Source organism: Providencia sp. PROV122, assembly GCF_028482365.1.
Lineage (GTDB): Bacteria > Pseudomonadota > Gammaproteobacteria > Enterobacterales > Enterobacteriaceae > Providencia > Providencia stuartii.
Genome location: NZ_JAMPQI010000026.1, coordinates 1 through 52,092 on the forward strand (window position 1 = coordinate 1; position 52,092 = coordinate 52,092).

Annotated in this window: 39 protein-coding genes, 1 tRNA gene and 4 pseudogenes; 17 read left to right on the forward strand and 27 right to left on the reverse strand. The window is 42.3% G+C overall.

From position 1 onward, the window contains the following. Positions 1 to 18: 18 nt before the first annotated feature. Positions 19 to 567, reverse strand: coding sequence for a tyrosine-type DNA invertase (locus tag PSE69_RS16605; protein ID WP_121874528.1), 549 nt, complete (start codon positions 565 to 567; stop codon positions 19 to 21). 405 nt (positions 568 to 972) lie between these two features. On the opposite strand from PSE69_RS16605, the pseudogene PSE69_RS19935 reads away from it, so the two are divergent. Together PSE69_RS19935 and PSE69_RS16610 are read left to right on the forward strand one after the other, a co-directional pair. Beyond that, a pseudogene (locus PSE69_RS19935) lies at positions 973 to 1,258 on the forward strand (transposase); the annotation flags it as partial. 521 nt (positions 1,259 to 1,779) lie between these two features. Next, the gene (locus PSE69_RS16610; RefSeq protein ID WP_014657971.1) at positions 1,780 to 2,184 is read left to right on the forward strand and encodes a hypothetical protein; all 405 of its coding nucleotides are present in this window, start codon (positions 1,780 to 1,782) and stop codon (positions 2,182 to 2,184) included. Here PSE69_RS16610 and PSE69_RS16615 read toward each other — a convergent pair. Together PSE69_RS16615 and PSE69_RS16620 are read right to left on the reverse strand one after the other, a co-directional pair. Beyond that, positions 2,110 to 2,512: pseudogene (locus tag PSE69_RS16615) on the reverse strand (tyrosine-type recombinase/integrase); the annotation flags it as partial. The gene PSE69_RS16610 and the pseudogene PSE69_RS16615 overlap by 75 nt on opposite strands. 200 nt (positions 2,513 to 2,712) lie before the next feature. Then, positions 2,713 to 2,800 (reverse strand) — tRNA-Ser (locus tag PSE69_RS16620). A gap of 182 nt (positions 2,801 to 2,982) precedes the next feature. On the opposite strand from PSE69_RS16620, the gene PSE69_RS16625 reads away from it, so the two are divergent. Continuing rightward, entirely contained in the window at positions 2,983 to 3,312 is a 330-nt protein-coding gene (locus PSE69_RS16625) for a TusE/DsrC/DsvC family sulfur relay protein (protein WP_004918228.1), read from the forward strand. Between the two features lie 12 nt (positions 3,313 to 3,324). Here the strand turns inward: PSE69_RS16625 and PSE69_RS16630 are convergent, their stop codons facing one another. After that, positions 3,325 to 3,606, reverse strand: a complete 282-nt coding sequence (locus PSE69_RS16630; RefSeq protein WP_223854711.1) for an acylphosphatase — start codon at positions 3,604 to 3,606, stop codon at positions 3,325 to 3,327. A gap of 219 nt (positions 3,607 to 3,825) precedes the next feature. On the opposite strand from PSE69_RS16630, the gene hspQ reads away from it, so the two are divergent. Further along, a complete protein-coding gene (gene hspQ, locus PSE69_RS16635; protein WP_004918224.1) occupies positions 3,826 to 4,146 on the forward strand; it encodes a heat shock protein HspQ in 321 nt (106 codons plus the stop codon). 70 nt (positions 4,147 to 4,216) lie between these two features. Here hspQ and PSE69_RS16640 read toward each other — a convergent pair whose 3' ends face one another. Further along, a complete protein-coding gene (locus PSE69_RS16640) occupies positions 4,217 to 4,630 on the reverse strand; it encodes a CoA-binding protein (RefSeq protein WP_036943643.1) in 414 nt (137 codons plus the stop codon). A gap of 261 nt (positions 4,631 to 4,891) precedes the next feature. Here PSE69_RS16640 and PSE69_RS16645 point away from each other — a divergent pair, with 261 nt between their 5' ends. Further along, a complete protein-coding gene (locus PSE69_RS16645) occupies positions 4,892 to 5,350 on the forward strand; it encodes a methylglyoxal synthase (RefSeq protein ID WP_014657950.1) in 459 nt (152 codons plus the stop codon). Between the two features lie 39 nt (positions 5,351 to 5,389). Here the strand turns inward: PSE69_RS16645 and helD are convergent, their stop codons facing one another. Then, complete coding sequence (helD, locus tag PSE69_RS16650) at positions 5,390 to 7,444, reverse strand: DNA helicase IV (RefSeq protein ID WP_104873368.1); 2,055 nt, start codon at positions 7,442 to 7,444, stop codon at positions 5,390 to 5,392. A 258-nt stretch (positions 7,445 to 7,702) separates the two neighbouring features. On the opposite strand from helD, the gene yccS reads away from it, so the two are divergent. Then, positions 7,703 to 9,889: a YccS family putative transporter gene (yccS, locus tag PSE69_RS16655; protein WP_014657948.1), complete on the forward strand. Its 2,187-nt coding sequence runs from the start codon at positions 7,703 to 7,705 to the stop codon at positions 9,887 to 9,889. 83 nt (positions 9,890 to 9,972) lie between these two features. Here yccS and PSE69_RS16660 read toward each other — a convergent pair whose 3' ends face one another. Beyond that, the gene (locus PSE69_RS16660) at positions 9,973 to 10,575 is read right to left on the reverse strand and encodes a TfoX/Sxy family DNA transformation protein (protein WP_225829639.1); all 603 of its coding nucleotides are present in this window, start codon (positions 10,573 to 10,575) and stop codon (positions 9,973 to 9,975) included. 232 nt (positions 10,576 to 10,807) lie between these two features. Here PSE69_RS16660 and sulA point away from each other — a divergent pair, with 232 nt between their 5' ends. Together sulA and ompA are read left to right on the forward strand one after the other, a co-directional pair. Then, positions 10,808 to 11,329, forward strand: coding sequence for an SOS-induced cell division inhibitor SulA (gene sulA, locus PSE69_RS16665; protein ID WP_014657947.1), 522 nt, complete (start codon positions 10,808 to 10,810; stop codon positions 11,327 to 11,329). Positions 11,330 to 11,684: 355 nt separating this feature from the next. After that, entirely contained in the window at positions 11,685 to 12,758 is a 1,074-nt protein-coding gene (gene ompA / locus PSE69_RS16670; protein WP_121874529.1) for a porin OmpA, read from the forward strand. A 214-nt stretch (positions 12,759 to 12,972) separates the two neighbouring features. On the opposite strand, the gene matP is transcribed toward ompA, so the two are convergent. Beyond that, a complete protein-coding gene (matP, locus tag PSE69_RS16675; RefSeq protein ID WP_004918208.1) occupies positions 12,973 to 13,437 on the reverse strand; it encodes a macrodomain Ter protein MatP in 465 nt (154 codons plus the stop codon). Positions 13,438 to 13,599: 162 nt separating this feature from the next. On the opposite strand from matP, the gene PSE69_RS16680 reads away from it, so the two are divergent. The 3 genes and pseudogenes from PSE69_RS16680 to fabA all read left to right on the forward strand — a co-directional run bounded on the left by PSE69_RS16680 (position 13,600) and on the right by fabA (position 16,423). Next, on the forward strand, positions 13,600 to 13,776 hold the full coding sequence (locus tag PSE69_RS16680) for a GhoT/OrtT family toxin (protein WP_014657945.1): 177 nt from the start codon (positions 13,600 to 13,602) through the stop codon (positions 13,774 to 13,776). A gap of 306 nt (positions 13,777 to 14,082) precedes the next feature. After that, positions 14,083 to 15,818: pseudogene (locus PSE69_RS16685) on the forward strand (AAA family ATPase). A gap of 86 nt (positions 15,819 to 15,904) precedes the next feature. Further along, positions 15,905 to 16,423, forward strand: coding sequence for a bifunctional 3-hydroxydecanoyl-ACP dehydratase/trans-2-decenoyl-ACP isomerase (gene fabA, locus PSE69_RS16690; RefSeq protein ID WP_004918201.1), 519 nt, complete (start codon positions 15,905 to 15,907; stop codon positions 16,421 to 16,423). Between the two features lie 125 nt (positions 16,424 to 16,548). On the opposite strand, the gene rmf is transcribed toward fabA, so the two are convergent. The 6 genes from rmf to rlmKL form a co-directional block, all read right to left on the reverse strand. Next, positions 16,549 to 16,719, reverse strand: coding sequence for a ribosome modulation factor (rmf, locus tag PSE69_RS16695; RefSeq protein ID WP_014657943.1), 171 nt, complete (start codon positions 16,717 to 16,719; stop codon positions 16,549 to 16,551). A 433-nt stretch (positions 16,720 to 17,152) separates the two neighbouring features. Next, complete coding sequence (gene pqiC / locus PSE69_RS16700; protein ID WP_004918199.1) at positions 17,153 to 17,710, reverse strand: membrane integrity-associated transporter subunit PqiC; 558 nt, start codon at positions 17,708 to 17,710, stop codon at positions 17,153 to 17,155. After that, on the reverse strand, positions 17,710 to 19,359 hold the full coding sequence (gene pqiB, locus PSE69_RS16705; protein ID WP_004918196.1) for an intermembrane transport protein PqiB: 1,650 nt from the start codon (positions 19,357 to 19,359) through the stop codon (positions 17,710 to 17,712). The genes pqiC and pqiB overlap by 1 nt, the downstream gene beginning before the upstream one ends. Next, positions 19,356 to 20,630 carry a membrane integrity-associated transporter subunit PqiA gene (pqiA, locus tag PSE69_RS16710; RefSeq protein ID WP_071599643.1) on the reverse strand — a complete coding sequence of 425 codons (1,275 nt, stop codon included), beginning with the start codon at positions 20,628 to 20,630 and terminating at the stop codon, positions 19,356 to 19,358. Before pqiA ends, pqiB begins: the two co-directional genes overlap by 4 nt. 35 nt (positions 20,631 to 20,665) lie before the next feature. After that, positions 20,666 to 22,573, reverse strand: coding sequence for an ABC transporter ATP-binding protein (locus tag PSE69_RS16715; RefSeq protein WP_004918188.1), 1,908 nt, complete (start codon positions 22,571 to 22,573; stop codon positions 20,666 to 20,668). A 12-nt stretch (positions 22,574 to 22,585) separates the two neighbouring features. Next, entirely contained in the window at positions 22,586 to 24,694 is a 2,109-nt protein-coding gene (gene rlmKL / locus PSE69_RS16720) for a bifunctional 23S rRNA (guanine(2069)-N(7))-methyltransferase RlmK/23S rRNA (guanine(2445)-N(2))-methyltransferase RlmL (RefSeq protein ID WP_004918187.1), read from the reverse strand. A 99-nt stretch (positions 24,695 to 24,793) separates the two neighbouring features. Between rlmKL and PSE69_RS16725 the strand changes: the two genes are divergently transcribed. Continuing rightward, the gene (locus tag PSE69_RS16725) at positions 24,794 to 25,909 is read left to right on the forward strand and encodes a YcbX family protein (RefSeq protein WP_036943631.1); all 1,116 of its coding nucleotides are present in this window, start codon (positions 24,794 to 24,796) and stop codon (positions 25,907 to 25,909) included. Positions 25,910 to 26,008: 99 nt separating this feature from the next. Here PSE69_RS16725 and PSE69_RS16730 read toward each other — a convergent pair whose 3' ends face one another. The 3 genes from PSE69_RS16730 to pepN all read right to left on the reverse strand — a co-directional run bounded on the left by PSE69_RS16730 (position 26,009) and on the right by pepN (position 30,886). Further along, entirely contained in the window at positions 26,009 to 26,554 is a 546-nt protein-coding gene (locus PSE69_RS16730; protein WP_004918182.1) for a cell division protein ZapC, read from the reverse strand. A gap of 297 nt (positions 26,555 to 26,851) precedes the next feature. Beyond that, positions 26,852 to 27,862: a quinone-dependent dihydroorotate dehydrogenase gene (gene pyrD, locus PSE69_RS16735; protein ID WP_014657940.1), complete on the reverse strand. Its 1,011-nt coding sequence runs from the start codon at positions 27,860 to 27,862 to the stop codon at positions 26,852 to 26,854. Between the two features lie 405 nt (positions 27,863 to 28,267). Then, a complete protein-coding gene (pepN, locus tag PSE69_RS16740; RefSeq protein WP_272675295.1) occupies positions 28,268 to 30,886 on the reverse strand; it encodes an aminopeptidase N in 2,619 nt (872 codons plus the stop codon). Between the two features lie 510 nt (positions 30,887 to 31,396). On the opposite strand from pepN, the gene pncB reads away from it, so the two are divergent. The 4 genes and pseudogenes from pncB to PSE69_RS16760 all read left to right on the forward strand — a co-directional run bounded on the left by pncB (position 31,397) and on the right by PSE69_RS16760 (position 37,549). Continuing rightward, complete coding sequence (gene pncB / locus PSE69_RS16745; protein WP_004918176.1) at positions 31,397 to 32,611, forward strand: nicotinate phosphoribosyltransferase; 1,215 nt, start codon at positions 31,397 to 31,399, stop codon at positions 32,609 to 32,611. 339 nt (positions 32,612 to 32,950) lie between these two features. Next, positions 32,951 to 34,351 carry an asparagine--tRNA ligase gene (asnS, locus tag PSE69_RS16750; RefSeq protein WP_004918174.1) on the forward strand — a complete coding sequence of 467 codons (1,401 nt, stop codon included), beginning with the start codon at positions 32,951 to 32,953 and terminating at the stop codon, positions 34,349 to 34,351. A gap of 528 nt (positions 34,352 to 34,879) precedes the next feature. Continuing rightward, positions 34,880 to 36,001 carry a porin OmpC gene (ompC, locus tag PSE69_RS16755; protein ID WP_269467224.1) on the forward strand — a complete coding sequence of 374 codons (1,122 nt, stop codon included), beginning with the start codon at positions 34,880 to 34,882 and terminating at the stop codon, positions 35,999 to 36,001. A 355-nt stretch (positions 36,002 to 36,356) separates the two neighbouring features. Beyond that, positions 36,357 to 37,549, forward strand: a pseudogene (locus tag PSE69_RS16760) (amino acid aminotransferase). A gap of 181 nt (positions 37,550 to 37,730) precedes the next feature. On the opposite strand, the gene PSE69_RS16765 reads toward PSE69_RS16760, so the two are convergent. The 8 genes from PSE69_RS16765 to cmoM all read right to left on the reverse strand — a co-directional run bounded on the left by PSE69_RS16765 (position 37,731) and on the right by cmoM (position 49,785). Beyond that, positions 37,731 to 38,378 (reverse strand): MBL fold metallo-hydrolase, encoded by a 648-nt coding sequence (locus PSE69_RS16765; protein ID WP_036943623.1) that lies wholly within the window; start codon positions 38,376 to 38,378, stop codon positions 37,731 to 37,733. Between the two features lie 116 nt (positions 38,379 to 38,494). Continuing rightward, entirely contained in the window at positions 38,495 to 39,043 is a 549-nt protein-coding gene (locus PSE69_RS16770) for a YcbK family protein (RefSeq protein WP_014657936.1), read from the reverse strand. 383 nt (positions 39,044 to 39,426) lie between these two features. Continuing rightward, positions 39,427 to 41,154, reverse strand: a complete 1,728-nt coding sequence (gene ldtD, locus PSE69_RS16775; protein ID WP_272675296.1) for a L,D-transpeptidase — start codon at positions 41,152 to 41,154, stop codon at positions 39,427 to 39,429. Positions 41,155 to 41,548: 394 nt separating this feature from the next. Further along, positions 41,549 to 42,262: an acid phosphatase AphA gene (aphA, locus tag PSE69_RS16780; RefSeq protein WP_004918158.1), complete on the reverse strand. Its 714-nt coding sequence runs from the start codon at positions 42,260 to 42,262 to the stop codon at positions 41,549 to 41,551. Between the two features lie 261 nt (positions 42,263 to 42,523). Next, a complete protein-coding gene (mukB, locus tag PSE69_RS16785; protein WP_004918156.1) occupies positions 42,524 to 46,969 on the reverse strand; it encodes a chromosome partition protein MukB in 4,446 nt (1,481 codons plus the stop codon). Further along, a complete protein-coding gene (gene mukE / locus PSE69_RS16790) occupies positions 46,966 to 47,694 on the reverse strand; it encodes a chromosome partition protein MukE (protein ID WP_004918154.1) in 729 nt (242 codons plus the stop codon). Before mukE ends, mukB begins: the two co-directional genes overlap by 4 nt. Further along, positions 47,675 to 49,000, reverse strand: coding sequence for a chromosome partition protein MukF (mukF, locus tag PSE69_RS16795; RefSeq protein ID WP_004918153.1), 1,326 nt, complete (start codon positions 48,998 to 49,000; stop codon positions 47,675 to 47,677). The genes mukE and mukF overlap by 20 nt, the downstream gene beginning before the upstream one ends. Further along, positions 48,997 to 49,785: a tRNA uridine 5-oxyacetic acid(34) methyltransferase CmoM gene (gene cmoM, locus PSE69_RS16800; RefSeq protein ID WP_004918152.1), complete on the reverse strand. Its 789-nt coding sequence runs from the start codon at positions 49,783 to 49,785 to the stop codon at positions 48,997 to 48,999. The genes mukF and cmoM overlap by 4 nt, the downstream gene beginning before the upstream one ends. Positions 49,786 to 50,189: 404 nt before the next feature. Here cmoM and elyC point away from each other — a divergent pair, with 404 nt between their 5' ends. Beyond that, positions 50,190 to 51,017, forward strand: a complete 828-nt coding sequence (elyC, locus tag PSE69_RS16805) for an envelope biogenesis factor ElyC (RefSeq protein ID WP_004918150.1) — start codon at positions 50,190 to 50,192, stop codon at positions 51,015 to 51,017. Between the two features lie 71 nt (positions 51,018 to 51,088). On the opposite strand, the gene kdsB is transcribed toward elyC, so the two are convergent. Beyond that, positions 51,089 to 51,832: a 3-deoxy-manno-octulosonate cytidylyltransferase gene (gene kdsB, locus PSE69_RS16810; protein WP_014657931.1), complete on the reverse strand. Its 744-nt coding sequence runs from the start codon at positions 51,830 to 51,832 to the stop codon at positions 51,089 to 51,091. A 5-nt stretch (positions 51,833 to 51,837) separates the two neighbouring features. Then, positions 51,838 to 52,017 carry a Trm112 family protein gene (locus PSE69_RS16815; protein ID WP_004918148.1) on the reverse strand — a complete coding sequence of 60 codons (180 nt, stop codon included), beginning with the start codon at positions 52,015 to 52,017 and terminating at the stop codon, positions 51,838 to 51,840. Positions 52,018 to 52,092 lie beyond the last annotated feature (75 nt).

Consider the following 52,092-nt stretch of genomic DNA (forward strand, 5'->3'; position numbering starts at 1 on the left):
CCTTTTAACGCCTTTATCTCACCATACTCCCCGAAATCTTGCTGAGTTACTTGCTGTGTATCTTACGGTATGTTGTATATTCGTGTGCCCCAAATAATCCTGAATTAAACGCGTATCGGCGCCTCTATCCGCTAATGCATAACCACATGCATGTCGTAACATGTGGGGATGAATACCTAGAGTTAGTTCAGCTAGCTCACCAAGTCGTGAAAAAAGTTGATAAAAGCGCTGACGAGTCATGGCAGTCCCTCTTTCAGATAAAAATAACCACTGACTTTCTTTCCCTTTCCATGTATTTCTAATTTTTAGCCAAGCTTTAATGAGAGGGATCTCTTCATCAATCAGTGGGTGATTAACTGAAAAACCATTCTTTAAACGATGTACATAAAGCTCATTACTTTCTAAGTTAAGATCAGATAATTTTAGCGATAGGGCTTCGCTTGCCCTTAGACCATGTATAAAGCACATATAAATTAAGCAAGAATTACGTTCGGGATGTCGCGACAAATGACAAGCAGCTAAAAGTCGAGATATTTCCTGTTGGGTTAAATACTTACGAGTGGACATGAACGTTTCCCCATTTAGTCAAAAAATGGGCAATTATATCTAAATCAATCGACCTGACATATTAATTTTTTTAGATAAATATAATTTTTTCAGCCCATATACAAAAATAAAAAACAACTTAAAACCCATATTTAGGGTAATAAAGGAGAGATTAACTAAATTTTATATTTAGTTAATTATTTTGGCACTATTGCAAAGTTTGATTTTTATAAAAAATGAATCGTTATAGCCACAATATATTGGATTTTTGATCATCTGAATGACAATCTATAGTAGAGAAATTAATCTCAGTAAAACGTTGCAACAGTGCCTATATAACTACCTTATTTACCGCATTCTGTTTGAATAGCCACCGACTTGATAGACACCTTTTAGTTAGACAAAATAGCGAAAAGAGAGGTGTTTATGAGCAGCAAACAATATCCAGAAAAATTGAAAATTGAAGCAAATCACGAAAAAAGGACATAGTGTAGCCCGCGCGGCTAACCGACTGAGCACAACAACGCATAGTCTTTACGCATGGATTAAAAAATATAGCCAGACTCTTCGCAATATCAAATTATATCTATTGAAAGTGATGACATTCTGCGACTTAAAAAAGAGTTACAAAGAGTCACTAAAAAGCAGGATACATTAAAAAAGCCGCGTTGTACTTTGCAAGTCAATCCGACTTAAATATGCCTTTATTAAAGCCAACCAACATGGTTATGAAAGTACGGACTACGCTTGTCACTCTCAGCCTGAATAGTCATTGTGGCCATAACTTTACCTGTAGCTGTTTTAACTCTCTCAGGGGATTTTATTACCGTTCCTGATGTGGTGATTCTGGTTGATTTCGCTTTTCTCATTTTTGATTTACTCACCTTCATACCATCATAGTAAATGCTGTATAACTTGCTTTAATTTGAAACCGAAGATGTACCTACTGCATACTCATAAAACACTAGTGATAACAAAGATATTAATCAATCCAATCTAATCTAATTTTGGTCAATGGCAAGCATTAGGTTTTATATAGCCCAATCAATAGTACCACCGTGGTTTATCACAGTACCATTTTGGTACGTTATTACTATGAGTTTTTTTGATATCAAAATAACCACACCGTGTTTGCTTATGGTTATTAAAAATAATTTTCCTATTAAAAGCCTTTTCTCAATTAATAGTATTTAGTAGGCTAAAATGAAAAACATGCTAGCTAGGGTAATATCTATGTCTCAAGATTTTAACGTTTACCTCTCTTCTAAGTCACTCCCATCACCTTTCGAGTGGCAGGCGGAAATAGCCAAGGTTAATAAATCACTGATTATGGATACTGATTTTGACTTACTCACCTTTTCTGGTTTTCTTCCTTATCAATTAGATAACGAGATTACCGGCTTTGAATACGGCTCATGGTTTATGGATGATGATCATAAAAAAGAAATTAATATACCTACAGCTGATTTCTGTATTTTATTCTCAGTTGGTAACCGACCGCTTGAATTGATAGCAGCTGTAATATCCGCATACTGCCTTGTAAAGCTAACTGATGGAGTCCTGTCAGATCCCCAAGCAGGTATTCATATACCGCCATCTCAGATTGACTCTTGGATGAAGGCGATGTTGGCAAAGTAGCCCTAGCACTCTACGCCCATCAATATACTGAGCATGTTTATACGTTCCACGAATAGAGTTTATTAACGTGTGCTAGCTGTGTCTCAATCCATGCAGTGTTATAACCTTGTTCATGTAGGATGGTGCTCATTGTATGCCTGAATCCGTGGCCTGTGGCTCGCCCACTATACCCCATGCGCCTAATCATCGTATTCAGTGCCATATCTGGTATGTGCTTTCTATAATCAGTACGGCTAGGGAATATATATTGATAACTGCCACTAATGGGATGTATCTGTTTCAGCAAATCAATCACCTGCTCTGATAGCGGCACAATATGAGGTCGGCGTGTAAGCACACTTAATTAGCATATTTGTTAGCTTCATAAGTCACTAATATTGTAGAGGGAATTCTATATAAAAAACTATGCAACAAATTATTGTAAAGATTTAGAAAGACGTTAGTAGACTTCGGTAGAGTGAGATTTCGCTGGAACGCTTGATTTAACTGAGGTTAGGAGACTTTAATAGACGTGATTAGAAGTGAAGATGGCGGAGGAGGAGAGATTCGAACTCTCGGATGGTTTCCCATCGGCGGTTTTCAAGACCGCTGCCTTCAGCCGCTCGGCCACCCCTCCGCAATGACGTGCACTATAAACATCTGCGCTTTCGATGTAAACCCCCTATTTTATCAATTGCTATAAAAATAGGCACTTAATGTGTTAATGGGCTAAATTATCAACATTTCCAACAGGTCGCTTGGGTTATCGCCTATTTTTTGCTAAATTTGCACTCTATTTTTGTTTAGGTTGAAATCTGTATGTTGCTTTTTAACGGCCAAGAAATTGAGACTGACCCTCAAGGCTACCTTATCGATAGCCAACAATGGAGCGAAGATCTTATTCCTCTTCTCGCAGAGCAAGAAAATATCACTTTGACAGAAGAGCATCTTGAAATCATTCGCTTTGTTCGCGCATTCTACTTGGAATTTAATACATCTCCTGCCATCCGTATGCTCGTGAAAGCCGTTTCACAGCAATTTGGGGAAGATAAAGGAAATAGCCGCTACTTATATCGACTATTCCCTAAAGGCCCAGCAAAGCAAGCAACAAAACTTGCCGGCCTGCCAAAGCCCGTGAAATGTATTTAAATGGCTAGCCAATTAATAGCGGACCGAAAAATCCGCTATTTTTTCAGTGTGCCAATTTTCACTAAAATAGTGATCAATCTTTGCTCCTGGAGGGCCACCTGCATTGAGCCATTCTTCGACAAAACGGATATCTTGGTCTGAACCATAGATACCCAGTGCGACACTGCCATCTTCGCGATTATAGACATACCCTTTTATGCCATTTTGATTCGCCCAATGATACGTTTGGTAACGAAAACCAACTCCTTGTACGCGACCATAGATATAAAACAAACGTCCGGTTGATGTTGTCATTTTGGCCCCCATTATCAGTGCATTATTTACTAAAATACGATTTATTACAGTTGTCTTTTATTCATCGAACATATAATCTGGAATTGAGGCACTGCTTTTCAATGTTGCATATAAGACAGTGTATTGCGTTATGAGTAATTGTCCATACATTGGCTTGAAAACGCGGAACACTGCCCCAATATAAAGTTATAGCATAAGCAAGGCTTTTAGGAGGTGGCTATGATGATCACCAGTAAATATGGGATCGGGCAACAAGTTAGACATAAACTACTCGGCTACCTAGGCGTTGTGGTCGACGTCGATGCCGAATATTCGCTCGAACAACCACACGATGATGATATTGCTTCAAACAGCACATTACGTGATCTGCCTTGGTACCATGTTGTTATGGAAGATGACAACGGCGAAGCTATTCATACTTATTTGGCTGAAGCGCAAATTACTTATGAAACCGCTGATGACCATCCAGAGCAACCTTCCATGGACGAATTGGCAGAGTCTATTCGCTCACAATTACAGGCACCGCGCCTACGTAACTAGTTGTTTATAAAATTATTAACTTGTATCCAACAGTAAAGCAGCCCAACGCTGCTTTACTGTATTGTCATGCTTACTTTTCTAAACCTAATAAAGGGATTTCTTGTTTTGGGCATCTATCCATAACAAATTTCATGCCCGCAGCAAGTGCGATGTTTTTCGCATCTTCACTAATAACCCCCTTTTGTAGCCACAGTACTTTGGCTTTAATCGCAACGGCTTCCTGTGCGATCCCCACCGCGGCTTCAGCATTACGAAATACATCCACCATATCTATTGGTTGAGGAATATCCGCTAATTTTGCGTAGACTTTTTGCCCTAATAGCATTTGCCCTGCTAATTTAGGGCTGACAGGGATTATGGTATATCCTTGCTCTAATAAGTACTCCATCACTTCATAACTTGGACGATCTTTTTTATCACTTGCACCAACTAAGGCGATCGTATTGACACTACGTAATATTTCAGCAATTTCTTGGTTAGTCATCAAAATAACTCCCTAAATCAGTAAACTATTAATCTACAATATGATATATGTTGTAGTGTGTGCTAACTCAATTTTTCTACTATGAGTACCACGTTGATGTTGCTGGCAAGATGAGAGAAAACATGGATTATGTTTTCAATTACCCCAGAAAGTTATGAGATAGTCTTTCTCTCATTATTGCGATAAAAACCAGCAGATCGCGACAAACACGTCATTATTAATATGCTTAGCGTGATACCACGCCACCTTTAAGGGAACATCATGGAATCAACTACTCGTACAATAAAAAACACTAAAAATATAGCACTCGTTGCCCATGACCACTGTAAATCTTCATTATTAGCTTGGGCAACAAAGAATAGCGAACAACTTAAATCCCACCAACTGTTTGGAACGGGTACCACAGCGAAACTGATTAGTCACCATACAGGGCTTCATGTTACTGGTATGCTTAGCGGCCCTATGGGCGGTGACCAACAAATAGGAGCGATGATCTCCGAACAAAAAATCGATGTTTTGATCTTTTTCTGGGACCCTCTGAATGCTGTTCCTCATGATCCAGACGTGAAAGCCTTATTACGTTTAGCGGCTGTTTGGAATATCCCTGTAGCCACTAATCCAGCAACAGCAGACTTTATTATTACGTCACCCTATTTTAATGGTGCAATTGATATAGTGATCCCTGATTACCAGCAGTACTTACAAGAACGCACAAAATAAGCCTTCAAGAGCCGGATAGTTTATCCGGCTCTTTGCTATTTAAGGTTTTTTCTGTCTAGGCACACCTAACTGTTTTAATTCACTAACGAACTCTGATGGTTCATCGGGGTTATACAGTAGCCATACTTGCTGTTTTGCACGCGTCATTGCCACATATAACAGCCGCCTCTCTTCTGCGTGCTCAAACTCCTCATGTTTAGGGAGTAACACTTGTTCCATAATAGATTCGCGTGCCGCCGCTGGGAATCCATCCTTCCCACTGTTCAGCCCACAAATAATGACATGATCGGCTTGCTTCCCTTTAGAGGCATGAATGGTCATAAACTCAATCTTAAGCTTTGGCCAGCGTGTTTGCGCTTTACTTAAGATTTCTGGTCGCAGATAGTGATAACGTGCTAAACATAAAATAGTTTCATTTTCCGTGACATAACCACTCATCTTATCGAATAAACGCTCCAGTGCATTTTCATAAAGCAAAACGACTGACTTTTTATTGCCTTTAACGAGGCTATTAAGTGGTTTATCGAGCTGCGTCGGATTTTGCAATATAAAGCGATTCGCAATTTCACCAATGCGCTGATTAAACCGATAAGTGGTGTCTAATGCGCACAGCGCTCCTTCGCCAAAATTGTGTTCAAAAGAGGTTGTCAGATCAAGCTCTGCCCCGCTAAAACGATATATAGCCTGCCAATCATCACCAACAGCAAAAAGTGACGTTTGTTTATTCTGTTGACGCAATGCCTGTAGCAGTTTTGCTCTTAACGGCGAAATATCTTGAAATTCATCGACCAATATGTGTTTCCAAGGGCTAATAAAACGCCCTTTCTCTAATAAATTAACAGCTTGATGGATCAACCCAGAGAAATCGATAGCCCCTTCATCTTTTAGAGCACTTTTCCAAGCCTTTAATAAAGGTGACATGAGACGAAGGCGTTTTTGAAACAGATCTCTAAACTGCTCGTCGGCAGATTCGATCATCTCTTTCTGGCTACCGCCATGCATACGCATTAAACTTAACCAGCGCTCTAAGCGACTTACTATCTTTTTACTGATTTTTTCATCTTTCCAGAATTCACCTTCCGGCACATCCCACTGTAGCTCCTCAGTTAGCCACTCCCGCCAGCCTTTCGCTTGCGCTTTTTTCGTACTGCACTGTGTACGCCATTCATTCAATAACAATTCACCGCGTTTTTGAGAGTCAGTTTCGAATTCACTGATAGCAGGTGATTTATTGCTTCCTTCACGAATGATATAGAGCGCTAGCGCATGAAATGTTTTGGCTTCAATATCCTCCTGCTGCAAACGCTCTTGGATACGTTCATTCATTTCTTGCGCCGCTTTACGACCAAACGCTAATAATAAGATTTGCTCAGCCTTAGCGAGCTTTCTTAAAAGAAGCCAGCCGGCTCTCGCGACTAATACTGACGTTTTCCCACTCCCCGCCCCAGCAAGTACTAAAACGTTATCTTCTCCATTAATGACGGAGAGTGCTTGGCTTGAGTTTAACGGGGAGGTTTCAACATGTTGGAAAAAATCACTATAGCGTGACAGGATTGATTCACTCCATTGTTGGTTAACCTGTTGCCGACAACGTTCTCCATCATTGAGCCATTGCAAACAGTAGTGATAAGGGGCAGCACAGTTTTCAAATTGACTGACTCGCGCTAACGGCAGAGGAAGGGAGGAAAATTGCTCGCTGATCTTTTTACGAAAGGTGTTTAATTCACGCAAGCTAAACCAATTATCCTGCTGAGTTTGCTGCTGTATTCCTTTTGCGAGGGCGACAAGCACTTGAGCACTGACCTCACTCATTTCAATGCTCCATTGTTGCCATTTATCATTTAAATAGTGATAAAAGCGTTGCGTTTGCTTCCATTCGGTTCCATGCAAACGAACAACTTGCTCATCAGCTAGTTCAAACTCTAACTCCCCCCAAACAATTCCCCTTTTGCAATGAATATCAATTAATTGGTTAAAAGGGATAAGATATTGATGTTTTTCACCACTCACCTCAATGCCAGCATTTAATAAGCGAACCCGATTATAGGGATGCTGAGCCAGGCGCTGCCCAATCTGTGTTGATTTCAGTTCCATACATCCTGCACCTGAGTAGTTCAATCATGAAAATAACGGCTGCTTGATTCCAGACAGTTTTTTATTACTTACAAACACGCTATCCTATATAGACTCTAAATATTCGAGTTGTATCTAGGCGGCAGGTTAAACTGCTTGTTTATTCGTCGAAAAGACGCCCAAGGAGCCTATAAACCTTGAGCACTTCAACACGTAACAGCTAGGCAACTTAAAATATAACGAGTATAGACTACGAAATGTTCGCCTCTGAGGTACTTTGTGTTAACGCTGCTTACCAGTTATCGTCGTGTTTTATATAACAGTCATGCTCTATATTATATCCGAATCTTAATCGCCCTGACAGGGACGACACTGATCCCTTGGTTATTGGGGCAAGAGCCTAAAGTCACAATCCCTCTGACATTAGGTATGGTAGCGGCCGCCTTGACCGACCTAGATGATAGGTTGACTGGCCGATTAAAAAACCTAGCTATCACCCTACTTTGTTTTTTTATTGCCTCAGTTTCGATTGAGTTACTGTTCCCGCATCCCGTTCTGTTCTTTTTTGGGTTGGCACTCTCGACCTGTGGGTTTATTCTCTTAGGGGCGCTAGGTCAACGCTACGCCACTATTGCATTTGGTGCGTTATTGATAGCCATCTATACCATGCTTGGGGTGCCAATATTTGATACTTGGTACCAACAACCCGCCCTATTACTTATTGGGGCTATTTGGTATAACCTTCTTACGTTGATCGGCCACATTCTTTTCCCTGTTCGGCCTTTACAAGATGCGATCACTCAATGTTATCAACAGTTAGCCGCCTACCTCGATGCAAAGGCCAACTTATTCGACCCTGATCTTGAAGATGACTACCAACAGTCAGTCTATGATTTAGCCTTAGTCAATAGCACCTTAGTCAGTACGATGAATCAGGCTAAAATTGCGCTGCTCAGTCGGCTCAAAGGCGATAGAGGCCAGAAAGGAACACGTAATACCCTACAATATTATTTCGTTGCACAAGATATCCATGAACGGGCTAGCTCATCACACATACAATATCAGCAACTGAGTCGTACGCTACGCCATAGCGATATTCTCTTTCGTTTCCAACGACTACTTAGCATGCAAGCGCGGGCTTGCCAACAGGTAGCACAATCTGTTTTGTGGCGTAAGCAGTACCAACATAACCCGCGCTTTGAAGGTACTTTTGCTTACCTTGAAAACTCACTGCAACTGCTAAAACAACAGTCACCTGCAATTCATGAAATTAAGGCGCTGTATAATCTACTCAAAAATCTAAAAGGGATTGATGTCCAACTGAGAGGGCTTGGCCTCGAACAAGGTTCACGCCAACAGAATAATAAACAATTTGAACAACTCTCAGATGAGTCACCTTCAGGCATCAGTGATATCATCGCGCGCTTCAAGCACCATTTAACACCGCAATCCGCCCTGTTCCGCCATGCAGTTAGGATGTCTCTCTTATTATGTACAGGCTATCTCATCATCCAATTATTTGATTTAGAAAGAGGATATTGGATTTTATTGACTAGCTTGTTCGTTTGTCAGCCTAACTATAGCGCAACAAAACGGCGGCTCGCACTCCGTATTATTGGCACACTGATTGGGATCCTCGTTGGCTTGCCGCTATTAAAATTTGTTCCTTCTATGGAAGGGCAGCTCACCTTAATTGTTATCTCTGGGTTACTGTTTTTTGTTTTCCGCAGTAGCCAATATGCGCAAGCGACACTATTTATTACTCTGCTCGTTCTATTTTGTTTCAACCTGCTAGGGGAAGGATTTGAAGTTGCTCTCCCTCGGGTCATTGATACGCTAGTTGGTTGTTTTATAGCCTTCCTTGCTGTTAGCTTTATATGGCCTGATTGGAAATTCCGCCAATTACCGCAGGTTGTGCAAAAAACCATGAACAGTAACTGCCGCTATTTAGATGCGATTTTACAGCAATATTACCAAGGTAAAGATAACAGTCTGGAATACCGTGTTGCACGCCGCGATGCCCACAATAATGATGCTGAGTTTGCTTCTATCGTTTCCAATATGGCATCCGATCCTAAATCGTATAAAGTCACTCAAGAGCAAGCCTTTAGGCTCCTCTGCCTCAACCACACCTTACTGAGTTATATTTCAGCATTGGGTGCGCATCGAGAGCAAATGCAAAATGAGGAAAACCTGATTATTTTGAGTGATGCTATCTGTTATGTAGAAACATCATTACAAGTCATGAGCCTAGATACCTTAATGGATGAGAAATCAGAACGTCTACGAGAGAGCATCACTCATCGCATAGATAGCATATCGACCAGCGATGATGAAAAGACGGTCCTTATTATGGAACAAACAAGGCTGCTGCTTGAACTGATCCCTGAAATAAAATCCATGATCAAGCAAATTAATATTCCCGTTACTTCGCCTCTTGCAAATGGCCATCATTCAGCCATATAGCGGATAAATCAAACTGATGAGCGGGTGTCAAAATACAGCGTTAATTGTTACACCCGCTTGTGCGACCTTTAGCCTAATACGGTTCAACCAACGCTGTTGTACCAATTAATCAACTCTTGTTTAATTTGTGTCGGCAGCACAGCACTGTGATAACCTTCGATTGCACCAGCCAACCCAATTAATAATTTGATACTAGGGGAAAAACGACCAAGCTGTTTTAACTTCAAAAAACACGCTTTCGCGCCTATTTCACGTAAATCGTCAGCTTTATGAATACCTATTTTCCCTAATGCCCTTTCAACCGACATATTCATATTAGGTAAATCTTTTATCCGAGTGACGGCAGACTGCTTTTGCTGCCGCTCTTCAATAGCTGAACGATAGGCTAAATCAATGCAGTGCAATAAAAGCGCTTCATTCTCCCAAATCTGCTGAGGTAACTGATAATAGCGCAGCTCTAGTGGGATCCCTTTTTTACTGAAAACTAACCGTTCAAGTTCAATTGATTCAAAGTAGCTCCTTGCAAAAAGGCAGCCACGTAAATATAAGAGCCCATCAAGCGCTAAGCCAACAATAACGTTATCAACAATCAAACAATAGCCGCCAAAATAGTTTTTCTTTTTAAATTCACCAAAACCTTTTAACAGCTGATCTAATCGAGAATCATTTTTTTCCGTTAAAGACATACACCCAAACTCCTTATGAGCATTCATCTACTTCCATCCTTGTGTGTGAAACTATAAATACCTTAATTTTACAAACAATTAGCAGAAGTACATTCTGAGAGGATCCGCTAAAAACTCCAAGAATATTGCAGATAAAAACAACAAAGTTGCGAAGCGCTTTGAAAAAATAGTCTTGATATTGGATAAATATACAGTTACTGTATATGCATACAGTTTGATTGCGAGGTGAACTATGGCTATTTATTCTTGGAACAAGGCAACTGAACATTCTGTTAACCACAGCACACAAGCAATGCCTTCAACACCGCCTATTGATGGCTCGATGCAACAAGGCATGGTGAGTGAGCTGGTTTACGATGAAAAACATCCTATTATGGATTACATTCTACTGCCGATGTTGCGTCAGTTCGGGGCGCAATCTCGTTGGCTGCTTTGGCTAAGCCCCAATAAAAAGTTAAGTCGTCACTGGTTAATGCAATCAGGCTTGCCTATTAACAAAATTATGCAACTCAGCAATATGGCGTCGATAACGACGATAGATGCGATGGAAAAGGCATTAAGAAGTGGTAATTATAGTGTTGTTTTAGGTTGGCTACCGGAATTAAATAAACAGGACTTTGCTCGCTTACAAACGGCAGCACAAGAAGGACATTCTATCGGCTTTATTATGCGCCCTCAAAAAACACATAATATCGCAAGTATCCATTCTGGACAGCAAAATAACCTAAAAATTCACTCTAACTATTATCACTAGCCAAGATTAAGAATATTCTTAGTAAATTTGACATTCGGATATCTCAGACTCAGAAAATACCGAAAAAATAATTGAGATCAATGTGATAGATAATAATCAACTCAAAATAGGATTACGTTTATCTCTCTGATTTATCCGCTAAAAAATGTTTTTTTACCATGATTTTTGCTTGCTCTACTTGTATCTTTTTTAGTTCGTTGTAGACTTTAGCTTGTTAAGGTTATGGCATTATTTTTTACTTTTTATAAATTTTTGTAGATAATGTCAGCGAAACCTAGCAAGTATTTTAAACCAATGGCGAATAATAAGGCTCTTTGAAGCCATGCCTATATTGGATGATAACGAGGCGTAAAAAATGAAAAAGACAGCTATCGCAGTAGCAGTGGCAGTAGCAGCTTTCGCAACTGTTGCGCAGGCAGCTCCAAAAGACAACACTTGGTATACCGGTGCTAAACTGGGTTGGTCTCACTATGAAGATACCAGCTTCACTCCAGTTGATCGTGAAAACACTGTAGGTAAAAGTACTGACCGTGATACTTTCGGTGCTGGTGCATACGCAGGTTACCAATACAACCAGTACATGGGCTTCGAGCTTGGTTATGACTGGTTTGGTAAAATGAAATACAAAGGTGCTGGTAACAACGGCGACCTGAAATCAATGGGTGTTTCTCTGACTACCAAACTGAGCTATCCAGTAATGGACGACTTAGACGTTTACACTCGTTTAGGTGGTATGGTATGGCGTACTGATGTTAAAGCACACCAAGCAGGTGAAGAGCGTTACAAAGAAAACGATACTGGTGTTTCTCCTGTATACGCACTGGGTGTTGAATATGCAATCACTCCAAACTGGGCAACTCGTTTAGATTACCAATGGGTTAGCAACATCGGTGATAACGACAACCTGGGCGTACGTCCTGACAACGGCATGCTGAGCGTTGGTCTGGCATACCGCTTCAACCAAGAAGCAGCACCAGTTGTTGAGCCAGCTCCAGTTGTTGAGCCAGCGCCAGTTGTTGAGAACAAGCGTTTCACTCTGCGTTCAGACGTTCTGTTCAACTTCAACAAAGCAACTCTGAAACCAGAAGGTCAGCAAGCACTGAACGAACTGTATAACGAACTGAGCAGCATCGACCCAACTCAAGGTCGCGTACTGGTAGTTGGTTTCACAGACCGTATCGGTTCACAAAACTACAACCTGCCACTGTCACAAAAACGTGCTCAGTCAGTTGTTGATTACTTAGTTGCTAAAGGCGTTCCAGCAAGCGCAATCGCTGCTGAAGGTCGTGGTAAAGAAGATCCAGTAACTGGTAACAAATGTGACAACGTTAAAGGCCGTGCAGCTCTGATCGAGTGTCTGGCTCCAGACCGTCGCGTTGAAATCGAAATTCAAGGTACAACTGAAGTTGTCACTCAACCAGGTGCTTAATTCTTAGCCCCTCGTTCGAATTTCGAACTGAATACAAAAAACCCCATTTCGATGGGGTTTTTTTATGCTAAAAATCATCAGGTCACTAAACACAATCTGTCATTGTTACGATTAAATCAATCGTGGTCGAAAAATAATGGCGGGTTACAAAGCATTTCGTTGGGAATAAAACGATCGTGGTTGATCAACGGGCAACTTGAGATAATCGTCTCCCCTATTTCTTGGTACTTGAATTCCCTAGAATCGCCTGTAGGTCTTGCTTTAACGAACTCATTTGGCTCTCATACTTATCTTTATGCTCAGCATCTTCGATCAACTGAATGATCGTCTCTGATAATGTTTTATTGCGTTTCACTGCAAGGTTAGATAAACGCTGCCAAACAGAAAAGTTAAGGTCGATAGATTTTTTTCTGGTATGGGGATGCTCAGCATTGAAATGACGTTTACGTCTTGCTCGAATGCTTTGCTTCATACGGTTATCCAATTGTGGATTCATATGCAAAGCGATCCATTTTAAAACCTCTGTGGGCTGGTTTTCCATTTTGAGCAATAGCGCGATAGCCTCACTTTCGGCACTTCTTTCGATATACCGAGTAATTGGCTCACCACTTCGGGACTTCTTCACCAGATATTCCCATTTCCAGCCACATTCTAAATTTTCAAGCTGCTGATATTTCATATTTTTTCCTGACGAAGATCGAACCTGACCTATATTAGCAATTTTAGATGAAGATACGCAATTTAAGCACCACCGTCGACCTATTATTGACAAAGAAGATAACAACTAGGCACAAAATAGTGTACAATCAACGCTCATCTATTAACAATTTAATGAACAAGCATGTCCACATTTGAATGCATACTTCTCGTATATGGGATAGGCGGGGTGTGCTCAGCGCTTATAACACTACTCCTGACTAAAGACCCTAATATCTTTATGAGATTGCTCAGTGCGCTCTTAATTGGCTTAACATGGCCAATGTCTTTGCCTGTTGTGCTATTATTTTCTTTATTCTAACTGATTATACGACAATTATTGCTGCAAGATTGGCGCTCAAACGCTAATATAGCAACCTTGCCCTATGGGTAATAAATTGGCCTGAAAACAACATATACTCTAAATAGTTTGCAGTACAGCGAATTGCTCAAAAAATGAGCCGCCGCTAATGTACTAAAGTCTGTGAGTCGTACATATGTATGTCGTCAATAACGGGGCAGCCTACAATAAAAAGAGTATAAAATATCCAAACCAAATTCAGGCATACGCGCCCTGCTCACCGACAGGCATTTTACTTATAATCATATTAATAGCAGAAAAATTATAGTGATCAGTCAAGAACTAACATGGCAAGGCCTAATACCTGACCTAACGCCTTACCAGGCAAACTTTGTTTCTTCAGATACCCTGACTCCTGCTTCTTTGTCAGAAATCCAGCCAAGGCTATTTGATAGCATTGAGCGCTTTATCAAAGAGAATTCACGGACTCGATTTATGTTTATCAAGTCCGACGACAGTGAGCATTATCTAGCAACATTTGCTGAGGCGATCCGCCCTTTACTGACCCCATTTTCGCCCATTAATGGTGATTATCAACTCACTGAAAATAAACTTGCTTTCAAATGGTGTCCTGAAATTGAGAGTCGCTTCTCAAGCCGAGCAAATATTGCCTGTCGCCATTGGATTGAGCCGGAACAACTGTTTGGGTATATCACACCATCATTACATCCAGTGCCGGGTTTATTGCATCACGTTAATGGTGGAGTATTGATATTATCGGCATCATCATTGGTCTCTCAACCCCTGATGTGGCAGCGGCTACAAAATATGATAGCTCGCCGCCAATTCGAATGGTTGCCTTTCTCCGATAATCAACCATTACCGATTGAAATTGAACCTCAGCCACTCGATATCAAGTTAATCATTGTTGGTGACCGGCTTGAGCTTGAAGAGTTTGAGTACACTCACGCAGATCTCTTTGAACATGCTATTTATGGGGAATATGAACCCATAATGTTCTTTGATAATGAAGAACAACTCGCCTTGTGGATGCGCTATATAAAATCAATTATTAATGCTAACCATCTCCCCGAAATCGCACCTGATGGTTGGCCTACGTTTATCACTCAGGCAACACGGTTTTGTGAAGATAAATTTAATCTACCTCTTGATACACAGTGGCTAGCCCGCCGATTGACGGATGCCTCTCACTATCAGTCAGGCAACTTAATGGACGCCAATGCCTTTAATCAGGCTGTGGAAAACCGCCTATGGCGCCATAGTTTCCTGACAGAACGTTCACAAGACGATATTCTGCAAGAACAGGTTTTTATCAAAACCGAAGGCGAAGTGATAGGACAAATCAATGGATTGTCCGTCTTGCACTATCCTGGGCACCCAGAAGCGCTGGGAGAGCCTTCGCGCATTACCTGTGTCGCCCATTTAGGTGATGGGGAATTTGTCGATGTTGAACGGAAAGCCGAGCTTGGCGGCAACATTCATGCTAAAGGCATGATGATCATGCAAGCTTATTTAAATTATGAGCTAAAATTGGAGCAGCCTCAGCCATTCTCAGCCTCGATTGTTTTTGAGCAATCCTATGGTGAAGTTGATGGCGATAGCGCCTCTCTTGCCGAACTTTGTGCGTTAATTAGTGCATTAGCGCTCCAGCCTATCGATCAGCAAATCGCCGTCACCGGTGCTGTCGACCAGTTTGGTTATGTGCAGCCTATAGGTGGTGTAAACGAAAAAATCGAAGGCTTCTATGATATTTGTGCTCAGCGTGGTTTAACAGGGCAACAAGGGGTAATTATCCCAATGGCTAATGGCGCCATCTCTGTGTCAAAGAGGCTGTTGTCAATGCCGTACAAGAGGGGCAATTCCATATTTGGCCTGTGGAGCATGTTGCTCAAGCGATCACATTACTCACTAAGCAGCCCTATTTTGAGCAGCAAGCTGAAGGTGATAACGTACACCTGTTAGCTTTAATTCAAGAACGCATCAATCAAGCAAATTCACCCGAAAAACCAAAACTTCCATGGTTCCTAAAATGGCTTGGTTGAATAAAAAAATATCAGATCGGAGTTGTTCAGCGTACAAGTGTAAGCTATCCTGTATTCTTAAACTTAATTAAGGCTATCAGAAGAACATGGTTGATAAACGCAGTTCCTATACAAAAAGTGATTTAGAAGCTTCTGGAAGAGGCGAATTATTTGGCGAAAATGGGCCTCCATTACCTTCAGGTAATATGTTGATGATGGATCGTATCATCACCATGACTGAAGATGGTGGTACATTCAATAAAGGCTATGTCGAAGCTGAATTGGATATCAATCCAGACTTATGGTTCTTCGGCTGCCATTTTGTTAATGACCCTGTTATGCCTGGCTGTTTAGGCCTAGATGCCATGTGGCAACTCGTTGGTTTCTACCTCGGGTGGCTCGGCGGGGAAGGCAAAGGTCGTGCTCTTGGTGTTGGTGAAGTAAAATTCACGGGCCAAGTACTTCCAACGGCTAAAAAAGTGACTTACCGTATCAATTTTAAACGTGTTATTAACCGTAAATTGATTATGGGTCTTGCCGATGGTGAAGTACTGGTTGATGGTAAAGTCATTTACGTGGCTAATGACCTAAAAGTGGGTCTATTTAAAGACACTAGTGCTTTCTGATCCCGCACCTAAGCGCTAAAAACTAAAACCTCCGCAATGGCGGAGGTTTAAAATTTGTTTGAAGTGAATTAAAAAACCGTTTATTTAGGTTCTCTAACGAATAAGTTAGGCTTTGTTCTGCCTGATTATGCAGAGAGAATCGCCCTGTCCTCCATGGCTTTACGCCAGCCTCCTAACCAGTGCGATCGTGCATCTACAGATTGGTAGGGGCACAATTCTTTGGAACGACCTGCTATACCTGCTTGATAACCTCTTGATAAAGCTCTTTCTAAACGGTCTCGCTTCTGTCTTTTCATGCCTTACTTCCCTCATTGTCTAAAATGGAAAAGAAAACAGCACCTAAGCCCTTCATAGCGTTAAGTTAAGTCACTAGTGGGATTCCGCTCACCGACCCTTTCTTGATACTTAGGGATAGCTTGCCTTGCCACTCACAGACAATTCAAACTATGTAGGGGATCATCTCATTTAGGTACACTATAGAAATACAGCCGACAGATTAGAAAATCAAGTAAAGAATTTCATATAAATGTCATAAATGCTATAAATGTGATTTATATTTTCAAATTATGACAACTCGTTGATTTTAAATAAATTAATATCAATTTTATTATATGTATTTATATTGAAATATTTTATAATTGAATGATATGCAACCAATTTTATAAAAAAATGCACCTTAGCCAATGACGGCGTAAGATGCACTTTATTGATGAAAATAGTGAATATTACTTAAGATTTATTGGCCTCTTTAGCAATCTCACTCGCAACTTGCTGCCATCCATCAGCCAGCGTACGGACTAATTCTGGATAGCCATCTTCTTTTTGTTCAAGCTGTATATCGAAGTTACGACGGATGATCTCTTTGCCACGCGACAAAGTCCAGAACCCTTGAACTAATACCTTGCCATCGTAGCGGCCATTAAAACTTGTTAGCGTAATATCCAATGTGTCCGGCGAATTCTGCAAAGGTTGTAATGAGACTAAACGCCCCGGCAACGCAGAAGACAATTCACTCACCATGGATTGTCCTAACTGTTGTTCTAATGGGCTAGCCCATAAATGGGAGCTAGCATTATTGTAACTGACATCTGACGTTTGGTAAGTAATACCATTTGATGTCAGAACATCCGCCAGCATGATGCGCTGTAACCAAATTTGATTTTGTTGCCCCATCACAACCGCACTTTGTGTTGCCGGCGATTTCACCGGCAATTGGTAATACACTTTTTCAGGGGTGCTGCTACAAGCCGCCAGCATTAAAACAAATATCGATATCAGATATCTCATTATTTTTTCACTCCTTTCGGTACAGGATCCTTAGACGGCTCAGCTTCGAATACCAAGGCATTACTCTTATTATTCAAAGTACGTAACAGTGGCTGGACTTCCCTAAGCACCTGATCTAAACGTTGCATATTATCGACCATCTTATTATATGCAGGTGACCCCGGCTGGAACCCTTGCATCGCACGGTTCATTTCATTCAACGTTTTTTGCAAGTCTTGAGGGAGTTTCTGGAACTCTTTACTTCCCATCACTTTATTTAGCTCAGCGAGCATAACTTGCGCTTCTTTGATCGTTTTTTGCCCTTCAGCCAACGTTTGAGTCGTTTGATTCAGCATAGGCTCAATCGGCATCGCATTGATTTTATCCAGCACAGAAATCACTTTTTGCTGAATTTGCGCTAAGCCACCGCTCGTCGTTGGGATGACTTTATAACCAGCCACCACAGTTGGCCCTTTATATTCAGGCACATTAGGCACAAAGTCGAGATCAACAAACAGTGCCCCTGTTAGCAAGTTCCCAGATTTTAACGATGCACGAAGCCCATCCTTCATCGCTAATTTCAACTCATTTTTCAAGTTAAAATCAGCACCAACATCTTTTGCAAAACGCTCAGGCTCAATATGAATTAATACAGGAATACGGAAATCGTTATCCAGTTTTTGGTCGAGGCCTTTGGTATAGAATGGCACTTGAGCGACCGTTCCTAGGCGAATACCACGGAACTCCACCGGTGCACCAGGCTGTAGCCCACGTACTGAGTCAGAGAAGAACAGAACGAAATCTTGGTATTCAGTATACAGAGAGTTTTGAATACTACTTTGGTTATCAAAGAGTTTAAATTCTGTATTTTCTTTTACACCTTCTCCCGGCGCCCAGCCAGCAGGTACATCAAAGCTTACGCCTCCTGTCAGCAAGGTGGCAATAGAGCCAAGCTCAACATGGATCCCTTGCGATGACATATCAAATGCAATACCACTGTCCTTCCAAAAGCGCACATTCGTACTAATTAACTTATCATAAGGTGCGTTGATGAACAGTTGATAGCGCATATCACGCTTACTCATGTCGAAATTACTGGTTTCAACTGAGCCAACACGGTAACCTCTAAACAGTACAGGGTCGCCTGGATTGAGTTGCCCAGCGCGGTCACTCACCAAGATAACGCGGATCCCTTTCGCATCCGGTGAGGCTAAAGGCGGCGAATCAAGCAGTGTAAACTCGTTATGCTCCTTTTTAGAGTTACCCGGTTGTAATTCGATGAAAACTCCCGAAAGCAATGTGCCTAATCCTGTCACACCTTCACGGCCAATTGTCGGCTTTACGATCCAAAATGCAGAATCCGCACGTAGGAGATCTTTCATATCGCTATTTAAGCGTGCTTTGATAACAACTCGACTGAAGTTGTCATCCAGCGTCACGCTTTCAACAATACCAATATCCACACTACGGCTCTTGATTTTGGTTTTACCCGCTTCAATGCCTTCTGCATTGTAAGTAATTAATGTCACTTCAGGGCCTTGATGGCTGAAGTGATAAAATAGTATCCAAGCACCAATGAGAACAGTAACGATAGGGATCACCCAAACAGGTGACCAACTTTTCAATTTACTGATTTTGGCATTGGCCTGTGGTGTTTCTTGTTCACTCACCCGATGGCTCCTTCTTGTTCAACAACTTTTACCGCACTTTTCTTTTCACAACGATCCCATGTTAATCGAGGGTCGAAAGTCATCGCAGCAAACATCGTTAAAATCACAACGACACCAAAGAAAATAACGCCCTGTGCAGGGACGATACTCATTAATTGCCCCATTTGTACCAATGCGGCCAAAATAGTAATGACAAACACATCGATCATTGACCAACGCCCCACATACTCCACCAATTCATAAATAAAGTGCATTCGATGTGGGTCTCGGTTGCCATAACCTTGAGAGTCAAGGCATAACCACGCGATACCTATCATTTTTAACGAGGGCACCATAATACTGGCGATAAAAATAATTAATGCGACAGGATAAGAGCCATCCCCCCACAATAATATCACGCCGTCCATAATCGTTGAGTCCATATCGCTACCCAACATATTGGTCGTCATCACCGGTAAGACATTCGCTGGAATATATAGGAAAAACGAGGTCAATAGCAGCGCAACTGTCCACTGTATACTTTGATGCTTACGTACGCTACCACGAGCGTAACAGCGCGGACATTGGGATTGTTCCGCCGGTAAGATAGCCGTGCACACTAGGCACAGCCTTACGTTTTGGCTGATCCCAGTTCGCCCTACTTCTAATTTATGGGCTAACTTAGGGGCTGCTTCAATTTTGTTCCACATCCAATGCCGGTCAAGGCATTGAAATGCCCTAACTTGCAAGAGGCAAAATAGACAATACGGCAAAAAGCTTAACCCAACACCAATGTCACCATAAGCAATCAGTTTTACAAAGCTAACCAGAACCCCTGCGAGGAAAATTTCCGCCATACACCAAGATTTCATTTGAAATAGGATACGGCTGATCCACACTTTGATTCTTTTTGGAACATACACTTGTAATCCCAATAGTATGATTGTCACCATACAAAAGGCTGGGATGACTAATGAAAATAACAGAAAAAAGAGGGCTAAGCTGCTGTAACGCGTTGTCGAAATAATCTCGATAATTTGAAATATAGAAATTTCATTTTCAATCCCAGCCGCACTCATTTTGACAAATGGAAACATACAAGCGACGAGCAGCATAATTAATGCGCTAAACGCATACGCTGCCGGCTGCTTGTATGGATAGCGCCACTTTGACACCAACACTGTATGACAGCGTGGGCAGGTTGCTTTAGTTCCCTGTTCTAATTCAGGTACCGCAACCAGCATGTCGCATTGTGTGCACAGCACATGTTCATGAGACTCATGAGAGCACAAGGTGATTCGCCCCTTCTTATTTCCTGAACGATAAACTAGCCATTTTTCAGTAGCTCAAGCTCTTGCCAGCGGTCGAACGCTTGCTCTAGCGCTTGTTCCTTTTCAGCTAATGTATTTAATGTTTTTTCGGTTATATCGTGAGGCTGGTTAAAGAAATCAGCATCACCAATCGCCGCTTGAAGTGCTTCAATTTCACCTTCTAGCTGTTCGAGCTTCGATGGTAATTGTTCTAATTCACGTAGTAAATGGTAGCTTATCTTATTATTTCGCTTTGTAGGTTCTTTTACCTTAGGCGATTTATCTTGCTCCGCTATTTTACTTTGTTGTGAATTTTTCAAGCTCACGGTTTGTGCTTTTTGCTGTTGAGCATCAAAATAGCCGCCAGCGTAACGGTTAATCACCCCGTTACCTTCAAAAATCCAACACTCTGTTACGCTATTATCAACAAATTCACGATCATGACTAACCAATAAAACAGTGCCTTGATAGCTATCGACCAACTCTTCAAGCAGTTCTAGTGTTTCGACATCAAGGTCATTGGTCGGTTCATCGAGGATCAATAAGTTGCTTGGCTTTAAAAATAAGCGTGCAAGTAACAAACGATTACGCTCACCACCAGATAATGCTCGTACCGGAGTCATGGCGCGTTTGGGCGGGAACATAAAGTCTTGTAGATAACCGAGTACGTGGCGTGGTTTACCATTGACCATCACCTCTTGCTTCCCTTCTGCAAGGTTATCCATGACCGTCTTATCAGGATCGAGTGCGGCGCGGTGCTGATCAAAATAAGCGACTTCTAATTTAGTTCCACAGTGCACTCTGCCACTATCTGCTTTGAGATCACCCAACATCAATTTGAGCAGGGTTGTTTTACCGCAGCCGTTTGGCCCAACTAAAGCGATTTTGTCTCCACGTAACACTTGCGCACTAAAGTCTTTAACCAGTACTTTATCATTGATTTGGTAATTCACATTTTCCAGTTCAAAGACAATTTTCCCTGAGCGAGACGCTTCCTCAACCTGCATTTTCGCACTTCCCAGCACTTCACGGCGCTGAGAGCGTTCTACGCGCAAGGCCTTGAGTGCACGAACACGCCCTTCATTACGGGTACGTCTCGCTTTAATACCTTGTCTGATCCACGCTTCTTCTTGGGCCAGCTTGCGGTCAAATTCTGCATTTTGCATCTCTTCCACACGCAACGCTTCTTCTTTTGCCACCAAGTAATCATCATAATTGCCCGGCCATGACGACAACTTACCTCTATCCAGATCAACAATACGTGTTGCCATATTGCGAATAAATGAGCGGTCATGGGAAATAAATACGATACTACCTTGGAAATCTTTCAAAAAGTTTTCTAACCATAAAATGGTTTCGATATCCAAGTGGTTAGTCGGCTCATCAAGAAAGAGGACTTGTGGATTACTCACTAATGCACGACCAAGAGCCGCTTTACGTAGCCAGCCCCCAGACAGTGATGACAGTTGAGTATCCGCTGGCAAATCCAATTTTTTCAAGACATCACTGATACGGGCATCCAATAGCCATAAGTTACGGCTATCTAGTACTTCTTGTAATTCAGCTAATTTATTTAAATTCTTTTCACTCGGATCGGTTTCCACCAATTTAGAAACATGGTGATACTCTTTGAGGTATTCTGCCTGCTCTGCTACGCCTTCGGCAACAAAGTCAAAAATCGTTCCTTCAATATTACGGGGTGGGTCTTGCTGTAAACGAGCAACCACGAGATCTTGTTGGTAAAGCAGTTGCCCATCATCAAGAGGCTGCTCTTTAGTTAGGACGCGCATGAGTGTCGATTTACCCGCACCGTTGCGTCCAACTAAACAGACACGCTCATTTTCTTCGATATGAAGTTCCGTGTTATCCAATAAAGGGGCATCACTAAACGAAAGGTATGCACCCGATAAATTAATTAAAGCCATTGATGTTATCCTTTATGCTGCATGGCGGATCAGCCAGCAGTTATGAATCTGACGATTACGAGCAAAATCTTCTGAACGCGTTTTGGCGGTAATTTCTTCTGCTTGTAGTCCTAACGCATTCAGAGCTTCGATATCCATTTTAAAGCCACGCTTATTGTTAGAGAACATGATGGTACCACCACGACGTAACATGCGTTTTAGGTGAGTGATCAACTGAACATGGTCGCGCTGTACATCAAAAGTACCATCCATTCGCTTTGAGTTTGAGAATGTTGGCGGATCAATAAAAATCAAATCAAATTGTTCTGGGCTATTCGCCAACCAGTTTAAGCAGTCAGCTTGGATCAAGCGATGTTGGCGCCCCGTTAAGCCGTTAGCCTGTAAGTTTTTCTCTGCCCACTCAAGATAGGTACGCGACATATCAACTGACGTGGTGCTTTTCGCGCCTCCAAGCCCTGCATGAACTGTTGCGGAGCCGGTGTAGCAGAAGAGATTAAGAAAATCTGCACCACGACTCATTTGTCCTAACATGCGTCGAGCAATGCGGTGGTCTAAAAACAGCCCCGTATCAAGATAGTCGGTTAAGTTCACCAGCATCTTAGCGTTGTATTCTTGCACTAAAAAGAAATCCTCTTTTTGTGCTAGTTTTTCATATTGCTGTTTACCTTTCTGACGTTGGCGTGTTTTTAATACCAACTGGTTAGATGACAGCTGCAATACATTCATCGTCGCCGTGATCACATCAAATAAACGTTGGCGCGCTTTGCGTTCATCCACCGTTTTCGGTGGTGCATACTCCTGTACGACCACTTTGTCACGATAAACATCGATAGCCACATTATATTCTGGCAAATCTGCATCATAGATGCGGTAGCAATCAATCCCTTGCTGTTTAGCCCACTTGCTGAGTTTTTTATGGTTCTTACGTAAGCGATTAGCAAAATCAGGAGAGATTTCACCGACCGTTTCCGACGGTGTTTCTGCCAATAAATAATTTTTCTGTACGCAATCCAATGGGCCATTTTTGGCCTTAAATTCACGTTCAGAGCGTAGTTGTAAGCAACTTAACAGTTCAGGAGAGGCACTAAAAATAGATAAACGCCAACCAGGGAAACGCGCCTTCACAATACGGCCTAATTGGCTATGTAAAGCAATCAATGCAGGCTCACTTTCAAGACGTTCGCCATAAGGCGGGTTACTTAAAATGGTTCCCTTAATGCCTGTTTCAACAGGGTTTTCAAGCATAGCAGCATCGCCATGATTGAAACTCACTAATGTTTGAACGCCCGCCCTACGTGCATTAGAGCGCGCCATATCAAGCACTCGTTTATCGATATCAAAACCATAAAAACGCGATGTTGTCTCTTTTAGGCCTTGACGAAAACGCACTTGCGCTTCCGTGATCAGCTCACGCCATAATGCAGGGTTATATTTTGACCAAGCATAGAACCCCCAATGTTCACGGTACAAGCCAGGCGCTCTGTCTGCTGCAATCATAGCCGCTTCAATCAATAGTGTGCCGGAGCCACACATAGGATCGACAAGGGGGGTGCCCTGCTGCCAGCCTGAGCGATTGATAATCGCAGCGGCTAACGTCTCTTTTAATGGCGCTTGCCCTGCCAAATCACGATAACCACGGATATGAAGTGCATCACCACTTAAATCAAGCGCTACGCTAGCTTTCTCTTTATTCAAGTAAACATTGATACGAATATCAGGCTGCTGGCGTGCAACATCAGGCCGCTGATCTAATTTACGTACGAAGCAATCGACAATGGCATCTTTAACTTTTAAAGCACCATATTGGCTATTGCGGATCTCTTCGTTTGTACCACTAAAGTGAACTGAAAATGTGTCCTCAACTGAGAATACCTCAGTCCAATCGATAGCTTGTACACCAAGGTATAAATCTAAGTCGCTATAAACATCAAATTCATTCAATGGTAATAAGATACGGGATGCCAGCCTACTCCAGAGTAGACTCTGATACATCACCCGTTCATCAGCCTGAAAATAGACGCCCCCTTGTGCAACTCGGCACTGACTAGCGCCCAGAGCTTCCAATTCCGATTTCAATAGTTCTTCTAGGCCACGAGCTGTGCTGGCAAACAGAGAATTCATAGTATTTTTTACCAATTTGGATGAAAAATTGTTGCGCATTATAGCTAATCTTATGGACTTGTCATAAAGTTGCTCAGCAACAATTATAAGGATTAAATAATGATTACGCTTTCACGCCTTTATACGCACCCAGTCAAATCAATGAGAGGGATACGCCTGTCTCATGCATACGCCGATACCAGTGGGCTAATATTTGATCGCAATTTTATGGTAACAACGCTGGAAGGTAAATTTATCACGGCAAGAAAATACCCTCAGATGTTACTATTTACACCAGCAATGTTAAATAATGGGCTTTATCTCAAAGCACCCGATGGTGAAAGTGTGACGGTATTGTATCAGGACTTTGATGAGAATCAGAGTCCAACTGAAGTCTGGGGCAATCATTTTCATGCACTCATTGCGCCTGAATCAGTCAATACTTGGCTAAGTCGTTATTTTGATGAGCCTGTTCAACTACGCTGGTTAAGTCCTCACTTGTCACGTCGCGTCAAAACCCTGCCCGATGTGCCTATGTCGTTTGCCGATGGCTACCCCTTCTTATTAATTAATGAAGCTTCGGTACAAGAGCTACAAAGGCGTTGCCCCGCCAGCATTAAGCTTGAGCAATTTCGCGGTAATTTGATTATCACCGGTGCCCAACCTTTCGAAGAAGATACATGGAAAACGATTCAGATTGGCGATGTCGTTTTTAGCTTAGACAGACCATGTAGCCGCTGTATTCTGACGACTGTTAGCCCTGAAAAAGGCATTAAACATCCACACAGCGAACCATTAGCAACCCTACAAACCTTCCGTACCACGGAAAGTGGTGATGTGGATTTCGGGCAAAATGTCGTTATCCATAATACTGGAATTATACGAGTGGGTGATACCGTGACGGTTCTTGAAAAGAAACAACCTAATCAGTATATCCCAAAAGAGCGAGAAACGGATAATAAAGCGAAAAGTCCTTCTACGCCATTAAGTACGGTAACAGTCACTTTTGAAAATCATGATTATGAAGGAAATAACCAAGAAGTGATCCTTGAACAATTGGAATCAAAAGGGATCACTTTACCTTATTCCTGCCGTGCTGGTATTTGTGGTCAATGCAAAATAAAGTTGATTGAAGGGGAAGTCACGCCATTAAAACAAAGTGCAATTAAAGCGGATGGTTATATCTTAGCCTGTAGTTGCATTCCCAAAAGTGCGATTAAATTAGCTTTAAGCTAATTTTCTAACACCATCATCTCAATAATAACGATTATTTTATTGATGGTGTTATTGGCGAATATTAAAGAATATCCATATTAATAGATCATGGACGATCAATTAAATGACATTCTCATACAGTAAGCGATTAGACTTGCGTTTATATTGCCTCATGCGATCATTCATGATCTTAATTGGATCACAAAAGCGTAATTTACGATCAGGCAATTCTAATTGTGCCTCCGCTAATAAACACAAACTTGCCGACGTACCAGCCTCAGCAATAATAAATGTCGCTATATGATGGCTATTTTCTAAACACACTTGAATAAGCTGACCTTGCGCAGGTACTTGAATATCGTGAAAAGGAGAAAAATACCAACTTTTCGGCATTTGCGGTTTTAAAAAGCGAAATGCCACTAAACTATTCAGTACTAATTCAGCCCGTTCTTCATGAGATAGATTTAATTTTTTAGCCTGCTCATCAAATATATAAAACTCCGCAGCATCTTCAATGCTAAAAGGCATTTCATCACGTGCGAATGCTGTCAGCATTTTTGCGGGAAAACATGAGCGAAATATCATGCCGTTGGCGAGATCTAGCATCACCCTATCATGGTCATGATCAAAATACCAACGCCAATGATCATCGGGTTTTATTATCATAAACGATCCCTTAGCGATTTACCGGTATACTCACCATACTTTAAGTTGCCAATTGAGTCGTGCTCAATTACCCTAGCTGTTGCATTATTTTGCTCTAAGGATTTTTTAAACGAATAATTCGCTTACTGCCTAAAAGCAACTCAAATGAGTTAGAGTATAAATATATTTTTAAGATACTAGCTCAAAATAATTCGATCTTAAAAATGCAAAATAAAATGATTTAAAAATAGACAGCCAACTCAATATAGATTAAAAGGGAGCATAAATAAAGCCCCCTTTAGGTAAATTTACAGTTAACTATATATGGTTCACAATATCTTTTATTAATTTTGGCCCATTATATATAAAACCAGAATAAATTTGGATTAATGATGCACCCGCGTCCATTTTTTCTCTCGCAGCAGTTAATGAGTCTATACCACCCACTCCAATAATAGGTAACTGCCCTTTTAATTCACGAGAAATGATCCGAATAACCTCAGTGCTTTTTAGTTGCACTGGGCGTCCACTTAAACCGCCAGCTTCATTACAATGATTTAAACCTTGAACTAAAGAACGATCTAACGTGGTATTGGTTGCAATCACACCATCAATATTATGTCGAACTAAGCTATCGGTAACTTGGATTATTTCTGCTTCGGTCAGATCCGGTGCAACTTTAACCGCAACAGGAACATATTTTTGATATTTCGATTGTAACTCCAGTTGCTTGGCTTTTATGCCACTTAATAAATCATCCAACGCTTCGCCATATTGCAAAGTGCGTAAACCTGGCGTATTTGGTGATGAAATATTAATAGCAATATAACCGGCATGTGCATAAACTTTATCCATGCAAATTAAATAGTCATCCTTGCCTTGTTCCACTGGGGTGTCTTTATTTTTACCGATATTAATGCCAATAACCCCACCGTAAGTTGATTTTTTGACATTTTCAACAAGGTTATCAACGCCTTTATTGTTGAACCCCATACGATTAATCAGTGCTTCCGCTTCCACTAATCTAAACAATCTAGGCTTATCATTACCTGATTGCGGTCGTGGCGTCACCGTTCCAATCTCAACAAAACCAAAGCCCATTGCTCCAAAAGCATCAATACATTCACCGTCTTTATCTAAACCCGCAGCTAGGCCAAGTGGATTTTTAAAAGACAGTCCCATACATTGAACAGGTTTAGTAGCAACAGATTGGCGGAGAAGGAATTTAAGCGGGGAATTATTTAAACATTGAAGCTGCCGAAACGTCAGTTCATGGGCTTTTTCTGGGTCGAACTGGAATAGAGCCTTGCGGGCAAGGTGATATAACATATCCAATAACCTATTTCTGTCTATACCCACCATATTTTAAGTTGTAAGCACAGCGATAACACTTGCTGCCGACACCTCAAACTATTTTGTGTATAAAGCGATTAAAAGACACAATGTTCCGCGCGTCAAAACACTCAACAAATGAAATTTGCTGAGGCCATTTTTAACAGGGATACATTTTCATCCGATAAAACGCGACATAGATTACCCTATTTTACGCCTTTTTTTCTATAAAAAATTCATTTATTCGCTACTTGCAAACCAAAGTTGCCTTAATCGGCAATTGAACCGTTGCTGTCAATGGAATAACACCGCATACAACCTAATATGATTGCCTGATTTAAAAGAAAAAGCCCTTGAAACGACGTTCAAGGGCTAACAACACAGCTAATATCAGTAAAGAACTTAGCTTTCGAGCGCTTTCGTCACTTTTTCGAACAGATCACCTGAAAGGTTATCCAACGCTTTGAGTTGCTCTAACGTATTGCGCATCAGGCCTTGGCGTTTATCGTCAAAACGTTTCAAACGGATCAACGGTTCAATCAATCGCGATGCGACCTGTGGGTTACGTGTATTTAAATCCACGAGGATCTCATACAGGAATTGATAGCCGCTACCATCTTTCGCATGGAAAGCTGACGGGTTACCGGAGGTAAACGCCCCAACCAAAGAACGCACACGATTTGGGTTGCTCATACTAAATGAACGGTGATTCAGCAAGCTACGTACTTTCTGCAAGACATCCGGAGCAGGGCTAGTACCTTGCAATGTAAACCATTTATCCATCACTAGGCCATCGTGGTGCCAACGCTCATCAAAGGCCGTCATTAATGACTCTAGGCACGGTAACTGAGACTCACTCGCCGCCGTTAATGCGGCTAAAGAGTCGGTCATATTATCGGCCAATTTGAATTGTTCTGACACTAATTTGTCTGCGAGTGCTTGATCATCGCCTGCTGCAATATACTGTAAACACACGTTACGTAATGAACGTTTCGCAATATCGCTGTGGTCAACACGGTAGCCATCAATTTTAATCGATTGATAAACCACGAGGAATTCATCAGCCATTGCTGTCGCCAGTTGATGAGCGATAAAGTTAGCAACATGATGGATGGCATCAGGGTCGATAGTTTGGAAAAATTCTGCCATCTCATTTTCAGAAGGCAGAGTCAAAATCAGTGCCGCGAGTGCTGGATCGATGGTGTCATTAAGTAACACTGCTCGGAATGCATCAATCACATGCTCAGGGAGAACGAGCGCGTTGCCCGCCTGATAGTTCGCAACGTTGATCTTCACATAGTTACCGATCAGTTGCTGAGCTGCATCCCAACGTGAGAACTCATTACTTGCATACTGCATCAGAAAAGCGAGTTGCTCATCACTGTATGGATAGTCCAATTTAACTGGCGCAGAAAATTCACGTAGTAATGATGGCACAGGGCGGCTTGGCACATTATCAAAAGTGAACGTTTGTGATGCTTGCGTAACATTCAATACAGCGTTTACGCTACTGCCAAGATATTGCAGAGGAATAACGGCCCCATCTTCACCATACAACTCAATATCAAGAGGAATGTGTAACGGCTGCTTTTCTGACTGATCCGCGGTCGGAGGTGTCATTTGGCTCACATGCAGCACATACTGTTGCTTTTCAGGGAAGTACTCATCACGAACCGTTAATACAGGTGTCCCTGATTGACTGTACCAACGACGGAATAACGAAAGATCCACATTCGAAGCATCTTCCATCGCTTGCACAAAGTCGTCACAGGTTGCGGCGCTGCCATCATGACGATGAATATACAGTTGCATACCCGCTTGGAACATTTCTTCCCCTAGCAGAGTATGGATCATACGAATAACTTCAGCCCCTTTTTCATAGACCGTTAGCGTATAGAAGTTATTCATCTCGATCACTTTTTCAGGGCGAATTGGATGAGCCATTGGGCTTGCATCTTCAGCAAACTGAGCCGCACGCATCACTTTGACATTATTAATGCGATTGACAGAGCGAGAGCCAAGATCTGAACTGAACTCCTGATCACGGAAAACGGTCAAACCTTCTTTTAGGCTTAGTTGGAACCAATCGCGGCAAGTGATACGGTTACCTGTCCAGTTATGGAAATATTCATGACCGATAACAGATTCTATATTTAAGTAGTCTTTATCGGTTGCGGTTTCATTTTTAGCGAGCACATATTTTGAGTTAAAGACATTCAGCCCTTTATTCTCCATCGCGCCCATATTAAAGAAATCAACCGCCACTATCATGTAGATATCAAGGTCATATTCAAGACCAAAGCGATCTTCATCCCATTTCATGGCATTTTTTAGGGATTGCATCGCCCATGGTGCACGATCAAGGTTGCCTTTATCAACAAACAACTCTAATGCGACCTCGCGGCCTGTGCGCGTCACGAAAGTGTCGCGAAGAACATCGAAATCCCCCGCAACTAACGCAAATAGGTAGCTTGGTTTAGGGAACGGATCTTGCCATTTCACCCAATGGCGCCCATCATCGAGTGTCCCTTCGGCAATACGGTTACCATTCGATAGCAAGTAAGGATAGCGCTGTTTATCGGCGGTAATTGTCGTCGTATAACGCGCTAACACATCCGGCCTATCCTGATAATAAGTAATATGGCGGAAACCTTCTGCTTCACATTGAGTGCATAATGCATCCCCTGAAACATATAAGCCTTCTAATGCTGTGTTTTTTTCAGGGCTGATTTCATTCACTATGCGTAATGTGAAAGCCTCAGGCAATGATGCCAATATCAGCTTACCATCTTGCTCTTTATAATCAGTCCAAGGCTGACCATCCACTTCAATAGAGACCAATTTAAGGTCTTCACCATGCAGTTCCAGTGTAGATGAGGCTGGGTTAAGGCGTTTGACTTGGCTAATTGCCGTCACGACGGTTTTTGCGGGATCGAGGATAAAATCAAGATCAATTTCAGAGATAGTATAATCAGGTGCTTGGTAGTCCTGACGATATTTCGCTTGTCGCAATTGGGTCATATGAAACCTTTTTTATTCGTTAATTCGATATAGTCGTTTACCAATTCTTCTTTATATTACTATACGCTGCTGCAACATAAATGCTATATGAGAAACACTCTCATCATACTATGTTAACGATTTATGACTATCAGTATCGATAAATGTTAACAATTGGTTTGTTCGTTGATGCTATAACGCTGTTAAATAGAAAATTACGTGTTAGTATCGTTTCATGCTCAATGACTGGCAATGAGTATATTAACGCTTGTTAATCAACTCTAATCGCTAATGTGCCATTCTGGTCAATGACGTATACTCTAAATCATTCGAGAGCCATGGCAAATAGGCCATAACCGTCACCGATAAGGCGACAACTCGAAATGTGATGAGTATAAATAAATATTGGAAATGCTCACAGACACAAGAGTGATGCAATAAGGCTTCTATCTTCTGTCAAAGTGAGTATACTTTTCCAACTTTAACGATTTAGCTAATAAGTAGATAGCTCCGCGAGGACGCCTGCGCGCCATGAATTTAGACGCTACCCCTATTATTACATCACTGCTTGACACTGATGCTTATAAGCTTCATATGCAGCAGGCCGTATTTCACCATTACAGCCAAGTACCGGTTGTCGCCGAGTTCCGCTGTCGTAGTCGTGAAATTCTAGGTGCCTATGCCGATGAAATCCGCCAGCAAGTCCAATTGATGGCTCACCTTTCACTCACCGATGATGAGGCCAACTATTTAAAAGAGCTTCCTTTTTTCAAAGACGATTATCTTGCATGGCTAAAAACGTTTCGCTTTAAACCTGAACAGGTCAATATCACCACTGCGGATGATGGGCAGCTCGCAATTCGTATTAGTGGCCCATGGTGCGAAGTGATTATGTGGGAAGTTCCCCTCCTCGCCTTGATCAGTGAAATAGTTCAACGCGATAGGCATCCACAGGTGACCCAAGAAGATGCCGTTACTCAATTGAAAAAATTACTGACGGTATTTTATGATCAAGCGGCCGAAAACCATATCGACCTTAGCCGCTTTAAACTCATGGATTTCGGCACGCGCCGCCGTTTTTCCTATGATGTCCAATCTGCTATCGTCTCCTTGCTTAAAGAGGAGTTCCCTTACCTTGTGGGCACAAGTAATTACAAACTGGCACATAAATTAGGGCTAGCCCCCGTCGGCACCCAAGCCCATGAATGGTTCCAAGCGCACCAACAAATTAGCCCTGAGTTAGCCAATAGCCAACGTGCTGCACTCCAAAGTTGGCTTGACGAATACCCCGACCAACTTGGCATTGCATTAACGGACTGTATCACGATGGATGCATTTTTGCGTGATTTCGATGATAACTTTGCGAAGCGCTACCAAGGATTACGCCACGATTCAGGGGATCCTATTGAATGGGGAGAGAAGGCCATTGCGCACTATGAGAAATTAGGCATTGACCCAATGACTAAGACGCTCGTGTTCTCAGATAGTCTCGACTTACAAAAATCATTAGAGCTGTATCGCTATTTCCATAAACGCATTAACCTTGTGTTTGGGATTGGCACAAGGCTCACTTGCAATATTCCCGGTGTCGTACCTCTGAATATTGTGATCAAATTGGTTGAATGCAACGGCAAACCCGTCGCGAAATTATCCGATAGTCCGGGTAAAACCATTTGTGAAGACGATGAGTTCGTTAATCAGCTTCGCAAAGCGTTCGATCTTCCTAAAATGGAAAAGGCTTGCTAATTTGGCGATGCACTGTGTGATACCTTAATGGGAATAGGTATCACACCAATTCCCCTTTCAGCGTACGCAATAACACGATAACTTGTCGCTTAATAATATATTTGCTTGCTATTCTAACCCCAACTAGGTTATAGCTAGAGGCTATTGCACTTTTTGGTACAAAAGTATCGATTTTTTACTTGTTTCCTGCCTCACGGCAAGTAACATAGAACTTTAACCTTGAAATAGAGAATTTCGGGAAAACAAATACTTTCATTGGTCTATAAGATGAAAAATGGCTTATTTAGCCCAGTGAAAATGTCATCGTTAATTTCGTTTATATAAAAGAGAGTAATTTTTATGATCGTAGCGCCTGTAGTCGATGTACTGCAAGGCCGTGTGGCGGTTGGCTCTGAAGTCACCGTTCAAGGCTGGGTACGTACAAGGAGAGATTCAAATGCTGGTTTTTCTTTCCTCGCCGTTTATGACGGTTCCTGCTTTAACCCATTACAGGCTGTCATCAATAATAATTTACCTAATTATAACGACGAAGTCCTGCATTTGACGACAGGCTGTTCTGTTGAAGTCACGGGGATCGTGAAAGAGTCACCGGGTCAAGGCCAATCTTTCGAATTAGAAGCAACAGCCGTTAACGTTGTTGGTTGGGTTGAAGATCCGGATACTTACCCTATGGCTGCAAAACGTCATAGCGTTGAGTACTTACGTGAAGTCGCACACTTGCGTCCTCGTACCAACTTAATTGGTGCGGTAGCTCGTGTTCGCCATACCCTCGCCCAAGCGCTGCATCGTTTCTTTGATGAGCAAGGCTATTTTTGGGTTTCTACCCCAATTATTACAGCTTCAGATACCGAGGGTGCAGGTGAAATGTTCCGTGTTTCTACACTGGATTACAACAACCTGCCACGTAACGACAAAGGCGAAGTGGATTTCAGTGAAGACTTCTTTGGTCGTGAATCCTTCTTAACCGTATCCGGTCAATTAAACGGCGAAGCTTATGCCACCGCATTAAGCAAAGTCTATACCTTTGGCCCAACATTCCGTGCAGAGAACTCAAACACCAGCCGCCACTTAGCGGAGTTCTGGATGGTAGAGCCAGAAGTGGCCTTTGCTAGCCTAGACGATGTTGCGGGTCTTGCTGAGCAAATGTTGAAGTTTGTCTTTAAAGCTGCGCTAGATGAGCGCCGCGATGACCTTGAGTTCTTCGCTCAACGTGTCGACAAAGAGGTTATCAACCGCCTTGAAAGCTTCGTTAATTCAGATTTCGCTCAAGTTGATTACACTGACGCAATCAAGATCCTTGAAACCTGCGGTAAGAAATTTGAAAACCCCGTTTACTGGGGGGTTGATATGTCTTCTGAGCATGAGCGCTATTTGGCTGAGCAACATTTCAAAGCACCTGTGGTTGTTAAAAACTATCCTAAGGACATTAAAGCTTTCTATATGCGCCTTAACGAAGATGGCAAGACAGTGGCAGCAATGGATGTACTCGCCCCCGGTATTGGTGAAATCATCGGTGGTTCACAACGTGAAGAGCGCCTTGATATGTTAGACGCGCGTCTTGAAGAGCTTGGAATGAACAAAGAAGATTACTGGTGGTATCGTGACCTACGTCGTTACGGTACCGTGCCTCACTCAGGCTTTGGCCTCGGGTTCGAGCGCTTAGTGGCTTATGTAACAGGTGTCGGTAACGTCCGTGAAGTGATCCCATTCCCACGTACACCACGCAATGCGGCATTCTAATCACTACAGCTTTTCCAAATAAGCTTCCAATATCGAGCCTATCATGGCTCGATATTTTTTATCACCGTCATTCTTTTTAGTCGATTTGCGAAATACATCACAGCGTTACCAACTGAGCACAATTTCTGCACCCTTTTTAAATTGATTTAGCTTAGATCGGAAAATTCCGCTTTTTTCATCGTTTTTTGTTTTCTCTATAAGCAAATCTATCACTTATATTTATCTAAGCTGTTCAAAAAAAGTTCAATTTGACCTTTAAAAAAGTTCCCTAAATTTTGTAATTATTTTTAAACTGGTCATACCTGTGGTTATTTTTCACTCTATTTTTTACATTTTGAAACACCTTGTTACCATTTGTTTCAGAATCTTTATTTTTGTAGCACTTTGAGGGTAGATAAATTTATTTACCAATGGAACACTGGACGCCGACATAGACGACACTAATCTCTCATAAATAGTTCCAAATTTTTTTGAGAATTATTTTTGGCAGTGGCAGGTGTCCGAATAACACCAATGAGGGTAATAATAATGATGAAACGCAATATTCTTGCAATGGTTATCCCAGCTCTGTTGGCTGCAGGCGCAGCAAACGCAGCTGAAGTATACAACAAAGACGGCAACAAACTAGACGTTTACGGTAAAGTTGACGTTCGTCACTATTTTGCTGACGCTGATAAAGGTAAGAAAAGTGAAGATGGCGACGATTCACGCGTTCGTTTAGGTGTTAAAGGTGATACTCAAATCACTGATCAACTGACTGGTTTTGGTCGTTTTGAGTGGGAAACTAAGACTAACAAAGCTGAAGACAACAACGAAAACAAAAACCGTTTAGCATATGCTGGTTTGAAATTCGCTGACTTCGGTTCAATCGATTACGGCCGTAACTACGGTGTTGTTTATGACACGAACGCATGGACTGACGTATTCCCACTGTGGGGTGCAGACACCATGGCTCAGTCTGACAACTTCATGACTAGCCGTAACCGTAACCTGTTAACTTACCGTAACAACAACGCGTTCGGTTATGTTGATGGCCTGAGCTTCGCACTGCAATATCAAGGCAAAAACGGCGACAACAACAAATCTACCGCTGGCGTTCGTAAAGACAACGGTGACGGCTACGGTTTCTCAGCAGCGTATGACTTAGGTTGGGGTGTAACACTGGGTGGTGGTTACTCAAACTCATCACGTACTCCAGACCAACGCAATGATACCACAGCTGGTGGCCAAAAAGCACAAGCATGGAACGTTGGTGGTAAATTCGACGCTAACAACGTTTACTTAGCCGCTATGTATGGTCAAACACTGAACATGACTCGTTATGGCGATGAAAAGGGCTTCAACGCTATCGCTAACAAAACTGAAAACGTTGAATTAGTTGCTCAATACCTGTTCGACTTCGGTCTGAAACCATCTATTGGTTATAACCAATCTAAAGGTAAAGACTTAGGCCGTACCTTTAATGGTAAATCATACGAAAACCAAGATCTGGTTAAATATATTTCTGTAGGTTCTTACTACTACTTCAACAAAAACATGTCTGCAGTTGTTGATTATAAAATCAACCTGCTGAAAGACAACGACTTCACTAAAGCTACTGGCATCAACACAGACAACGTAGTTGGTCTGGGTCTGGTTTACCAGTTCTAATTATTGTTTAAACAATAATTCAGACAACAGTGAAATCTGTTTTGAAAAGCAACGCTTCGGCGTTGCTTTTTTTGTTGTGTGACGCGCTATTTTTATCCTTATTTGTCCCTTTACCCTCGTACACTCTCTCCCTAACCACTAAATCCTGCATTAATATCAATTATTAATCTAAAGTGTCGATACGTTAGAGAAAATCGCTGCATTTAGTGCGGTTAATGGTCAGATCCCATGCAATTTATACCTACATCACAAGATCTTACCAATTTTTAGTAAAACGGTTGGCAAATTGTTTTCTGCGCGTTAACCTGAGCACTCAACATTTTCGGCTTAACAACTGAGCTTTGGAATCGACAACATGTTTGAAAAAATTACTGCTGCCCCTGCTGACCCTATTTTAGGCCTTGCTGATAGTTTCCGTGCTGATCCTCGTGAAAACAAAATTAACCTCGGTATCGGCGTCTACAAAGACGAGTCTGGTAAAACCCCTGTTTTAGACACTGTAAAAAAAGCAGAGAAATTCCTGCTTGAAAACGAAAATACCAAAAACTATCTTGCCATCAGTGGGATGCCAGAATTTGGTCGTGTCACCCAAGAGCTGTTATTTGGTAAAGAACATGAAATTGTCACCTCTAAACGCGCTCGTACTGCACAAGCGCCTGGAGGTACGGGTGCCCTACGTATTGCCGCTGACTTTATCGCTAGTCAAACCAATGCTAAACGTGTCTGGATAAGCAATCCAACATGGCCAAACCACAAAAATATTTTTGAAGCCGCTGGCTTAGAAGTGTTGACTTACAACTACTATGATGCCGCAAGTCATGGTATGGACTTTGATGGTATGCTCAACAGCTTATCTTCTGCGGTAGCCGGTGATGTTATCGTTCTGCATGGCTGCTGCCATAACCCAACAGGTATCGACCCAACAGCTGAGCAATGGGCTAAACTCTCTGCCCTATGCGCGGAGAAAGGTTTACTGCCAGTATTTGACTTCGCGCTTATCAAGGCTTTGCTAAAGGGTTAGATGAAGATGCTGAAGGGCTGCGTATCTTTACCCAACAAAACCCAGAAATGATCGTCGCCAGCTCTTACTCTAAGAACTTCGGCTTATATAATGAGCGTGTCGGTGCCTGCACCATTATTGCGAAAGATAGCGATAATGCAGAGCGTGCGTTTAGCCAAGCAAAAGCGGTTATCCGTGCTAACTACTCAAACCCACCAGCACACGGTGCAGCCGTGGTTACGACCATTCTTTCTGATGACGCACTAAAAGCAGAGTGGATCCAAGAGCTGACCTCAATGCGTGAGCGTATTAAACGTATGCGTCAGTTGCTGGTGAATACACTGGAAGAAAAAGGCGCTAAACAGGACTTCAGCTTCATTATCAACCAAAATGGTATGTTCTCCTTCAGTGGCCTCAATAAAGAGCAGGTAGAGCGCTTACGTAGCGAATTTGGTATCTATGCAGTTAGCTCTGGGCGTATCAACGTCGCAGGTTTAACGCTGGAAAACATGGTGCCACTGTGTGAAGCCATCGTAAAAGTGCTGTAATGGCTTAACACGATAAAGTTTTTACAATAATAGAACGCCTCTCAATAAATTATGAGAGGCGTTTTTTCTTTTTAAATAACAGAAAACTAGCTCGATAAAATCACGGAAGTAGCCATGTCCCAACTGGTTGGGGCATGGCTTCATAGGGTGAAAGCAAGCTTAGATGGTGATTAAGTCGTCATCACCAAACAGGAAGATCATCCTGCAAAAATGGATTGGTTTTGCGCTCATGACCAAGATCTGACATTGGCCCGTGGCCTGGGATAAACTGATAGTCATCCCCTAAAGGTAGAACCTTGTTTTTGATTGAAGCAATCAACGCCTGATGGTCTCCACGAGGGAAATCACTGCGCCCTACCCCCCCTTTAAATAGCACATCCCCCATTGAGATAAGTTTATCTGCATGGTTAACAAAAATAATGTGGCCAGGGGTATGACCGGGGCAATGCAATACATCAAAGGCCATCGATCCACAATGAACAGTCTGCCCCTCTTCTAACCAATAGTCAGGGGTGAAGCTAGGACCACCTTCAATATTAAACATCGCATGTTGCTCTGCTAGCGCTTCAATCCAAAAAGCATCTTCTTTTTGTGGGCCATAAATAGGGGCTGAAAAGTGCTTAGAAATGATAGCCGTTGCACCGATATGATCAGCATGCCCATGCGTGAGCAGAATTTTAGTGAGTTTTAAACCACGCTCTTCGATAGCGGCAATGAGTTTTTCAGCTTCACCACCGGGATCGACTATCACTGCTTCCATCGTATTTTCATCCCAAATCACCTGACAATTTTGCTGAAAAGGGGTGACTGGGATAATCATATAGTTCATTAAGCAATCGCTCCGTAATCTGTTTTATTTATACCCTAAATACTTCAAGAAACAGCGCAAGGCAAAGTAATCCCTGCGAGTGCGGTGACTTGAAGTACGCTGAGCATAGGTACAGATTACCATGTTCTTGCTGGACCTGTATCAATATGGATGAAATTACTTTTTGGATAATAACCAACGCCGCCAGCTCTCATTTTCAGTGCCGCTTTACGGATATGGCTCAATTGTATCCCTTCGATATGGAAGTCCATTGCTTGTCCACGAGTATGGTAACTCTTTTTCGCCACCCCCGAGCTGCTACGGCGCAAGGCATTATTTGTTTCAAGTGAACGGTAACCTGAAATCAATTGAATAGGCTTATTCGACCCTAACATAACCTGTAACATATAAATTTGGTCGAATAACTTAGGATCAATGGTTTTGACTTTATCGCAACGGTAATCACGGAATAAGTGATTTAATCGAGCTAACTCAGATTTGTTATAATGGCGTCCATCAAAAAACTCTGTTTTTAAAAATTCCCCAGTATTGAGGTTTTGAAAACGCAAAATTTTTGGTTTAGGCGTCGTCATAGCAGCAAAAACATGGCTAGGCAATAAACTCAGCCCAAAAGCAGCTGCACCAGCACCTAACCACTTGCGGCGATTTTGGTCGATAATATCCATAGATGGTAACTCAAATTTCAATGGGTTAAACATACCCAGCCGTTCGAGCTACAACTTAGCGGCTAACTTCTTTCGAATCACTTCATTGCGCGCCTAGCTGCATCTCGAATGAGAGAGTATAGGAACAAAATTTATACTATTGTTCAGTCTAACAAATGATATTTAACTTTAATGTATAAAAATGTAAAGAAATAAGTAAATAAGCGCAAATTTGGCATATTTACGCCAAAAGAGTGAACTTGGTCACTCATAATAAACAGAATATCTTCTTGTTATTGAGTAATCATTGAAAATATAGGTTTTGATACTTAAGTGTAACCCACTATCAACTAATTATTAGTGATAATAGAAATATCAGGGAGGAAACCTCCCTGATATCACATTTAATGTAAGATGTTTTTTATTACGGGTAAATATTTTTCAGCATTATTGATACTATTATCATATTGGTAAATATCAGCGCGGTACTGAGGCTGTTGCTCTTTGTCTACCCACGCCGTTTGATAATAAAGATAAACGGGGATCCTATCCGGAATATTCACATAACGCGTACTTCCTGCTTTTACTGCACCATCAATACGCTTTTGCTCCCACCCTGCATCACCTAACAAGATACTGGCTAATTCGCTGGCTTTATTTACCCGTACGCACCCTGAACTGATAGCACGTGCACTCCGATTAAATAAGCTGTGGTTCGGTGTATCATGCAGGTAGATTGCATCCGAACTTGGCATATTAAATTTATAGCGGCCTAATGAGTTGGTTGGCCCCGGTGCTTGGCGGATCCGATAAGGGAAATTCGCTGGAGTGATAACATCCCAATTGATGGAGTAGGGATCAATCTCAAAGGAGTCTTCCCCCCATCCGGAATAGACCGTGTAACCTTTGCGGCTAAAATAGCTAGGATCCTGCTTCCCTCTTGGTGCAATGTCTTTACGAGCCATGCTGGTAGGCACGCTCCAAGGTGGATTGATCACCACATTATTTAATGCACTGCTCATTATTGGCGTTTTACGATCAGGCCGACCAACAATCACTTTCGAATCTAAAATCACTTCATCATTTAGGAAGAAATTTAATGAAAATGCAGGGATATTCACCAAGATCCCAGTACCGTTATTTTCAGGAATAATACGTAAGCGTTGAATATTCAACGCCATTAGCCCTGCTTTTTGCTGAGGTTTCATATTCAGCCAAACTTTGGTGCCTTTCCCCACCATACCGTCAGCTTCCAAGCCGTAGCGCTGTTGAAATTTTTTGACAGCTTCAACTAGCTCATCACTGTACAAACGCGCTTGTGCGGTCGCTTTGGCGATTTCTGCATCTGGCGCTGCGGCATCTAACTCTGTATTAATCGCCGTTTCATCAAGTAGCCCTTGGCGATACAAGATCTCACGTAAAGCGATAACATCATCACTCGATTGACCCGGTTTTAGGGTTTTGGTATCCACTAAAGCCAACCCATCGTCATCCATTTTTAGTTGCTTCAACATTTCTTCGCGCATAGGCTGGTACAGGGAATGTTGAGGCGATTGTAATTTGACCCATTCATTAAGGCGGTTTTCGGCGGCGGCATCCAACCATGGCTTCATTTGCTCTGCCGTAGGTGCCGCTATTTTGTAAGGCTGTTTCCGGTATAGCCAAAATTGTCCATTAGCTGAAACACCAGAAAGATATTGTAGATAACCCAACATGGCATCAGACAAAATCACATCACGGCCTAATTCGCTCAACTGAACATGTTCAAGGGCGGCTAACCACTCATTAAATTGAGGTTGTACCCCTGAAAGTGCCAGCTCCGCCAGTTGTTGCTGAAACTGTTCGATAGCCGTTTCATCTTGCCATAACAGTTTCATCTGCCGATCTGCATAAATCTTCGCGAGTTGTGAAGAAAAAACAGGTTTTATATCGGCAGGTAATGCTCCCGTAATTTGCGCTAAACTTTCAGTTGGTGTGATAGTCGCCACAGGGGCTGCCACCACCTCTTGCTGCAATGGCGCTTCTTCTGTCAAAATTAGCCCATTGTCTTGCGCTGAAAATACAGGAAGTTGTATCGACAACAGCCCACAAATTACCGAAAGTTGCAGAGCTTTCACTCTTTTCTTTGCCATAAATCCACCTTAAGTAACCACATGGATAACAATCATTTTTTATTATATTGAATATTAATTGTATTTAATTTCGAAAAGAATGTTATAGGAATTGGCTAATTTTGTCTTTAAATAACGCGAAACGATTTTACGCTTAGCCATTAAAACAGAATAAATACAACCAATGAAAAATAGACGTATTTACTGCTAAAATACCTAAAAACAAATCATAAAAATGAAATAATAACTAGATTGTTAAATTAAATATGACTTAAGTGTGATAGTTTCCTCTTTACACCTCTTTTGACTATTTCATGGCGAATGATACATTTACCTCTTATGAGTTAATCTTTGTGAGATACTAAAAAAGGCGCCAGGCGCCTTTATATTATTCATATTATGTCGATTAACCTAATTAATATTCAGAGTTAATCACAACTTCTTCACCAAATTGCCCTGCTTTAGGTAATGGTTGGTAGGAGGAGTTTGCGGCACGTAAAATACGAATACCACGGATATTTAATTCACGAGCTGCGGCAATATCGGCATCAGCATCACCATAATAAATTTTTAATTTATGGTCACGCATCCAACTGACTTTATTATTTTGTCCCGGTTCATCCCCCGCAAAAATGACTGGGTTCATTTTATCTGCCGGGATACCAAGCCCTTCTTGTACATATTGGCTAACGGTTTCTGTTTTTGTCTTCGTGCGGCCAGTAATAAAGTAAACAGTATCACCACGTTTTAGATGCATTTGGACTAACTCGATGCCGACTTTTTTAGGCATGCTGAATTTATCCCATTCATTATTCATCTTTTCCCAAAATTCCCTATTTTTGAGATAACTAAAATCATTTGGAGAATATTCTAGTTTACCGCGATAAAAACCAGGACTGGAAAAAAGTACGGTATCATCAATATCAAAACCAACAGCCATAGGAGCTTGGCCTTCGAGGCTATTTTTAATTTGCTCAACAGAAACCCAATGAATTGGTTTCTGTTCAGCTAACTCTGCCACAGTTACCCCTGGGCTAACAACGTCTGGCATTAATACTTTTGCCTGTGACGTTGCCGTAAAGCTGAATACTAACGCGATGGCACTTAGGGTCAATGTCGTTTTTTTCATGTTGGATCCTTACTGATTTATTGACGATGCAGGCATCATGAAAGCAAGCCATAATTATACGAAATATAATTTATTTGGAATGCATCACAAGAATTCAGATAATAATGTCTTTTCTCTCATAAAAATGAGATTAATGTCTCATAGTGACTTTCTTATTCCGATCCAATTAACCACTATTCAGTAAATTTAACTTATGCGGATTTTTATTAAAAAAAAACGGCATTATTTCTAACGCCGTTTTTAGTGACTTAAATAGGTTAATTACCCTTGAGGCAATTGTGCTTGTGAACTTGGGTTATCTTGACCAAACCCTTTTAATCCAACAACGTGTACGTGCTCTCGATTATCAAACACTTTACGAACCAATTTATAGGTCGTTCCTTTTTCAGGACTGATATTCTCAGGTGCTGCAATAATCAGCTGCATTTCTAACCGCTCACACAGCTCAAACAAGGTAGCGATAGATTTTGCATCCAGTCGAGCGGCCTCATCAAGGAACAGCAAGCGGCAAGGAATGATATCTTTTGCACGTAAGCGACGTGACTCCTCTTCCCAGCTTTGCACCACCATAACCAATATCGACATCCCTGTACCAATCGCTTCACCTGTCGATAATGCACCACTTTCCGCCTTCAACCACCCATCGGATCCGCGGTTAACTTCAACTTCAAGTTCAAGGTAATTACGATAATCAAGTAACTCCTCACCGATAGTTTGCGGTAAGCGTTGCCCCATATCGATTTGTGGGTTCAAGCGTTGATAGAGCTTAGCCATCGCCTCAGAGAAGGTTAAACGCTGGCTGGTGAACAGGTCTTGATGCAATTCGCTCTCTTCTGAGAGCACCGTCAATAACAGAGAATGGCTTTCTCGAATATTGACATTCAAGCGTACCCCTTTCACCTGACCAAACGCAACGGCCTGCAAGCCTTGGTTCAACATGCGAATACGGTTCTGTTCACGCTGAATGGTCTTACGAATAATGTTAGCCACACTCTTCGAACTGATCGCCAGTTTTTGCTCACGAGCCGTTAGCTCTTCTGTTAATCGAGCCAACTCAATTTCCATTTGCTCAATCGCATCGATGGGGTCATCAGTACGAATGATATCTTGACGAATACGCTCGCGAAGATGCTGATAAACAGCAATAAAGAATTGGATCTTACGCTCTGGGCGTTTCGGATCTTCAGATAAACGCAGTACATCACGTAAATGTTCATTATCTGCTACCGCTAAACGTAACGCACCCAAAGCCTTATCCGACATTGAGCGTAAACTATCACCGTCGGTATAAGCCAATTCTCGACGGTGTAAACGCCGCTCAACACCATTGTCTTTCACCAAGCGCATGACAGCACACCAGCCAGCCTTAGCCGATACCACTTGTTCGCGCAATAGATAATAATCTTTCTCTAACTTGCGAATACGTTTTTGCAAGTTTTCCATTTCCGCTTCACATAAGGTCTGCTGTTTTTCTAGCTGGTTAATTCGGCTACGATTCGCCATGACAGATTGATGTAGCTCATCACGACGAATACGTGCACGCTCTTGCGCATCAGGATCCGCTTTAACACCAATATCCTGCATTTCTGCTTCTAGCTCTTTTAACATCTCTTGTTTGGTATCAAACGAGCTGCGAAGCGACGCTAAAACTTGATTGAATTGTGCTGATTGTGATTGCTGCTGACGTAACTGCTCACGAGCGCGGCTTCTTTCATTTTCAGCTTGCTCTAAGCGTTGGCGGAGTTTTTCGTTAAGGTCGGCATTCTCATTCACCATCCCCGTCGAATCACTGTAGCTAAAGTGGGCGCGACGCTGCACCACTTCCACCAAGGCAAAGGCCTGTTGTTTCGCGATTTGCTGACTATGTTTCGCGTTCTCATAGTCTTGACGTAGCTGATCATGTTGCTCAGGGTCGCTCAATAACGCGGTAACGATAGGCTCTAGTTTTGCTAATGCCTGACCATGTTTATTTAAGAAATGGGCAGCTTCTTCTGCTTCTGAAAGCTCATCTCGAATTTCGTCAGCGCGATCCGCTAGCGTTTCATCCATCAATAACCCAACTAAAGGTAATAGTCGGTTTAATGCAGATAGAGACTCTTTACCCATCGCAAACTGTTGGCGCTGTTGCTGAGTTTGCTCTTCAAACTGAGCCAAATTACGCTCTATCTCAGTACGTTTTTGGTTTAAGGTGCGGATTTCGGCTTCGGGGTCGGCTTCAAAAGCTACCGAAATATGTTGACCAATAAAACGACTAAAAGCTTGATGTGCACGTTGAATTTTTTGTACGTCAAACGAGAGCGTTGCGTAGCGCTCAGCTAAGTTATCACGCTCTAGTGTCAATGCTTCTAAGCGTGTTTCACGGGCTGCTCGGCCAAATAAGGGCACTTCCGGATAACGAGAAAAACGCCATTGCCTATCTGACGAGCGTACTAATACCGCGTTTTCAAACTCTTCTGCATCGAAAACACTGTCATCGAAGGATTGGGGATCCCCTTCAATAAAGTAAACATCTTCAGGGCAATCTTGCAACGTTTCTAATTGGCTGCGCACCACCGAAAGGTCTTGAACAACAATCCCATTTCGAGCAGGACCATACAGCGCCGAGAAATAAGGGGCATCTTCAATGGTGATATCGTCGTAGATTTCCGATAACAACACCCCACCAAAACGTTCTGCAAGGGCAAGTAAACGGCTATCTTCCGCACCACTAGGTTGACTGAGGCGCTCAATTTGTTTCTCTAATTCGCGACGTTGGCTCGCCACCTCGTCACGCTCAACGGTGATTTCCCTTTCCTGTTCAAGCAGTTGCTGCATGTACTCTGTAACAGCACCACTTGATTCAAATGATTGTTTGGCTTGTTCGTTAAGCTGAGTCAACGCTTCTTGTGCCATTAACCATGCAGGCGCTTTAGCCGTTAATACTTGAATGCGTTGACGAATTTGCTCAAGCTCTTGGCGCATCTGCATACGACGTTCGCCGCTTTCGTTGACACCAACACTTAATTCTTCTTGCTGCGCTTCCAATTCGGCCATTAGGCCATCTAATTCATCTGGCTCATAGCTTTTGTTATGTCGCTTACAAAATTCGTTTAATAAGCGCTCTGCATTTTGCTGACTGTCTAAGCGTTGTTGTAATTCAGCGAGTTGCATGCGCAATGGTTGCACTCGCTCTGCCAAATGTTGCTGTGAAGACCAATCGCGTAATAGCGCCCTTGCTTGCTGGTAAGCCTCGCTACGACTGACTTCACCTACCATACTTTTAACAAGTTGGTACGCTTGCTCAAACTGACTGTGTGCCGCATCCGCAACACTGATTTTTTGCTCTAATGTCAGTAACGCTTCTGTGGCCTGCTGCTCGCGAGCTTCAAAGGTTTCTAACCACTCGTCTGCATTTTCTATTGATAAGTCAGGTAATTGGCACAATTCACGCGCCCGAGTCAGTGCCTGCAATGCTTGCTGATATTGAATAGCACGGGTTTGCTGGACATCAAGCGCCTGCTGATAATCAGCCAACTGGCTTTTTAATTCATCAACTTCAATTTCAGCCGCTTCAGCACGTGCTTCAAACTCTTCTTGGCGCTCTGTCGCCTCAGCAACCACTTCCGACTGCTCTTCAAGACGGAAAGTCAGCTCTTCAATATCGGCTTGGTAGCGATCGATTTTCTCTTGCTGACGCAATGCCGTCTGAACAAGGTTTAAATGGTCATTTGCAGCCTGATAATCAGCCTCTAAATCAGACGATGCATTATTTTGTTCGTTCAATTCGCGGGCAATTTCAACGCTACGAACTTGCTCTTGCCTCAACTGCTTACGGCTCGCCAATAGTTCACTACGCGCTGCCATTGCTGAATCAAGGTGAATACGTCGTTCATTGGAGTGACGCATATAATCGGCTGACACATAATCTGTAGCTTGGCTGATCAGATGTTTGAATAAATCACGATCCGATTGGGTTACGCGGATGGCTTCTAGTGTCAGGCGGTTTTCACGTAGCGCAGCTTCCATGTCTTGGAAAGCCTTACGTACTCCACTGTTTTCTGGCAATAAATAATCACGTAGCGAGCGAGTGATGGCACTAGAGATCCCGCCATACAATGACGCTTCAATCAGACGATAATATTTGCTACGGTCACTGGCTGAACGTAAACGCTTCGGTAAAACACCGAGTTCAAACAGGACTGAATGGTAATCCGTGATTGAGTTGAATTGCTTAAAGTGGAGGCCTTCTTGCTGTTCTAAACGCTCTTTTAATTCGTTGAGAGCGATAACTTTTGCTTGGCGCCCATCCACTATTTCGGTCAAAACTTCGGTCGGTACTGTCGCGATTGGCACACCTTGGATCATGAAAGGTTTAATATCGACTTTCTTATCACGACCCGCAACCTGTTGCAGCCTCACCCCAACAATGACGCGCTGATGTTTAGAGTTCAAAACATCCAAAACAGCATAACAGACACCTGGGCGTAGCTTACCGTGTAAGCCTTTATCGCGTGAACCTGTTGTTGCCCCTGCTTCGGTGGTATTACGGAAGTGCAGCAAGGTGAGATCGGGGATCATTGCGGTAATAAATGCCGCCATCGTTGTTGATTTACCTGCACCATTTCCCCCTGACAGCGTTGTCACCAGCTCATCAAGGTCAAAAGTACGCGCAAAAAAACCGTTCCAGTTAATCAGCGTCAGTGAGCGAAACTTCCCGCGTTCAATCATACTTGTTCATCCTCATCACTCTCAGCCGCATCTTGGTCTTCGTCTGTCTCTTCATCTTCACTATCCTGTAAGGATAACCCTTCTTCGAGGGAGATGGCCTCACCGTCACGGATCATACGTAATTGGGCTTCTTGAACGTTATCACCACTACGAACGTCAGCACCGAAACGGAATACCGATTCAGAAATAATAAATCTGTTCGAGTCGTTTTGAATAAAATGTACCATGCCTAAACGACGTAAGCGGTTCAGGGAGGTTCTCAGCTTTTCTTGTAGCTTTTGCTTATCCAAATCAGAACCGGTTGAGCGTTGATTAACAAATTTCAATAATTTGCTTTCATCCGCCAACGATAGTAGCTCTTCAAATAGCTCTTGGGCGGTAAAAATGCCTTGGTTAGTCAATCGTTCAGGACTTAAGTAGAGATAGCAAAGAATTTTCCCTACCATCATATCCAGCTCAGATAATACCGAGCGTGGGATCAAAGTTGTTGAACGGGGACGTAAATAGAAAAAGCCTTCCGGTGCCCGAATCAGTTCCACATTGTAGCGTGCATAAAATTGCTCTAACACCTCTTGAAAGTCCATCAAGAAGGCATGGTTATCAAGGTCATCAATACTAATATGACGCCCTGAACGCAATTGACTATCTAGCTCTGGGAAAATGGGGTTGGCCAATGCCTGAGCCAGTTTAACTGGCATAAATTGTTCAATATTTGTCGATGACATGTGCCTGCACCTTGGCTCCGTAATCATTAATTGCTAGCCACTCTGACGGCAATCCCGCCAAATCAGCCTCTGCGATACCTAATTTAACAGCCTGATCAATAATAATGCGTGTCACATCAAAGTGACGTTTCTGTGGATACTGCTTTAAGTACTCTTGTACGACTCGGGCAACATCCAGTGGCTGTTTTTCGCGTTTATAGAATGCCAGTTCCGCTTCCATAAGCTCGGCTAACCGATCGTTCACCTCGCTAAACTCTTCAAATTCAAGGTCTGGAGGCAATTCCCCCATCACCTCTTCATCGTTCAAGGCCAACTCTTCGTCACGCATATCAAATAGACGGTCCGCATTCGCGTAAGTCAGCGCCCATGGGCTATCAAGATATTGTTGAACGGATTGGCGTAAACGCTGCGAGAAAATACGGTTTTTATCCATATCAATTGCAGTACGGATAAATTTATGGACATGGCGGTCGTAACCAATCCAGAGATCGATAGATTGTTGACCCCAACTAACAATGCGGTCTAATTTGTTTTGCAAATCGTAAACTAGCCTATCCACCATATCGGAAAAGACTGGCGCATTCATATTCGCTTCTTGAATACGTAATAAATTCGCCTGTAATTTATCTCCGGCGGCTTCTAACGTATCCTGAAGCTCTCGCAATGTACCGGATGTCTCTGATAACAGCTGTTCACAGTTTGCGATAGCGGCCTGCCAATCTTGGTTGAGTAATGCAGCAATATCTTCTTTGATACTATTTTGCTGCTCATCCATCACGCGCTGAGATAAATCAATGCTGTCGAATATTTCAGCCACTGAATATTTCAGGGGGGCGAATACAAAACGGTGCCAATAAAATTCATCGCCGCCTTCTTCGGCTGCCTCTGCTGCCCTTTGTAGCTCACCTGCCACAATGGATAGCTGCATAGACAACCTTAATGTAGAAAACTCACGCTGACGAATGTAGTAGTCGCTTATTCCAATGCCAAGTGATGTCAAACGGTAAATGGCGTTACCTTCTGTAATATCACTGGTAAAACGGTTAAATATTTTCTGGCGAACCATATCATTGATGGCGTTGTTCGCCCTGACAGATAATGATTCCGTGGTCTGTTCAAAACCTTTACACACTTCACGGAATGCATCAATCAACTCCCCTTCATTCATTTCACCGTTAACGCGTTCGCTGTTTAATACCGCAACCGCCAGCAAGAAAGCTAAGCGCTCTGGAGGCAGTGAAATCGAAAAATCATTTTTTCGTGCCCAGGACACGAGTTCAGGGACGGTCTGGGAAAAATCACTCATAAATCGTCCTTTATTATTGGTTTTCGTGCCATGACATGAATATAACGCCCCATGCTGATGTAGGGTTCCTGACGACAATATTGTTGTTCTAAAGCCAAAAGCGCCGGAAAATCTTTTTGCTGTAACTGCCGACTTTGCAGGTAGTCATGAAAGACTCTGACGCCACTTTTGCCAATAATCTCCATTTTGCAATCAGACAACCATTCATCGACTTGTTGTGGTAGTAATGGATTTTGTGGCGATAATGAACGTTTACGTCGACGTTGGATATGCGGTGTAGCAAGATGAAAATTACCTAAAATCGCGTTTCGCATTACTAAACCATTTGCATTATAGAACATGACAGAAAATACGCCTTCTGGCCTAATTATATCTACCAACTGTTCAATTGCATATTTCTGTTCACTAATCCATTCAAGTACCGCATGAAATAGCACTAAATCAACCGTACCTTCAATATGTTGGCGAATATCTTGAACGGCACAATGAATAAAACGCATATTTTCGCTAATCCCTTGTTCTTCGGCAAGTTCATTAGCGCGTTCAAGCATTTCTTCGGATAAATCGCAAAGTATGACCTGATGTCCCATTGCCGCCAGTTTGCGCGAAAAGTGACCTTCACCACCGCCTGCATCTAAGATACGCAATGTTTGCCCATTAAACTGAGATAAAATCAATTGGGTTAGATCTTGCCAAACAACCGCTTCGCGTATTTTACCTTTTGTCGTGCCATAGATATTTTTTGCAAATTTATCAGCAATATCATCAAAGTTGCGGTCTACCATGTATTATCCGGTACTCTTTAAATTAGCCATTCATGCCTGTTAACACAACGCCACCTTCCCAGCAAATGTTAAAATCAGCCAGTTCTTATTTCGCCGTTAATGAAATAAGATCAAATCCAGAATATGATTCAATATTAATTCGGCTAAAATAACGCTGTACATCTGCTTGATGTTTAAGGCTGCTGAAACCTAAATGATATACGCTCAATAACTCGATGTGCAGGGTTTGAACCGCTAGGAGCATCGATAGCTCTGTGACTCGTGCGAATGAGTGTAGTCAAAAATACAGCAACTTGAAGTATGACGATTATAACAGATAACGGCCTTATTTTGGCATAGTGCGGTCCTGAATTCAGCAATCAGAACAATTAATTGACGATAAACTCCAAAAAATAGGTTCACTTATGCTATTTCTTTTAAAAAAATACTTGGGCGCCTTACTTATGCCGCTCCCTCTACTGCTGCTGATCGGGTTTATCGGCCTTATATTGCTGTGGTTTACACGCTGGCAAAAGAGTGGCAAGGCCTGTGTATCCATGAGCCTTATTGTTATTGCCCTTTTAGGATTGCAGCCTATTTCCGACAGTCTACTTGCCCCTGTTGAAGGGAATTTCGATAAACGCTATGAACTGATCACAGAAAATCCCCCCGAGGATGTTCACTATATTGTCGTGCTCGGTGGTGGGTTTACCTATAATCCAGATTGGAGCCCGAGTTCTAACTTGCTCAACAATAGCCTGCCTCGCGTCACTGAAGGTGTCCGTTTATACCTAAAATACCCAGGAAGTAAGCTTATTTTTACAGGAAGCAAAGCGAATAGCACTATCAGTAGTGCAGAAGTTGCGGCCATGGTTGCTCAGTCACTTGGTGTACCTGCTAGCGATACGATTGCATTAACAGAGCCAAAGGATACGCAAGAAGAAGCATTTGAAGTGGAAAAAATAATTGGGAAAGAGCCGTTTTTGCTGGTGACCTCGGCGAACCACTTACCAAGAGCCATTTCCATGTTTACAGCACGCGGCATGCAGCCTATTCCTGCCCCTGCAAACCAATTGGCCATCAAAAGTGCACTCAATCCGTGGGAAAAATATTTCCCTTCCGCATTCTATTTTAGCCATAGCGAACGGGCTTGGTATGAATTAATCGGCTCTATTTGGTTTTATTTAAAGCCAGATAACACCGAAGCACTAGAAACCCCCATTTTAACGCCTGAGGCCATAGAAGCAGAATAAATAGAACAATAAAAAAGGTGTGGCTCAGAAATGAGTACACACCTTATATGGCTGCCGATATTCATCGGTGCTTATTTAAATTGCTTTCTTACTAGCTCGAGATCTTCTGGAGTATCCACACCAGCACCCGGTGCTTTTTCAGCCACTGCCACATGTATTTTTTCGCCATACCAAAGCACTCTTAACTGCTCTAGCATTTCGATTTTCTCTAATGGGCTGGCTTCCCATTTAATATAACGACGAATAAACCCTGCGCGATAAGCGTAGATCCCAATATGACGTAAGAAATGATCACCGATAGCATTTTGGCTAACGGCGAATTTATCTCTATCCCATGGAATGGTCGCTCGAGAAAAGTAGAGCGCATAACCTTCATGATCTGTCACTACTTTTACCGCATTTGGATTAAAGGCTTCTTGAGCATCATGAATAGGCACTGCCAATGTTCCCATCTGCGCTTGGCTACCTTGAAGGTTCCTTGCAACTTGGCTAATGATTTCAGGTGGGATCAAAGGCTCATCACCTTGTACATTCACAATGATTTCGTCGTCCGCAAAGCCATAGGTGTCAATGACCTCTGCTAAACGCTCTGTTCCTGATTGGTGGTTAGGATCAGTCATACAAGCTTCACCACCTGCTTGGATAACTGCATTCGCAACGTCAGGGTGATCGGTCGCCACAACGACACGTGACGCCCCTGACTTAATGGCTTGCTCCATGACTCTGACAACCATCGGTTTGCCATGGATATCAGCAAGGGGTTTCCCCGGCAGTCGAGTAGAAGCATAACGAGCAGGAATAATAACAGTAAACATAATGATTACTGCCCTTCGTCTAATGCAACTTTGCGAGCTTCACTTTCCAACAAAACAGGAATGCCATCACGGATAGGATAGGCAAGGTGATCGAATTTGCAAATCAGTTCAAGGTTTTCTTTGTTGTAACTTAATTTGCCATGACAGATAGGGCATGCAATGATTTCAAGTAAACGGTGATCCATGTTTTCTCCCAAATGGATTTAACTCACTTCGGGTCAGGATAACACAAGCCGATATCACCGTTAACTTTAATCTTT

Bases quoted from the DNA above. Each gene is read 5' to 3' on its own strand.
- rlmKL (WP_004918187.1), bottom strand. From the start codon at position 24,694: ATGAATTCTCTGTTTGCCAGCACAGCTCGTGGCCTAGAAGAACTATTG.
- PSE69_RS16715 (WP_004918188.1), bottom strand. From the start codon at position 22,573: ATGGCTTTAATTAATTTATCGGGTGCATACCTTTCGTTTAGTGATGCC.
- aphA (WP_004918158.1), bottom strand. From the start codon at position 42,262: ATGAAAAAAACGACATTGACCCTAAGTGCCATCGCGTTAGTATTCAGC.
- elyC (WP_004918150.1), top strand. From the start codon at position 50,190: ATGCTATTTCTTTTAAAAAAATACTTGGGCGCCTTACTTATGCCGCTC.
- PSE69_RS16630 (WP_223854711.1), bottom strand. From the start codon at position 3,606: ATGACAACATCAACCGGACGTTTGTTTTATATCTATGGTCGCGTACAA.
- mukE (WP_004918154.1), bottom strand. From the start codon at position 47,694: ATGTCATCGACAAATATTGAACAATTTATGCCAGTTAAACTGGCTCAG.
- kdsB (WP_014657931.1), bottom strand. From the start codon at position 51,832: ATGTTTACTGTTATTATTCCTGCTCGTTATGCTTCTACTCGACTGCCG.
- fabA (WP_004918201.1), top strand. From the start codon at position 15,905: ATGGTTGATAAACGCAGTTCCTATACAAAAAGTGATTTAGAAGCTTCT.
- PSE69_RS16645 (WP_014657950.1), top strand. From the start codon at position 4,892: ATGGAATCAACTACTCGTACAATAAAAAACACTAAAAATATAGCACTC.
- PSE69_RS16605 (WP_121874528.1), bottom strand. From the start codon at position 567: ATGTCCACTCGTAAGTATTTAACCCAACAGGAAATATCTCGACTTTTA.
- pqiC (WP_004918199.1), bottom strand. From the start codon at position 17,710: ATGAGATATCTGATATCGATATTTGTTTTAATGCTGGCGGCTTGTAGC.
- rmf (WP_014657943.1), bottom strand. From the start codon at position 16,719: ATGAAAAGACAGAAGCGAGACCGTTTAGAAAGAGCTTTATCAAGAGGT.
- pncB (WP_004918176.1), top strand. From the start codon at position 31,397: ATGAATTTAGACGCTACCCCTATTATTACATCACTGCTTGACACTGAT.
- pyrD (WP_014657940.1), bottom strand. From the start codon at position 27,862: ATGTTATATCACCTTGCCCGCAAGGCTCTATTCCAGTTCGACCCAGAA.
- PSE69_RS16640 (WP_036943643.1), bottom strand. From the start codon at position 4,630: ATGACTAACCAAGAAATTGCTGAAATATTACGTAGTGTCAATACGATC.
- pepN (WP_272675295.1), bottom strand. From the start codon at position 30,886: ATGACCCAATTGCGACAAGCGAAATATCGTCAGGACTACCAAGCACCT.
- ompA (WP_121874529.1), top strand. From the start codon at position 11,685: ATGAAAAAGACAGCTATCGCAGTAGCAGTGGCAGTAGCAGCTTTCGCA.
- PSE69_RS16660 (WP_225829639.1), bottom strand. From the start codon at position 10,575: ATGTCTTTAACGGAAAAAAATGATTCTCGATTAGATCAGCTGTTAAAA.
- cmoM (WP_004918152.1), bottom strand. From the start codon at position 49,785: ATGGTAGACCGCAACTTTGATGATATTGCTGATAAATTTGCAAAAAAT.
- sulA (WP_014657947.1), top strand. From the start codon at position 10,808: ATGGCTATTTATTCTTGGAACAAGGCAACTGAACATTCTGTTAACCAC.
- mukF (WP_004918153.1), bottom strand. From the start codon at position 49,000: ATGAGTGATTTTTCCCAGACCGTCCCTGAACTCGTGTCCTGGGCACGA.
- PSE69_RS16680 (WP_014657945.1), top strand. From the start codon at position 13,600: ATGTCCACATTTGAATGCATACTTCTCGTATATGGGATAGGCGGGGTG.
- helD (WP_104873368.1), bottom strand. From the start codon at position 7,444: ATGGAACTGAAATCAACACAGATTGGGCAGCGCCTGGCTCAGCATCCC.
- mukB (WP_004918156.1), bottom strand. From the start codon at position 46,969: ATGATTGAACGCGGGAAGTTTCGCTCACTGACGCTGATTAACTGGAAC.
- ompC (WP_269467224.1), top strand. From the start codon at position 34,880: ATGATGAAACGCAATATTCTTGCAATGGTTATCCCAGCTCTGTTGGCT.
- PSE69_RS16725 (WP_036943631.1), top strand. From the start codon at position 24,794: ATGATTACGCTTTCACGCCTTTATACGCACCCAGTCAAATCAATGAGA.
- asnS (WP_004918174.1), top strand. From the start codon at position 32,951: ATGATCGTAGCGCCTGTAGTCGATGTACTGCAAGGCCGTGTGGCGGTT.
- PSE69_RS16770 (WP_014657936.1), bottom strand. From the start codon at position 39,043: ATGGATATTATCGACCAAAATCGCCGCAAGTGGTTAGGTGCTGGTGCA.
- hspQ (WP_004918224.1), top strand. From the start codon at position 3,826: ATGATGATCACCAGTAAATATGGGATCGGGCAACAAGTTAGACATAAA.
- matP (WP_004918208.1), bottom strand. From the start codon at position 13,437: ATGAAATATCAGCAGCTTGAAAATTTAGAATGTGGCTGGAAATGGGAA.
- ldtD (WP_272675296.1), bottom strand. From the start codon at position 41,154: ATGGCAAAGAAAAGAGTGAAAGCTCTGCAACTTTCGGTAATTTGTGGG.
- PSE69_RS16765 (WP_036943623.1), bottom strand. From the start codon at position 38,378: ATGAACTATATGATTATCCCAGTCACCCCTTTTCAGCAAAATTGTCAG.
- PSE69_RS16625 (WP_004918228.1), top strand. From the start codon at position 2,983: ATGTTGCTTTTTAACGGCCAAGAAATTGAGACTGACCCTCAAGGCTAC.
- PSE69_RS16815 (WP_004918148.1), bottom strand. From the start codon at position 52,017: ATGGATCACCGTTTACTTGAAATCATTGCATGCCCTATCTGTCATGGC.
- PSE69_RS16610 (WP_014657971.1), top strand. From the start codon at position 1,780: ATGTCTCAAGATTTTAACGTTTACCTCTCTTCTAAGTCACTCCCATCA.
- PSE69_RS16730 (WP_004918182.1), bottom strand. From the start codon at position 26,554: ATGATAATAAAACCCGATGATCATTGGCGTTGGTATTTTGATCATGAC.